Origin of the sequence: Halobacterium sp. KA-4, assembly GCF_021028995.1 — an archaeon.
GTDB lineage: Archaea > Halobacteriota > Halobacteria > Halobacteriales > Halobacteriaceae > Halobacterium.
Genome location: NZ_JAJJZG010000014.1, coordinates 1 through 53,770, shown reverse-complemented (window position 1 = coordinate 53,770; position 53,770 = coordinate 1). Strand labels below are relative to the sequence as shown.

Below are 53,770 nucleotides of genomic sequence, written 5' to 3'. Positions count from 1 at the left end.
GGCAGATTGTGCGAACGCTTTTAGCAGTATTACCCAATAACAGAGGTATGTACGATTTGACGGGGTTTCAGCGTGATTTGTTGTATGTGATTGCAGGACTTGATGAGCCACACGGATTGGCGATCAAAGATGAGTTAGAGGAGTACTACGAGTCCGAGATTCATCATGGCCGGCTCTATCCGAATCTCGATACGCTCGTTGACAAGGGACTCGTAGAGAAAGGGGAAGTAGACCAGCGAACGAATTCTTACACGTTAACTCGCCGTGGGCGTCGTGAAATTGCGGCGCGTCGCAACTGGGAATCTGACTATATCGACATCAACACCTAAGCCATAGTACACCCCGAATTCCAATAGAAAACCACCACATAGCTAGGGGAAAGACCGCCTATTATTGGCCTTGTTAATAGAACTCTCTGGCTCTATTGGCAGCCTCATCCGGTAACAGACTGATGCTCGAATCACTAAGGACAGCCGAACGCTTTATTGGGTCAAGCTTCGGTTAGTACGTGTGCAGGCACTTCGCAGGGTGTTGTTTCGTGAGCCGGACGGACAACCGAAGAGTCTCATCTTCGCACTCTTATCGTTCGTTTGCCTCCTCGGGTGGGTGTATTTCGGGATTGTCCTCAACGGCCCTCACAATATGCTCTTCTTGGGTCTCGCGTTTGGGTTCTCTGGGATAGCCGAATCTCTGCCGCCGAACCGACAACGTTCAGCAGGAGTACTGCGAATACTTGGCCTTGGTATCCTCGTTGTCCTCGTTGTTCTCCTCATATTGGCTCCAGAGATAATATGGGCCCAGTGAGTGCAGTCTGATTTGAGAAATACGCATCTCCACTTATCGGTTGTTCCACGCCAAATCCAGGTGGGGGAGAACCTTTCCCGATGTGGTGCGGCATTTCGTTAAGTGCAGAGGATGCATCTATCGTCTGTTACAGACGCGTTGCCCTATTGTTTGAATCGTCCAGTATTGTCCGTCGTACTGATCTTCCACGAGAATTCTCCAGCTGCATATACAACTCCTTCTAAGACGTTGTCGTACTCTCGGGTAGACGGATTGAATGGAACTCGTCCGCCTGTCTCGGGAAGGGTGCCGTCGATTGTGAACTCAACCAAGTAGTAAACGGATTCAGTGAAAATGTTTCTGAAGGTCTGTGTCTCACCGGGAGCGACTGACGACGAGGCTGTCAATTCTCGTTGTTGAGGCCGTACGGTCACGTTGCCGGAGACGCTGTAGCCATCGGAGTCCGTCTCTGCATCAGTGCCAATGTCTACGACTGAAATTCCAATCACGTGTGGGAGGTTGTCTTGATTCTTGAACTGGAGGCTCCCGGCGGGGATATCATCGCTTTGAAAGACAGAACACCCGGCAAAGCCGGACATACCAATCGCACTGAGCGATGCGAGGAGGGCACGACGATTCACATCCAAGATTTGTATGACTGTCGATAAGTATTTTTTGTGAGTTTGAGAAACCGGAGAGAATGATTGAGACATCCGCATCCCTACTAAGCGGCTGTTTCACTCAGGATTCGCTGGGAAGAATTCGCCTTGCTGTGGTGCGTGGCTTCGGTAAGTACAGTGAAGATTTATGATTCTCCGGGTAACAGTTACGGCCAAGAACTCTGCCATGAGTCACCTTGCAGAAATCACAGTCGGCGGTAGTTCGGTAGGTATATTCGTATACATGTTCCTTATTGGAGGGACAGCAGCGGGTGGTATTCTGTTAGCGCTTCTTCCAGTGCTAGTGTACGTGGCGTGGCGTTATTTATCGTATAGCGACGGTGCAGGCGGTCAAGTTAGCTAGTAACCCACATAGATTAGCACACAGAGTTATCATCTAGTTCGTGGGTTAATGTCTATGGACTGGCGGTTGCTCGTTGCCGGATTCGTCGTCTGTGTCGGCCTTGTTGTCGGTTGGAGAAACACCGGAACTGTTGGTGGTGCGATTTTCGTTGCTGGCTTGGTTTCAGCGTTGTTTGTCGTTAGCTGGCTCATTGATACGTACGTCTATGGACTGTAACCCGCTCAGAGCCATAATACAAGGGCCTATACCGGGATATTCGCTCACAAACTTTGCGGGTGATTCGGAACAGTCTCGGTTGTAACGAACAGTCCAAAGCGCACCTCCAGAGAGAGTAGCAACCACCAACGACGAACCAGAGTCAGCAGACAGTGTTCGTAGATCATCGGTCTAGGTGTGTTCGTCACATCGCATGACGAAGCCCATACACAGGCAGACCACGAAGGTCATCAGAAGTCGCCGTTGTCAGGCGATTCTGGGTCAGCAACAGTCAGCGGGCGCGAAGGGGACCGGTAATGCGCTGTGACGAAGCCGGGATATCGCCCCGACAGCGAAATTCGTAGCGGGCCTGTCCTCGAGAACAAATTACAGTGGAGGTTGGCAAATCGGGGAAGCAGACGCTCAAGCAAACCACAACTCTTTTGCATATACTGCAAGTAGTTTCCTATTATGCAAAATGGGGCGCGTGTGCTACTGGACTACCCCCTCCCCGAAGAGCGGGTCTTCCGGTATCAGGCAATGCAAGACATCCTCCACCATCTCGTGAACAATCCGTTCGAAGAATTCACGCAAAAGGAGCTAGCGACGATCACTGGAGCCGACATCTCGTCGGTCTCTCGGTCAGTCAATCTCCTCGAACAACTCGGCGCCATCACTGTCTCCGAGGAAACGCCCGCGAAAATCGCAATCGACCAAGACCATCTCACCGCATCCAATCCCCTCCTTACAATCCCACAAGAGGAGTTCCGGAAACCCGTACAGACGTTTCTGGAGGAGGTATCCGACGACATCGACGCCTCCGAGGAGGTGGACGAGCTCGTCGGTGTAGTGCTGTTCGGGAGCGTCGCACGCGGGACTGCCGACCGGAGCAGCGACATCGACCTGCTCGTACTCGTCGATGGCGACGCGACGTACGCACGACGGCTCACCTCGAAACTCGCCAGGGACCTTGAAACCCGAGCGTTCGACGGCGACCGCTACCAGTTCGAGGTCCTCGTCGAAACACCCGAATCAGCCGCCTCCCGTGGCGACAACCTCCGGGAGATTTTTGACGACGGCATTATCGTAGAACGAACTGATACGTTAGCAGATGTTCGGGCAGCAGTCTACCAAGACGACGGAGAGGTGACGGACTGATGCCACTCACGCTTGACGACGTTGAGTCAGAACTCTCTGAGGCTGAAACCGCATTTCGGCACGGCAATCAAGACCCGGAAGCAGGGCTTGACGTGTCTGATGCTGGCTTCGTGCAGTTACGAAAAGCGTGCCGATCACTCTCCGGAGCTGACCAGCTCATGGCGGACGGATATTACACGCTGACGATCGAAGCCGCCTTCACGTCCATCGAGAAGACGTTGTTGTTCTGGTTGATCGACGAGGGGCATCAGGACCCAGCGAACCCGCCACAATCACACACGACGGCAATCAACCGAAGCGCTGACGTCGGATTCATCAGCCCAGAACTCGCCGCCAGGCTAGATGACCTCTGGTCGGATAATCGCGCACAGACGTACTATCAGGACGGGATGGCAACACGAGCGCGAGCCGCGACGATGCTCGCGCTCGCAAACCGCATTCACCAGCAAGTCGTTCACCTGGTCGGCCAACACCACGAGTGCATCTGCTGACCAGCAGAAACGACTCCAGCAAGTACTGTCCGCGGACGGATTGCTAAGTACAGACAAGACATTTACCACCTCCTCGGGTTTGATACAGTATGTCAAAGGCGGCAGGAGGATGACTGAACGAGGTCGTCAGATCGCGGTGGCGGTGGTCGTCGGATTCGTGAATCTCGGGCTGCTCCTGTGGTATGGGGAGGTCGTATTGAATCTGTCCGGGGGGCCGTACGTAAGTCGGCTCAATTTCGTCGCAACGTGGTCGTTCTGGATTGGTGGCCTTTGGGTGATGGGCGCGCTCCCCACATACCTTGCTGTCCGTAATCGACTCCTTAGTCCACTCCTGCTGACCGGCCTGTTCACGGGGTACTGTTTCTGGGACTCGTTCTCTACGTCAATGGAGTCGTTCACTCCGCTATACTACGGCGTGTGGCCGTTCTTTCTCACAATTATCTTGCTCGTGGGTGGCGTTGAATATTATCTCTGCCGCTCATAGGTTTAGATGAGCCACCGGTTAATTGGTCCTACTAATGAAACCGCATCAACACTTATCCTCCAACAACTCATAGGTGTCGTATATGGCCCTCAGTGTTTGGGAAGTGTTCCTCTCCTTATTCAGCGGAGGTGAGGAATCCAAAGAGAAATCCGGTGAAGAATCTGTTGAGGAGGAAGCCGAGGGGCGCTTTGTTCCGTCCCCGCTGGACTTGTCCGTCCGAATCGGTCACGGTGGGTCGGACAGCCAGCGAGTCCGTGAACTCGCCAAAATAAGCAACCAAGCAGAAGAAATCGAGGAACAACGACGCGATAACTAAGCCCACACTAACAGGCCATTTCACCTCGAATCAGCTGGTGAGCACTCACTTCGATGGGTGAGTGGCTTCGGTAAGTACAGGAGGCACAACGAACAGAACCGATGCCCCACTAACCATATATCTGTTGAGAGTGTAAAACGAATCAAATGGCCCGTGACACGATTGTGTCTTGGAAGACGTTTGCCCTCTTCTTGCTGTTTCCGCCGATAGCACTCCTCGCTATCGTGCTATTCCCAATTACGCTACTAGTGATATTTTGGATGTACTTCCGTGGCAAGAAACAGGCACAGCAAACCACCTCATCTCCGAATGCTTGAACGACTCCTGGTTAGTTCACATCCCTACTAAGCGGATGATTCATCCCAGCAGTGATGGAATTAATCGCCCTGTGAACTGTTCTATGACACCCTCGGCGTACCGTCAAACAGAACACGTATAACTCGAAATACGGTAGTTCTGAATCGATATGTCCCTAAAAAAGGTCCTCGCCGTGATTGGTTTCGTGCTGCTACTCGGCTATTGGCTGCGCCGACGAACTGCCTCCACCGATGGCACTGCTGATCGTATACCGAACGGGAGCGACGCGTAGTCTACCGCTCCGCCTTAGATAATTCGACGGCCACCAATTACCGACTCTATCGTCTGTGTCCCTGGACCAGAAAAACCTACAACCAACGAGACAGCTCGGTAAACTATGTCCCCCGTGTTCCCTCTCCTCGTCGCCCTCAGCACGCTCCTCCTCTTGGTCATGTTTATTGCAATTGGCGTGTGGGTCGCCCTCGATGCCAGCGCTCGTGGAGCTTCACACCCTCTCTTGTGGGCCGTCTTCGCACCGTTCCCCGGCGTCCTCCTCCTCTACTATGTTGGCTGGTGGCGCCGCAAACATGGCCGTGGACAGCCGCCGTCTCGCCGGGAACGATATGCGGCCGTCGTCGCTGTATCTGGAGTGGGTGGCTTCCTCGTCGCTGCCGTGGCTCTCCCACCCGATCCCGTCTCACAGATGCTCTATTGGCCGGTCGCGTTCGCTGGGTGCCTTCCCATTGCGTACTGGCTGATTGGCCGGCGACAACCCTCGACGCAGCCCACATCGTGAACACTGCAGCCCTTTCTGTCAGAGTGCCGTGGTAATACAGTCGCACGAATGGGTTCTGGCGGCCACCCGCGGATACCAATCGGTGTGGCTGTTCGTGATTGAGACGGGCGGACTCACGGACGAGCCAGCGACATCACGGGCCTCGCGATGCAACTACGGTCTAGGAGATATCCACGGAGGACAAAAGTTCGGAACAGAGTGTCCAGTGACACTATTTCCGTATTCTCGAGTTCGGCCTCGTAGCGATCGTCACAATTTGGCTCGTTTCTTAGCTAGCCAATTGACCCCTCTCACACCGACGTATCCGACTGCGAACGCGGCTGTCCCGAACACGATGGCTGCGAGTGCGGACAACCCGATTGAGACCGGGTCGAAGAGGAATGCGAGCTTGCCAGCAAGCGTGTGGCTCGACAATCCAAGAAACGCCCATTCGGCAAAGAATGCGGCGTACGCGCCAAACAGCGTCACCCACGCACCGAGGAGACTCCCATGTCGATAGCCGATTCCCGCTGCTGCGACGGCGCCGACGAGCGTCGCATCCAAGGGAAGGAACACGACACCACCGTCGGCGCTGAAGCTGCCGGTCGCGTACATCACGAACGTGCCGATAGCGACGACGGCCGCGATCAGCACGTCGAGCCGGCGCTCGAAGCGATTTGCGAACAGGATCGTGTGGAGGGCTTCACGCATACTGGCAGTCCCGTCCGTACCACTACAGGTGTTTCGCCACCTGAAATAATGGTGGTATCGAACAGCTTCACACTGATCACCGAGTGCGTGAATCGGTGAAGTGATGAACCACGAGTCACTCGGTATAGGCCGCATATTCATTTCTGTCGATTCTGCGAGAAGCGTGGATACAGATTGGTCGGTACATACTGACTATTGTACAATATTCTCCAGGCAAGCAGTTTAAGTGTTGGTTGGTTTAAAATACCGTATGTCCCTCCACTCGCGCCGGGAATTTCTCACTACCGCCGGTACACTAGGTGTTGTATCGCTTGCAGGCTGTGCGACCGTTGACGGCCTTCTCGGCAATGAGTGGCCGACGACTGCGGACGGCACAACTGAGCCGTTACCCACTGAATCTACTGGCTGGCCCCAGTACGGCCGAGACACGCGCCACACTGGGTTCGCCCCAGAGGTCCGCGTTGACGACCCAAGCGAAGACTGGACGTTTACTCTCACTGGGAGTATGACGCCACCGGCGATCGTCGGCAACCGGGTCATCGTCCATGGAGGAGTTACACCGGAGTCGGATGGGAGCGACGGATTCTCTGGTGGCGCGGTATTCTCACTCCAGTCGGACGACGGAAGCCAGGAGTGGCGGCGCGACCTGCCAAGCATTGGCGGTGGCTACTCCGGGTGTCCGCCAATCGTCTATCGCGGTTCGGTGTACGTCGGGCACGCTGGTAAGAGCGGGCTATACGCGATCGACGTGCGGGACGGCAGTCCACGGTGGCGACACGAGACGGACAATTCAATCAACGAAGCCGCTATCGGCTTTCAGAACAACGTCGTCGCCTCCACCGGCGACGAACTACTTGCGTTCGACGAACGCGGCCACGATCAGTGGACCTACCACACTGGCGACGACCGGGCTTCCGTCTCTCCACCGGCGGTCGGCGGCGGCTACGTCCTCTACACGACGGGCTTCCTCGGAAGCATCGTTGCGATCGACCCTCGTGAGGGTAGTGGCGTCTCGGAGTGGATATACCAAGCCGATAGCAATTTCGGAACGCCGACCGTGGCGAATGAGACGGTGTACGTCCCCGGCAGTACCCAGATTCATGCCATTGACGTCGCGACCGGTGAGGAAATGTGGACAACAGAGGTGACCACGTCGTCCAGCGTCGCGACCGACAGCAGTCGACTGTTCGCCACGACTTCGGGGGGCGATCTCGTCGCCTACGAAACGGCGGACGGAATCGAGACGTGGCGCACGACCCTCGCTGCCGGCGACAGTGTGTACCTCCGAACGCGTCCACTCGTGACCAACCAGTCGGTCATCGTGACGACGGAAAAGCCCCAGCTGGACGAGCGTGTGACGACCTACGCTGTTGACCGTCAAACCGGCGAAATGCGGTGGACGGTTGACCAACCGGGCAATGTCGGCTTTGACGCCGTTGCTGCCGATGGCCGGATATACGTTCCCATCTACTGGAGTGCTGACGAGAGTGGCGGGACACTTGTCGCGCTGTCAGACTGACTACGCGATACGCACATCTACTGGGCGGCCGTTTCACTCTAAACGAAAAGCAGCGCAAGTTCCCCGCCCCACCGTGGGCGGGGGTAAAGCGCGTACGCTCCGCTGCATATTCCGTCCGTTCAAGTTGACAGGCAACCATACAGCAGGGACGGGAGCCACGTTATCCGCCTCGCAAAACACCGAGAGGTTGCGCCGGGCTGTGTCGGGCGGTGGTGAAGCCGCCGACCTCCACGGACAGCCACCTACGGCGGCACTAGACGACCGCTAGTGCGGTAGGAGACATGGCATGTTCGGGTGTCATCTGCTCGCAGACGACCCTTCGGGGAGTACGGAGGGAATTACATTCGCCTGCTGCCGTTACGCTCCCCATCTTGGGGAGAGGCCAAACGGCGAAGCCCCGCACCACCGTGCGCGGGGTACTTCACATTAGGTGGTGGGAACTCATTTCGACGGGGCTGAGTGTCTTCGATAAGTACAGAGTGCCCAGCTATCGTCGTTCGGCTGACCGATTGTCTCCGCTGGGAGTCCACATCCACGCGATGCCTATTCCGACGAACATAATGATGGCGGCAATAGGTTCGATCCACGGGAGGAGCGGCGACGCAGCGGAGAGGAAATTGTCATAAAACGCCCCGATGGTCGCACCACTGAGGAACACAAGCCATCCAACTGTCCGAATCACAGTCCAGTCCTCTGTCCGTGATTGACGGAGGGTGATAAGCCACGCAAGCGCAAATAGTCCACTCACCAGAAGCGTCACCCAGTCCATAACCACCGATACCAAACGCAGAAAGAAAAATCCAAGTGATAAATTCGCATACTCACTTACCAATTGTTTTCACCGCACGTAGTAATTGACCAATAGTATTTCAATAGCGCCAAATGTGTCACTCCATAGCCAGGAGATCTATACAAGGTATTGATTTGTGAGATTCCCGAGACTGAGTCTGGAACTATTGTGGACGCTTCTGCATTTTTACTCGTTCGTTTCGTCGCTGTCAGAAAGCCTATGACAGATGAGATGACTGCTACTGGTATGCCGGAGTGCCAAAACTGTGGCAGCCACGTCACAGATGTCTACGTTCGTGTATTTACACCGGACTCTATCGACGAACCACGTGTGTGTCCGAACTGCGAAGACATGACCCGCAGCCGCGAAGGAGTCCGAGAGAAACGAACATGATCCAAGTCATCGCGCATCCCAATATCGAAAGAGTCGATGGCTAGCGCCCTTGATACACTAGCACTCCACAGCGCTACCAGCCTGAAGGGACGTTGGGCTTTGTGAGTGAACAACAATTTGAAGTCTTTTCTCGTCTGGCTCGCCAAGACCGTCGACTCAGCAAGTGGTAGTGATTTCGAAGCGAGCACCGCCGTTCCGTCCGTTTGCTGCCGAAATCTCCCAGCCGTGCCGACTAGCGACTTCTTCGACGATACTGAGCCCGAAGCCGGTTCCCTCGTCAGCAGTCGTATAGCCTGCTTCAAACACGCTTCCACTCGCTGATTCGGGCAGTCCCACTCCATCGTCGGCAACGTAGAACCCGTCGTCTGTATCACCCACCATCGAACTCCGTGAAACCGACGACGGCGAACGGCAACTCCGTGTCAAAGGGTTTCCCGCTGCGTCCCGGACGTGGCACTCATTCTGACCGGCCGCCAAGAGCGCGATACGGACGGCGACGACTGCCGGGATGTTAATCGGTGGTCGCCGTTACCAGAAACGTTTCTGGCCGTACCGCTTCGAATTCGACTGTGAATCCGTGCTGACGGAGCGCACTCGTCGTCTCAGTGGCGGAATACCGCTCGTCAACGGGTGGGCCGTGAGACCCACTTCCGGAAGCTGCCCAGTCGACGATAACGAGCGTCCCCTGTGAGGCGAGCACGCGACTGAGTTCGCTCAGCGCCCGCTCGCTCGCGAACTCATGGTAGGTCATCGTCGAGAACGCAGCGTCGAGACTGTCAGTATCGAACGGGAGGTCGTCGATGCCACTCGTCACGAGCTCGACGTTCTCGGGGACGCTTTTCTCCCGGTAGTAGTCGTGCATCGCATCCTGGATGTCGACGGCGTACACGTGGTCGACAGTTGGTGCGACGTCGTCGGTGTAGAACCCGGTCCCGCTGCCGAGATCTGCGATCGTCTCGTCGCCGTCTGGTGACAGCGCCCAGAGCAGTTCCTCCGCGGAGAGGAAGCGGTACCGGCGCTGTGCCTCTTCGAGTTTGTCAGCGCGGTCGGCGTCGAACGTGTGATGTCCCATTTTAGAGGTTCGCGAACGCCTCGTCGACGAGTTCGCCGGTATCGGCGACGATGTCCGCCATCTCGTCGTCGTCGGGCGCCATCCCGACGAGGCGGGCGATACGCATGATTGAGACGTGATAGACGACCTGCTTGCCCGATTCCTCCTCCCAGACGACGACGTTGCACGGCATTAGTGCACCGAGCCGGTTGTCGGTCGCGTCGAGCGCTCGGTCGGCCACCTCGGGATTGCACGCGCCGAGCACGTAGTAGGGGTCGCGGTCCGCGTCCACCTTCTCGTTGAGCATCTCGGAAGGTGAGAACTCGACGGGAATGCCGAAGCCGGCGTCCGTGAACACCCCGCGGACGTGTTCGATCGCTTCTTCGTGGCTCATCTCGAGGGTCGCCTGTTCTTCGCCGATGTCTTCTGGGTCGATCTGGTTCGGGTCAATTGGGAGCGTCATTCGTGTATTATATTGGGCCTATAGCACAAAGTCCCTTCGAGTCTCCCCCATCAGAACGCATATTCACGGGCATAGAATATCGTCCGCAGATGTTCGAGGAAGTCACTCACGACATGCAGCGATTGCTCAACGACTGGTATGATGCCATCGGACATCTCGTCTAGGAGTTCGAAGCCCACCGGACTCGTTGTCGTGGTACGGAATGATAACTCACGTAACCCGTATGCGATCATTAAAGCGGTCGAAAGCGCGGGGGGTTCGGAGAAACCCACAAATTACTGTGGAGGCTCGGATTAGGACCATAATGGCTATCAAACACCGAGAAGATATTGGATAAAAATGGGTTGGCGAGACAAGATCAACGGGCAAAGACGGTGGCTCGGTGACGAAAAACCCAAATTCAGTGCTACACCGCTTCGGCTCAGCGACATACATCTACGTTGTACTTTCGGCGAGCAGCCAGTAACTCCACGAGCGTATTCGAATCGCCGGGATGCGAAATCATGACGTCGCTGCCACACCCTCGGCTGCTCCGGAGTGTCGGCGTGAGCGCAGCGCTCTTCGTCCTATTCGGGACGGTAACGGGCCTCTTGCCGAACCCAATCTACGTTCGGATGATTGACCGGACCCCGACTGATTACCTGTTTCTCGTCGCCACAGCCGCCTTCGCCGGCGCGTTCATCTACCAGCGCTCACTGGCCGAAGAGCCGATGGGCGACAGGCTCGCCGCTGGCGGCGTTGTCGGCGGGTTCCTAGCCTTTGGGTGTCCGATCTGTAACGCTGTGCTACTCGCACTGTTCAGCTCGTCGGCACTCATGACATACTTCGATCCAATTCGACCAATACTCGGTGTCATGAGCGTTGCAGTCTTCGCCGCGCTCCTGGTCTACCAGCGTCGGCGTTGTGAGGTGTGCTGACCGTACGACCGACGGTATCGCTGACCCAAACACACTTGGTCCGGTCAGGTGAATGCAAGACCAACCGATGACCGCTTCGGATGAGGAGACGAGTGCCGAAGACAGCTCAACACCGCCGTGGCGATTACTCGGTGTTGGCGGCGCGTTGAGTCTCTGTTGTCTCTTTGCGGCACCAGCAGCCGGTGTCGCCGCTGCCGGGGGCACGGCGGCTGCCCTCACTAGTGGCCTCGTTAGGATTCTGGTGACCGCTCTAACGGCCGGCGTGATTGGTGGCCTCTACTGGTTCCACACCTCCAACTATGCCGACCAGAGTTGCTCGACACGGACTTGACAGCGTTCGTGGCCGCTTCATCCTCTTATTCGGTTTCGACCGGGGAATTGAACGCACCAAGTTGTATTGTACAGTTTACCCAAGACTATTAAACACCGGGTGCGTAGAGGCTGGTAATGGCAACGCAGACAGCGAAGACGGACCGCGTGGTTTCGCTTGGTGACGACGACCTCGAAACGGTCGTCGAAGACAGTAGCGTCGCGCTCGTGGAGTTCTACACGGAGTGGTGTGGCACCTGCAAACGAATGAAGCCGGTCCTCGAAGCACTCGCCGAAGACACTGAGGCGACGATCCTGACGATCGACATCGAGTCGAACCTCGAGACGGCGATCGAGTTCGGTGCCCAGAGCACGCCCACGTTCGTCCTCTTCGTCGACGGGCAACCGGTGAAACAGCTTCGCGGCGGCCAGAACGAACAGACACTCCGCGACCTGATCGCCCGATATCACGACTAACTCCTCGAGAACGAGATGAACCCCAGAGAACTTCGCGCCGACACGCCCGCCCTGCACGACGACGTCTACCTGAACTTCGGCGCCCACGGGCCGAGCCCACGGTACGTCGTCGAGGCTGCTGACGAGTTCGTCCGGTCACACGAGTACGAAACGAGCACGCAAAACGATCCCTACGAGGTGGCGTTCGACGCCTACGACCGCGTGCGGGAGCGCGTCGCCACCTTCGTCGGTGCGGACGACGACGAGATCGCGCTCACGGAGAGCACCACCGCGGGCATCAACGCTGTCGCGACCGCCATCGACTGGGAGCCCGGCGACACCGTCGTTCGAACCGACCTCGAACATCCGGCCGGGACGCTCCCATGGCAACGCCTAGAACAGGAGGGCGTCGAGGTTCGCGTCGTCGAGACAGCGGACGGCCGTATCGATCCCGACGCCTTCGCCGAGGCCGTCGAGGACGCGTGCCTGGCCTGTTTCAGCGCGGTAACGTGGACGCACGGCACCCAGTTGCCCGTCAGCGATCTCGTTGATATCGCCCACGAAGCCGGCACGTTCGCGCTCGTCGACGCTGTACAGGTGCCAGGACAGCTTCCCCTCGATGTCGGCGAGTGGGGTGCGGACGCCGTCGTGGCGGCCGGTCACAAGTGGCTGCTGGGGCTGTGGGGCGGCGGCTTCCTCTACGTCGACCGGACAGCTGCTGACTCCCTCCTACCCACCACAGTTGGGTACCGAAGCGTCGAGACGCCGACTGCAGATCCCTACGAGTTCGCAGCTGGCGCCCGCCGATTCGAGGTCGGCTCGGCGAACCCGGCGCCACACGTTGCCCTGGCGGAAGCTATCGAGGCGATCGACGAAGTTGGAGTCGACCGTATCGCTGCCCGAATCCAGGAATTGGCCGGTCAGCTGGCCGTTGGCGTCCCTCACGACCGGCTTCTCAGCCCGATGGACCCCGAGTCGGGACTCGTGACAATCGACGTGGCTGATCCTGAAGCGACGGTCGATAGACTCGCGTCAGAGGGAATCGTCGTTCGTGCCTTACCGACGCCAGACGCCGTCCGCGCGTCGGTCCACGCGGTCAACACTCACACTGAGGTTGAGCGGCTGCTGGACGCCCTCGAATCGGAGTGGACCTGACAACCGCAGAAGAGTTTACTTCGGCTATCGCATTTCGTCAGGCTGACCCCTGTATCAGTAGACCACACATCTGCTGGCGCCACCCCGAAATGGAGGCGGTTATTTGTCGACGCCTGCCCCGTCCCGCACCCTGTTCCGCCCTGTTGGGCGCACCACCAAATTGGCTAACGCTGTCCTGATCGACGTCTGATCGCTGAGATAGCGGTTCGTCTCTGGAATGATAGCTCTTTGTCGTCACTCACTGACGGCGCAGCGTGAGCGGTTAGGTTCCTACCGAAGACCACCCTCTCCCTCTGATAGCACCAGTTTTCTCGCACGGCCTCGGTGGTCCTCGCGTCGAGAGGTTCAATGCTGTTCCTCTCGTTTCCAAACCCGGCGTATATCAGAACCCAAACTTTTCTAGGGTATTTGGGAACTTATATCCTCACCTATAAAATTTTGTGGGGGTATCCCGAAATTCGGGAAATCGCCTAATGACTAATCATATTGCGCCCCGCAGTGTCTACCCATGGTCCCAGCGACACTTCTATCCACCGTCGACCTGGGGTGGATGGCCTTGCTCTCTCCAGAAATCGCGAGCCGTATGCAGTTCGGGTGGACGATCTCCGTGCACATCATTTTCGCGTCTCTCTCGATCGGGCTCGCACCGTTTATTATCTACTTCACGTGGAAAGACGTACGGACTAACGAGCAGCGGTATGCGCGGTTACGCTCGTTTTGGGTGAAGGTGTTCGCCGTTGGCTTCGTGATGGGAACGGTCACCGGTATCCCGATGAGTTTCCAGTTCGGGACGAACTTCCCGCAGTTCGCCACAATCGCCGGTGAACTGATTGGTGGGCCACTCGCGTTCGAGGCGAAGATGGCGTTCTTCTTGGAAGCCGTCTTTCTCGGCGTGTTGCTGTACGGCCGCGAGCGGGTCGCGGACCGAACGTACGTCCTCTCCTCGGTCCTCGTCGGCGTCGGTGCTTGGCTGTCGGGGTTCTGGATCCTGGTCGTCAACTCGTGGATGCAGACGCCTCGGGGCTACGAGATGGTCACCCGCAACGGGATGGAGATCGCCAAGCTCACTGACCCGGTCGCAGCGTTCCTCACCCCGCGAATGCCGTGGATGTACGTTCACATGATGAACGCGTCGGTGATAGCGGTCGCGCTGCTCGTCGCGGGCGTCTCGGCATACCTCGTCTGGAAGAAGCCGGACGCGGATGCCTGGAACTCCGCGCTCAAACTCGCCGTCGTCCTGCTACTCGTCTCGGCGCCGTTCCAAGCGGTCCACGGTGACGCCTACGGCCGGCACGTTGAGGATACGCAGCCCCAGAAGTTCGCCGCGATGGAAGCCCACTACGAGACGGGGTCGGCCGACCTCCACCTGCTCGCGTTCCCGAAGTCCCTCGACGCGCTCACCGACCCGCGCGCCGAGAACCTCTTCACGGTGAGTCTCCCCAGAGTCGGGTCGTTCCTCGCCAGTGGCGGCGACTTCGACGCCGAGGTCATCGGCCTGAACGAGTACGAGGAGAACCCACCCGTTGCGCTCGTGTTCTGGTCGTTCCGATTCATGGTCGGGCTCGGGTTCCTGTTCATCGGGCTCGCGCTCTGGGGCGGGTACCTCACGTACCGCGGACGGTTGACAGAGAGTACGCGCTACCTGAAGTCGATGATCGCGGCATCGCCATTCGGCTATGCGGCGTTACTCACCGGCTGGTACGTCACCGAGATCGGCCGCCAACCGTGGGTCATCCAGGGCGAACTCAAGACGAGCGAGGCGGTCTCCTCGACGCTCACTGGGACCGAGGCGACCCTGACTCTCGTCGGGTTCGTTGTCCTCTACATCGCGTTGATACTGACTGCGCTGTACGTCCTGAAGTGGCTGATTCATGGAGAGCTCCGGTCGCTCGGCGTCCAGGAGTCGAGTGCGGGCCGCTGGCGCGGGCCCCTCCCGTGGGTGACCAGCGATGACTGACCCACTGATTCCCGTCGACACGTACCTCGTCGACTCCCTGCCGGAGGTCTGGTTCGGCGCCGTGGTGTTCGCGTTGGGGATGTACATCGTCCTTGATGGCTTCGACTTCGGTATCGGGATGCTGTACGCGACCCGGACGGACGAACACGAGCGGGAGACGTTCCTAGCGGCGTTCGGCCCGGTGTGGGACGCCAACGAGGTGTGGGTCGTGGCGTTCGGGACGATGTTGCTAGCGGCGTTCCCGTGCGTGTACTCGCGGCTCCTGGCGGACAACTATCTGCTCGCACTCGGGTTCGTCGTTGCGTTGGTGTTCCGCGGGCTCGGTCCGGAGCTCCGCGAGCAGCGCGAGGACGAGCGCTGGAAGCGCTACACCGACTACGCCTTCGTCGGCGGGAGCGTGTTCGCGCCGCTGCTGTTGGGGATGCTCGCCGGCCGGTGGCTATTCGGTGGGGCGACGCTACCGGTGGTGTTGACCGGCGTCGGTCTGGTCGCGGTCTCGATAGTCACGGGGGCGGCGTTCCTCGCCGCGAAGACCGACCCTGGGTTGGCGTCGGAGTTGCGTTCGTACGGCGTCGGCGCGACGGTCGCGTACCTCGGCGGCGTGGTCGTCCTGTTGGGGACCGTCGTCGCGACCGATGCGGGTGGGGCCGCCAGCGCGGTGCTCTCGCTGCCCGTCGCTGCAGTCGTCGCGCTCTCTATCGTCGCCGGGGTGGGCGGGAGCGTGCTGGCCAGACGCGGCCGGTACCGAGCCTGGCTCGCGAGCGCGCTGGCGCTCCCCACGCTGCTGACGCTCTTGGTCGCGGTGTTGCTGTATCCGACGGTCTATCCGCCGACCGGACTGCTGGTGAGAGAAGCCGTCGTGTCGCCGCTAGCGTTGAACCTCGTGACCGTCCTCGGATTCCCGGTCCTGCTGCTGGTCTTGTGGTACTTCAAATTCCTTTACGGCGTGTTCAGCGGTCCAATCGAGGGCGAGGGTTACGGCGGGTGACATCCTCCCAGACCGAACTTGGCTGGACAACACGAGCAGGTCGACCGCTTCGGTGGTTTCTGCCCGCCTAAGGCACTGGAAAGCTGGGAATCGGGCTCCCGGGTTTGTGCATCGGAGTTCAGACGAGGAGCTGGATGTCGGCCTCGGCCATGTCTTGGAGGGCGGTCGCCGCGCCGACGCCGGTGGTGACGCCGTCGTAGAAGTCGTCCTCGTCGTAGTCCATCAGGTCGATGGTCATCTGACAGGCCTGGAACTCGACGCCCATGTCGAGGCTCGTCTCGATGAGTTCCTCGATGGTGGCGGTGTCGTTGTCGTCGATTTTCTTCTCCATCATCTTCGTCGTCACGCGGTCCATGCCTGGGAGCGCTGCGACGGCGTTCGGGACGGGCATGTTCGGGTTGCCGACGGAGCTGAGTTTGAGGTTCTTCGAGCGTTCCTCGTGGAGGATTTCCAGCCCCCAGAACGTGTGAAAGACGGTCACCTCGTAGCCGAACGCGGCCGCGGTGCTGGCGAGGATGAGCGGCGGGTACGCCATGTCGAGCGTGCCCTTCGTGGCGATGATGCTCATCTTCTTGGCGTCGTCCTCGCTGGTGGCTTCGGCGAGCGCGTCTTCGAGTTCGTCGACGCGTGCGGCGAGTTCCGCACGCGAGGGCGTGTCGTCGGCGGACGCGTCGGGTGTGTCCGTGCTCATCGTTACTCCGTCTTGCGGACGTAGTGCGTGTACACGTCGTCGCCTTCCTGCTGGTCGACGAGCTCGACGCCGGCGGTGCCGGAGGCCCAGCCTTCGATGTCGCTCATGCTTCCAGCGTCAGTCGCCAATACTTCGAGGATTTCACCCTCGGCGAGGTCGTCGATGGCTGACTTCGTCTTCACTACTGGCATGGGGCACGATGCGCCTTTGACGTCGAGCGTCTCCGTGATGTCGTAATCTGCACTCATGGTTTGTCTGCTCCGGTAGTCTGTCTTGGAGCTATCGCACAATACCTACTACGCAACTAAAAGATTGTCGATTCTTGTGGAAACCACCAACTACTGCTGGGCGAGGGAACCGGGTTTGAACGCCGTAATACCTACAAATAGGCATTTAGGCGTGGTATTCAGAATATCGCCACCCTACAGTATTGCTTGGAATGGGAATTACTATGCAAATGCTTTTGTGCGTCCACCCAGTAGAAGCGACTGCACAATATGAACGCCGACGACTTTCCGACTCCGGACGCCGACGTGGAATCCGTCGATCCGGAATCGCTCAAAGATCGCATCGACGCCGGCGAGGACGTCACGCTCCTCGACGCGCGAATGACCAGCGACTACGAAGAGTGGCACATCGACGGGGAGAACGTCACGTCGATCAACGTCCCGTACTTCGAATTCCTCGAGGACGACATCGACGAGGACGTCCTCGACCAGATTCCCGACGACCGCGAAGTGACCGTCCTGTGCGCGAAGGGCGGCGCCAGCGAGTTCGTCGCGGGCACGCTCGCGGAACGCGGCTACGACGTCGACCACCTCGAAGATGGGATGAACGGCTGGGCGCGCATCTACGAGGCCGTCGAAGTCGAAGGCTACGACGGCGCCGGCACGCTGCTGCAGTACCAGCGCCCCTCCTCGGGCTGTCTCGGCTACCTGCTGTACGACGATGGCGAAGCCGCGATCATCGATCCGCTGCGGGCGTTCACCGACCGCTACCTTGACGACGCCGACGACCTCGGCGTCGACCTGCAGTACGCCCTAGATACCCACGTCCACGCCGACCACATTTCCGGTGTTCGCAATCTCGCTGAGGAGGGCATCGAGGGCGTCATCCCGGAGGCCGCTGTCGACCGTGGCATCACGTACGCCGACGACATGACGACCGCCGCAGACGGCGACACCTTCGACGTCGGCGACGCTACCATCGAAGCTGTCTACACGCCCGGTCACACGACCGGGATGACCTCGTACCTCGTCGACGACAGCCTGCTCGCGACCGGCGACGGGCTGTTCATCGAGAGCGTCGCCCGCCCCGACCTCGAAGAGGGCGACGACGGCGCGCCGGACGCCGCGCGCATGCTCTACGAGTCCCTCCAGGAGCGCGTGCTGACGCTACCCGACGACACGCTCGTCGGTGGCGCGCACTTCAGCGACGCCGCCGAGCCAGCCGCCGACGGCACCTACACCGCGCCCATCGGCGAACTCGTCGAGGAGATGGACGCGCTCACGATGGACGAACAGGAGTTCGTCGACCTGGTCCTCTCGGACATGCCGCCGCGGCCGGCGAACTACGAGGACATCATCGCGACGAACCTCGGCCAGCACGCCGTCGACGACGAGGAAGCGTTCACCCTGGAGCTCGGCCCGAACAACTGCGCAGCCAGCCAGGACTCCCTCGCAGGTGACTAACGACGCCGATGGTACTTGACCCACTTCCACTACAGGTCGCCGCTGAGCTGTTCCCGAACGGCATCAGCCGCTACGCTATCGGCGGACTGCTGGTCGGGCTCGGCGTCACCGTCATCTACCTCGGAACCGGCATCAGCGCCGGCGCCAGCACGTTCCTGGAGTCGACGCTGTCGTACGTCTCCGACCAGTCCCGCTTCCAGCAGTACGTCACCTCTCGGGACTGGCGGCTCGTGTTCACGCTCGGCATCGTCCTCGGCGCGGCCGTCTACGCCGTCGTCTATCAGGGCGGCGCATGGACGACCGACGTCCAGCCGTGGCGGCTGCTCGTCGGCGGTGTCTTCGTCGGCATCGGCACGCGCGTCGGCAAGGGCTGTACGTCGGGCCACGGCGTCTGTGGCGTCGGGTCGGCGTCGAAGACGTCCATCGTGGGCGTCCTCGCGTTCCTCACCGTCGCCATCGTGACCGCACAAGTGGTCGCCGCACTGGGGGTGAGCCCGTAATGAGTGACCGGCATCCAGCGTTCATGCCGTTGATTCTCGTCGGCGGCCTCATCTTCGGGTTCGGGCTCGCGTACAGCCAGATGGCCCGGCCCGAGGTCGTCCTGAACTTCCTCCAGTTCGAGGACTTCGGGCTGGTGTTCGTGATGTTCGGCGGCGCCGCCGTGACGGGCGTGACGTTCTTCCTCGCGCCGCGGCTGTTGGGCCGCGCGCCGCTGACCGGCGATAGCTTCGAGCGCCGCCTGAAGTCCTTCGACCGGAACGTCCTCATCGGTGGCGCCATTTTCGGCGTCGGCTGGGGGCTCTCCGGCATCTGCCCGGGCGCCGCCTACGCGAGCCTCGGCATCGGGAACATCACCATCCTCTGGGCGCTCGCCGGGATGTTCCTCGGCGCGTACGCCCAGGGCTTCTGGCGGAGCCGCAGCCAGGCGCGTGACGCTGCCGTGACGGGCGCAGACTAACTCACTGTTTATGGACCCCGCTCTCATCGCCCTCTTCGTCGGTGCAGCGCTGGCTAGCCTGTTCATGGCGTGGGTTATCGGCGCCGGCTCGAGTGGGGCGACGCCGTATGCCCCTGCCGTCGGGGCGAACGCCATCTCGACGATGCGTGCCGCCCTCCTCGTCGGCCTTTTCGGCTTCGTCGGTGCCGTCACGCAAGGCGGCAACGTCTCGGAAGCCATCGGGAGCGGCCTCGTCGGTGGAATCAGTCTCCCGGTCGCCGGTGTCATCCTCGTACTCGTGTTGGGTGCGGGGCTGATGGCAATCGGCATCACAACCGGCTATCCCATCGCGACGGCGTTCACCGTGACCGGCGCTGTAATTGGCGTCGGCCTCGCGCTTGGCGGCTCACCGGTCTGGCCGAAGTACCAGCAGATTGCCGCCGTCTGGGTGTTGACTCCGTTCATCGGCGGCGGCATCGCGTTCACCATCGCAAGCCTGCTACCACGCCCCGACGTCCCCGAGCGGTACAGTATCCCCGTTCTCGCAGGCCTCGTCGGGGCCGTCCTCGTAAACGTTCAGTTCAGTTTTCTCGGTGAAGGGAGCGCAGCGGGAACCATCCGTGGGCTCGGACAGCGGACGCTGGCAGTCGATGGACTTGCGTCGGCGGTCGGGATTACCGGCTTCGCAGCGCTCGTCGTCGCGGTGGTCGTCTGGTGGGATGTCAGTCGCGACGAGCGCGGTGGCCTGCGGCGTGTGCTGCTCGCGCTCGGGTCGCTCGTGGCGTTCTCCGCCGGCGGGAGTCAGGTCGGGCTCGCCGTCGGGCCGCTGTTGCCGCTGCTCGACGAGGTAGGGATGGTCTCGACGTTCGCCGTGCTCGTCGGCGGCGGCCTCGGGATGCTCGTCGGCTCGTGGACGGGTGCGCCACGGATGATCAAGTCGCTCGCTCAGGACTATTCATCGCTTGGGCCGCGACGCTCCATCTCGGCGCTCGTCCCCTCGTTCCTGATCGCACAGCTGGCCGTGTTGCTGGGAGTCCCAGTTTCGTTCAACGAAATCGTCGTCAGCGCCATCATCGGAAGTGGTGCCGCTGTCGGCGGTCGAGAAGCGGTAGACGCCCGGAAAATCGGTGTGACGATTGGTGCGTGGATCGGATCGTTCGCCCTCTCGTTCGCCCTCGCGTATGCCGCTGGTGCGTTGCTGCTGTAGTCTTTGCCGACCGTCGTTAGTCAGCGGCCTGTTCGATTCGTCGACCGTCCTCGATGCCCAGTGGGTCGGTCGTCGAGGTCGCGGTGACCAGCCGTAGGAACTGGCCCGCGTTCGTGAGCAGTTTGTTCTCTGCCTTCCGGAGGTGTTCTTCGTACGTCGAGCGAGCGACGGCCGTCCGTTCGGCGAGGTCGCGGAGCGACGTCCTCCGGGGCTGTTCGTAGTAGCCGCTTTCGAGGGCAAGCTGGAGTGCGGCTAACTGCCGGTCAGTGATGTCCTCGAACAGCTGATTCGCCGGCGCCAGCATACTGTGGGGAATCTGTGTCTCCGAGATTGACGTCTTCGAGAGGAGTTCGATCTCTCTGTCGGAACGGAGCGATTCGAGCAGTTCGCGCACGTCCTCGCTGTCGAACGCGACGACCGTGTAGTGCTCCCAGCCCTGACGATAGATTGTCGGTGACTGGTACAGGCAGTTGTGCTCCTCGAAGCGGTCGATGACGGAGTCTTCGAGCGAGCAAAGACAGGACTGAGTGACGACGTGATACCCGTTGTCGTCCGCCGATTCGTACAGTACGGTGCCGATCTCGTTGATCTCGTCGAGTAGTTCGTCGGTTGGCGTCGTCTCCGTTGTGATTTCGAGTACTTGGCAGTCGCTCAACGGCCACTCACGTATTGTCAGATCCGGGTATCGCTCCGAAATCCGTCGGTACGGGCATTCGTGTTTCACTCGAATGGAGGCCTCGTACAGTCCCATACGCGTAGGTTCGAACTCGACGTAATTAGCGGTGCCGGTCATGGCCGGCAGTACCCATATGATAATATATCTGCTAATCCAGACTACCGATGCAGGAACTCTCGGCAGCGGAACTCGGCGAACAGGTACAGGATGATGATGGCCCACTCGTGCTGGATATTCGCCACGAAGAAGACTTCCAGGAGTGGCACATTCCGGGCAGCCGTAACGTCGACGTCTACGACGAACTGACTGACGACCCGGAACAGGCCATCGAAACGCTCGACGACCTGCCCAGTGACGAGCAAATCGTTACTGTCTGTGCAGCAGGCGTCGTCTCCCAGACTGCGACGGCCGTCCTCCGAGAGCTGGGGTACGATGCGGTGACGCTGACGGACGGGATGAACGGCTGGAGCCGCGTCCATCGGCACGCGGAAGTCCCCGTAGACGTCGATGGGGCCCTCGTGCAAGTCGCCCGTCCGGGGAAGGGCTGTCTCTCGCATGTGCTCGTCTCCGACGGCGAGGCTGCCGTCTTCGACCCGTCACACAACCTCGACGAGTACGACGCTGTCCTCGACGATTACGACGCCGAGCTCGTCGGCGTCTTCGACACGCACGCCCACGCGGACCACGTTTCAGGGGCGGCAGATCTCGCTGACCGCCACGACGTTCCATACTATCTCCACCAAAAGGATGCGCTTGCACTCGATGCGACGCCGGTCGAGGATGGACAGACTGTGACGGTCGGGAGCCTCGACATCGAGGTCGTCCACACGCCCGGCCACAGCGAGGGCAGCGTCTCCTTCGATGTCGAAGGTGTGGCGCTTCTGACTGGCGATACGCTGTTCCACGACAGCGTCGGCCGCGTCGAACTCGGCGTCGAGGCCGGCATCGAGGACGTTAACGTCAAGGAGAACGCCGCGACGCTGTACGAGAGCCTCCAGCGGTTGCTGGACCGCCCCGACGACGCGCTGGTCCTGCCGGCGCACGATCCGGGATCGCCTGAACCGCCGGTGGCCGCCACACTCGCGGCGGTCAGAGCACGGAACGACGACCTTGGCCGCGACCGGGAGGCGTTCGTTGAGGAGCTCGCGTCGGACATCCCGGACCATCCGCCGAACTTCGAACGCGTCAAGCGGACGAACGTCGGCCAGGAGTCGATCCCCGAGGAGAAACTAGCCGAACTAGAACTGGGCCCAAACAACTGTGCGGCCGAGTAATTCATGAGTACGACAACTGAACTCCGCCAAGGAATCCGCGAACACCTCGGGCAGTTCTCGCTGCACGTCCTGCTCGTGTTCGCGACCGGCCTGACCATCGGCTCCGAACGGACAGTCGTCCCCGTACTCGGGGAGGACGTCCTCGGCGTCGAGTCGTTCCTCGTGATCGGCTCGTTCGTCGTTTCGTTCGGCGTCGTGAAGTCGATCCTCAATCTCTACGCCGGCAAGTGGGGCGAGGAGTACGGCCGCAAGCCCGTCCTCATCGCCGGGTGGGCGACAGCGCTCCCGCTGCCGATTATTCTCATCTTCGCCCCGAGCTGGGGCTGGATTACGGTCGGGAACGTCCTGCTGGGGATCAACCAGGCGTTGACCTGGAGTATGGCGATCAACGCGAAGATCGACCTCGCGGGCCCCGATCAGCGCGGGCTCGCGGTCGGCATCGACGAGGCGTTCGGCTACACTGGCGTCGCCGTCGGCGCCTGGGTCACGGGCGTCATCGCTGGCCAGTGGAGTCTGCGGCCCGAGCCGTTCTACTTCCTCGCAGTGGTCGTCGTGCTGGCGTTCCTCATCTCGATCTTCCTGATCAAGGAGACTGTCCAGTACGCCCAAGCCGAGGGTGACGACGACCATCACGACGCGAACCTCCCGTTCAATAAGGTGCTGAAGCGCGCGACGTACGGCGACCGGACGCTGTTCGCGGCGGCGCAGGCCGGCCACATAGAGAACTTCGTCGATACACTGTTCTGGATTGCCGTCCCGCTGTACCTGACGAGTCAGGGCCTCGGTATCGCGGCGGTTGGGGTCGTCGTCGGTGTCCACAGTGCGATGTACTTCCTCCAGATTGCGACCGGGGGGCTCGCGGACCGCATCGGCCGCCGTCCGCCCGTCGTTGCCGGGATGTTCCTCGCGGGCGCGGGCGTCCTCGGGATGGTGCTCGTCGATGGCTACCTCCCGTGGGCCGTCTTGGCTGGGGTCTCCGGGCTCGGGATGGCGTTGCTGTACCCGAACCTGATGACGGTTCCGAGCGACGCAGCTCACCCGACTTGGCGGTCGGCGGGGATGGGCGTCTACCGGATGTGGCGTGATTCCGGCTACGCTGTCGGCGCGGTCCTGATTGGACTCTCGATGGAGTTCGTGAATGCAGCAGCCGCGTTTTACCTGACTGCGGGCCTGATGTTTGCGTCGGGTGCAGTAGTGTACGTTTGGATGGAGGAGACCCATCCTGACTTTGGTACGCACGAACCACCTGCGCCTGCGCCCTCCGATTGATAACTGACCTGTCGAAGTATCCAATTTCGACAGTATCTACGATTTTATCGCCCCTCTCTTTGGTGTTTACCTACTCGTGTTCATTCGATAAGTTATAGAGTGCTGCCGCAAATAGTATTGTGCAGTCGTCCCAAAAGTGTTAATACCCACTGCCGGTTACGGTGCCATGTGCAGAAAAGTATGATTCGCACAAACCCGGTTCGGATGGGTGGACCGCAGCGATGATCGACACGCTGTCGCTCCCACCGACCGTACAAGCAGCAGGACTGATCGGCACCGTATTGCTCGAAGCGATAGTCCTCCACGTCGGCTACGGTGTCGTTACGAAGGCGCTTGGGCCGAACGTAAAACAAGCGCTCGGAGGTGAGTAAGCTGTGGAACTGCTCGGGATGAGTCTGCTGCTCGTCAGCTTCTTCGCCGGGTTCGGGTTGCTCATCGGCATCCTCTTCGGCTTCTTCGGGATGGGCGGGTCGTTCCTCGTCACGCCCGCACTACTCGTGATGGGTTACCCCTCGCGGGTCGCCGTTGGTAGCGGACTCGCGTTCGTGTTCGGTACGAGCGTCATCGGCGCGCTCCGCCACCGCGATCACGGTCACGTCGACTACAAACTCGCCGTCATCATGACCGTCGCGATGACGATCGGCATCGAAGCCGGCAAGCGTGTCGTCGACGCCCTCCACGCGGCAGGGAACGCCGACCTGGTCATCAGCGTCGCGTACGTTGGCCTGCTGGCGACGGTGGGGATATTCACGCTCCGTGACGCCCGCGCTAGCGGCACCACAGCGAGTGTCGACCTTTCCGAGCGCGTACAGGCACTCGAAATTCCTCCGATGGTGACGCTCCGCGGAGACGTTCGGGTATCTGCGAGCATCATCTTCGGTATCGGTCTGGTCGTCGGCGTCCTCTCCGGGCTTCTCGGCGTCGGCGGCGGCTTCCTGTTGATGCCCGCGATGATGTACGGGCTGGGCGTCCCCGCTGCCATCGCCGTCGGCACGGACATCCTCCAGATTACGATTTCGGGAGCGTTCGGCGCCTTCGTCTACGCCCGCGACGGGTTCGTCGCGATTCCGGTCGTGGCGACGCTGCTCGCCGGGAGCGCGCTCGGCGCGCGCATCGGCGCGGGCGTCTCGAACATCGTCGACGAGGACGACATCAAGGGGTACTTCGCGACGATGCTACTCGCCGGCAGCGTCGCCGTCGCCGCCAAACGCGTCGGCACCGCCTACGACATCGCCGTCCTCAACACTGTGAGTATCGCGCTCATCTTCGGCGCGACCGTCGTCGTAAGTGGTGCGATCCTGTTGGCTGCGGTGTGCCAGCTTCGCGACGACAACGCTGACTTCTGGTGTCGCCTGTCGGCGACGTAACCCGTGGTCACGGGGAGCGTCTAACCCTGTTTCTCGGGCCGCTATAGCGCACAATTGTGCAATCCATACAAAAATCTTATAACTGCACAGCCCCTACGATTGAGTGATACTAATGCCAGATTCGATGTCCGAACAACTCCGTCAGGATATGGAGTGTGAGGGGCTTCTGGAGTGTTTCCACGGCCTCAAAGAACTCGACAAAGAGTGCTTTCAAGCGCTCGTTGAGGCCGAGGAACCGATGACCGTCGACGAACTCGCGGAGGCCGTCGACCGGGAGCGTTCGACGGCGTACCGGGCCGTTCAGCGGCTCCTCCAGACGGGATTCATCGAGAAAGAACAGGTCAACTACGAGCAGGGCGGCTACTACCACGTCTACTCGCCAAGCGATCCGTCTCAGATTACGGATGACATGCAGCGGATGCTCAACGACTGGTACGCGAAGATGGGCCAGCTCATCCAGGAGTTCGAGACGAAATACGAACAGCCCGATAGCGTGCCCCAATCTGCCGAAAGCTAACGTTTCTTGTCCCTTTGACGTGTGCTTCTGCGGTCCCGCAGCCCCAGCTAGTCGCTTAATCCTATCCCAAAACCATATCTGCTTCTCATAGCCGCGCGCGGTTACGGTGTGGTAGGTGAGTTACCGGCCAGTAGTATTGTGTAGTACGTCCAAAACTCTTAACTACTGCACTCACATACTATCGAGTGATGGCAACCGATACTGCAGCCACGACTGGCACCGCAACGCCTGACGAACCACTCTACGTGAACGGCCAGACAGAGCTCGATGACGTCACCAGCGACAACGACGTCGTGCTCGCGGACTTTTACGCCGACTGGTGTGGCCCCTGCCAGATGCTCGAACCCGTCGTCGAAACGCTCGCCGAGGAGACCGACGCGGCCGTCGCGAAAATCGACGTCGACGAAAATCAACCCCTCGCCAGCGCGTACGGCGTGCGTGGCGTCCCCACGCTGGTCCTCTTCGCGGACGGCGAGCAAGCCGAGGAAGTCGTCGGTCTCCAGGGCGAAGACCAGCTTCGAACGCTCATCGAGAGCTACACCGAGTAAATGACTCAGGATATCCACGACCTCGTCATCGCCGGGTCAGGAATCGCCGGCCTCTCGGCAGCGGTCTACGCTGCGCGGGCCGACCTCGACCCCCTCGTTCTCGAGGGCGACGAGCCGGGCGGCCAGCTCACGCTGACGACCGACGTCGAGAACTACCTCGGCTTTCCCGACGGCGTCGGCGGGATGGAACTCGTCCAGCGCGGCAAAGAGCAGGCCGAGCAGTTCGGCGCCCAGTTCGAACACGGCCGCATCGAGGCTGCGGACCTGGACGGCCAGCCGCTGGAGCTATCGCTGTCGACCGGCGACACGCTCTACACGCGGTCGCTGATCGTCGCCACCGGCGCGAGCGCGCGCTGGGTCGGTGCCGAGAACGAAGACGAGCTGATGGGGGCCGGGCTCTCGACGTGTGCGACCTGTGACGGCGCGTTCCACCGCGGCGACGATGTCCTCGTCGTCGGCGGCGGCGACAGCGCCATGGAGGAAGCGTTGTTCCTCGCGAAGTTCGCCGACTCCGTGACGGTCGTCCACCGACGTGAGGAGCTGCGTGCGTCCGAGATCATGGCCGACCGCGCTCGCGACCACGACGACGTCCAGTTCCGCTGGAACACGGAGCTCGAAGCCATCCACGGCTCCCAGGAGACGGGCGTCACCGGTGCCACGCTCGTCTCCCACCCCGATGGCTACCCCACGGAGAAGGCCGAGTCCGGGGTCGACGTCGAGCGGGAGACCGTCGATGTTGGCGGCGTGTTCTACGCGGTGGGCCACACGCCGAACACGCGGTTCCTGGATGAGACTGCCGTCGAACGAGACGAAAGCGGCTACATCTTCACGCAGGCAGACGATGTCGGCCGACCGACGGCCCGGACGAGCGTCGATGGCGTGTTCGCCGCCGGCGACGTCGCCGACCCCCGGTACCGCCAGGCGATCACGTCCGCCGGCACCGGGAGTATGGCTGCCCTCGATGCCGAGGAGTTCCTCGAGACGCTGCGCGAATCAGACGAGCTGACGGCGACTGCGACCGCCTAACTGTTCACCCTTCTCAGGAGGCGGTGTTCAGATAAGGATTGAAAGGTGAGGCGGAGCGTTTTCTGAGTGATCTATGCCCGAAAACGCTCGCCTCGACGAGAATATCGACCTCTGTGTTGAGGAGGCAATATAGGTCAACGCGGCTCAGTGTACTGTCCGAGGTTTCAGGCTTTTCGAGCCTCGGTCAGCGAGGATCCCATACGTCTGTTTTAGCCTCTAAAGTTCCTCACTGCCGGCGTTTCGCGCCTCACTCTTCGTCGGTGTTGTTATACCGGACCTTCTCGATATCCGCGCTCAGGTCCTCGGCCCGCCGCTCCCGATAGGAGGCGTGGGTTGTCTCGATGGACTTGTGCCGGAGAACCTCCTGTGCGCTCTCGGCAGTAACTTCGCCGTAGAGATCGTGGCCGAGTCCACGCCGGCCGCCGTGCGGTTTTAAATAATCCCCATCAATATCGACGTTCGCCTCCTCGCAAAGCCGCTTCAAGAGCGTTCTCGCGCCCTCTGTCGTCAACGCAGGCGGCACAACCGCATACTCGCGCAGCACCTCGTCGATTTCGCAGTCTTCCAGGACTCCCTCGATTGCCTCGTTCCCGTACTCGCGTTCGCGTAGCTGCTCGCGAACGGCCCGGTATTTTGAGGCTGCATCGCCGGTCGGGATGACGGGCCACTCGTCGGGAGCGTCGATGAGCCGTCGGTAGCGCCCCAGCTTCTCGGTGGTTACCCCCGGGAGCGACACCGATTCTTGGTCGCCGGACTTCCCGAGGACAGTCATCACGCCCGCCTCGAGGTCGGCGTCTTCCCACCGAAGGCCGTTGCGGCGGTCGTCGCGACTGACGCTGCAGACCTCTGCTCCACGGACGCCGGTATCCGCAAGGATGTAGACGAGGGAGCGGTCCCGGAACGCGTGTGCGGCGTCGCTGCTGTCGTTCTCGAGTGCAGCATGGGCGCGCTCGTCGACGTGGGCGAGCAACCGTTCGCGAGCATCGGCAGTCCAGAATTGTTGCTCGACGTCGTTGCTCTTCGATGGGAGTACTTCTTCGGCGGTGGTCGTCGCGAGCGGGTTTTGGTCGATTTCGCCGCTGCGTTGCCACCAGCCGAAGGTGGCGCGAGCGAGCGCGAAATACGTCCGGATGGAGTTCGCGGCGAGGTCGTCTTCTTTCACGAGGTGGATAACCCAATCTCGAGCGTCCTGTTCGTCGACGTCTGGGACGCGGTCGACGTCGTTGTTCGCGGTGAGGAACTGGAACAGGTTGTTGACGGCGACCCTCGTGATTTGCTGGGTCTGTGGGCTTTCGAGGCTGACCATCCGGTCGTCGAGGAGGGTTTCGAGGTCGCGAACCCCAGGGGTAGCGTCGTTGTTAGACATCTAAATCACGCTGCCACGTGTTGAAACACTCCGTATCGTGGAGTACGAAGGATTTGTAGCGGACGCCTCGGCCACCGCCAGCGCCGAATCTGAGGGTGGTGTGGAGGTGGTAGTTGCTGGTGTCGAGGTCCTCGTCGCAGCCAGCACAGGCGACGACTTCGCTGTTGTTTACGACGGTGCGTTTAGCGATTGGGCCAGCATCGACGTTTTGGTGGGATATAGACGCTCGCTGTGGGACTTCCATTGTTCGTGCTTACGGGAGGGCGGCCACCCTCTTAGTTCTGGTTTGTTTTACGCTTCTAAACCAAACCAACTCTGTCGGAGCGAAATCACGGCTTTCGGGCTCTGAAGCGCCTGCTATGCCGGAATAAGCGCAATCTTAAACTACATACCGCTATACAAAACTCTGGGATCTGGAAGATAACACAGATTCTGCGTTTGGATTTCTACAAACCACCAACCAGACAATACATGGCACGTCTGGCAAATCAAAATAGTACTGCCGCTTACGACGGGTAAGCGGACAATGAGGCTACTCGAGTTCTTGAACAGCGTTCACAACTTCAGTGTCGTCCGGCATTGTCTTCAGGTATCACCGCATTCGAACGTAGTATTCGGCGGCGGCTATCACCCCGATAACAGCGAGGAAGAACGGCCAGACACCGAAATAGAATGCTGTGAAGTCTTCCATCGAACCTCCCGGTAGTCTGTCTGCGAGACAGTACCCAGAGAGCAGAATTGTCAGTAGGGGAGCGGTGAATAGGTTGTACTCGAAATAGAGATAGAATGGGATAGCCCCAAGGAGGAACGGGCCGATGATCCAGTACGACCACGCCCCAATCTGGGTGGCAATGGTAGTTTGGGGGCCAGGACCACTTCCACCTAAAATGGAGATGAGCCACCAGTTGAGAAGTACAGTATTCAACACTCCTCCGGCAACTGCGAAGGTAAGACGGCTGTTCAGGGAGGGCATTATTTTACAAATTACTAGCTACCGACATAAATGCATCCAATTTTGAATGAAAATGTGGTGTATATGCTACTGAAGCTCCTCAACGAGTGCAGCAACCGTCTCGTCAACGAGATCTCCGGCAAGACACCCCTGCCAGAAGTCGATATCCTCGTGGTCAATGGATTGGACGCCCCACGGGACGATCCGACTCTCGTCCGGTGTCCCGCCACGAAGCCAGCTCTCCTCAGGAATGGCGAGGAGGCCATCCATCCAAGACTTCGACGTTAGTGTTACTGCGATATACTGCTCGCCGTAGAACGGACGGCCTTCGTGGTTCGAGAGGATAAGCTAGGGACGAGCGTCTTCTTCGCCTTTGAACGGGTCATCGCCGTAGACGACATCGCCACGCTCAAAGATCGGTGTCCCTTCGTCGGTCACTGTTCATCCTCGACGCTCGGGTGGGGCTTCTGGGGTGCGTGCTCGCGCCACGCCTCCTTATCCTCTGTACCGAGTTGGTCGTTGAACAGTGCGGTCGCCCGTTCGTAGCCGCTGTATCCTTCGAGGCGCTCGGCGTCGTCGGTTATCGCCCAGTACGTCGCCTTGTGTTCGACCAGACCGCGATCCTTCAATCGTGAGAGTGCAGTGCTCACCGCCCCGTCGTCAACGCCGATCTGAGAGGGAATTTCGCGCGCCTTGAACGCCCGATCCTCGTTGGCGGCGAGAAACCCGAGAACCTGATCAGGGACCGAAAGATCCGCGAGCTCGTCCTCGCTCGTGTTCTCGAACATATCTCGGTCGATGGACATCGTTGAAAGGAGGTACGTCATGCCCTGTAAAGAGTGTTAGGTGTGAAAGCTACGAAATTGCTGAAGGTGAATTACTGTCCATCGCGAAGGCGGTCGAGAACCGTATGCATTGAGACGGCCAGTCTCAACTACTGTCTGCAACAGCGGGGAAACTAATATCCCAGACTGGTAATAAAATATCCTGCATGAGTAATGACGGCAAAAATCAGGATACTGACGAACAAACAAACCGTTCTGAAATAATTGCTAACTCCCGTTCTCGCGGTGAGCAAGAAGCTCTCGGTGGTGAGCGGGAAATCCCTGAAGACGCAGACCACGTCACGATGGCTCCGGAACACATCCCGACGCAGATGCAAACAGACGACAAGTCGAGTACTGAAGACGAGTAGAGACCTGCCCTAATGCCAGCAATTTCCCCGGAGAATGTCCTTTTATCGTTAATCGTTGTTGCACCCGGTTTCATCGCAGTCTATACCCTTATCATATTTGGCGGTCTCAGAGAGACTCTCTCCGATGGGCGACTACTCGGTGCGAGTATTGCAGCAGCGTTCATCATCGATCCACTATTCTTCTGGGGTTACACGCTGTTTGGCGGGGAAATCACCGACCCAACAGCAGCAGTCGGATTATTCTTTGAAGGCGGATTTCGACCAGAGCGTGTTCTCATACTCGCACTTCTCTCCGTAGTGGTCGGAATTCTGGGGGCTATTGCTATTAGTGGCGATTTCACCTATGCCGCTCGCAATAGACTTCAGCGACGGTTTGACGTGAATAGCCACCCACACCAACCCTGGGAGGGCTCGCTGAGGACAGCGTTCGTCGTTCGAGTATTAACTACTGATTCGTGGTATCAGGGATATATTGTTGAGTGGAGTGAGTCGGGGGATGAACGCCAGCTTGCTTTGGGCCGTCCTGCCGAATGGGATGGGAGTGACTGGTCAAAGATGGGTCTGGAAAAGATTCTCTTTTTTGAAGATGACATCGAACAGATTCATGTCGTCTCAGAGGTCGACTCAGAGGAGGAGGAAACGAACCCCAATAGTCATAGCAACGACGAAGAGGCAGATAATAACTCTAAACCGTGGTACAGGCGACGGCCGTCAATATTTCAATAGCGTTTAGTTACTGAACTCAATTTTCACGGTCTGGATCAAGCCCGCGCCCTTCCATAATCAACTCTCCAAGACGCTCGGGATTCTCGATAGCCATTCGATAGAGCGCATCATGGATTTCCCGCGTCTCAACGTTCTTGATGCCTTCTGAGACAAGAAACGGCTGCACCTCCGCCGTATCAACCCGCTGGAACTCCTCAAGAGTCTCCTCGCGCGGGTACGTCGAATACTGGCGGACGTCCTCCGTCCCGAACTGTGGTTCTTCTTTCGGGTTCACTTCCTCTTCTTCCTCGCTGGTGGCGTCCTCTGCCGGCGACTCCATCTGCTCCGCGTCTTCGGCCGTCTCTTGCTCGGCCGGGTCGTCGTCCGCGTCTTCCGCGCTCTCGCCGAGGTCGAATCCACTCATGCCTGCATCCCTCCGTTCTCGACGATATCAGCAAGCGTCTCGAAGTGCTCTAGCTGCGGGTTCTCCGGGTTGTATGCCGTTAGCGGCTGGCGTTCCTCGTAGGCGTCCCCAAACTCGCTGGAATGCCGGATGCCCGGCTTGAGGTGGAGGTCCCCGTTATCGATCTGTTCCCACTGCTCGGCCGTGATTCGCGCAAACGACGGGATGTGTTCGTCCAGGACTTCCTCGACGTCGACGCCGTCGTGAAGCTCGGGCTGACTGCCTTCCCAAGAGGCGCGACGGCCAGCTTCGAGGTAGGCGGCAAACGTGGGGTCAGTGTTCATCGACTCAAGCAGGTTGCGGTCCTTCGTCCGCTGGTCGATCCGTTGGGAGAGGTTGTTCGGGATGGTTGCGAGAATCTCGAAATCGAAGGCTTTCCGAATGTCCATCACGAGCTTCTTCGACGTCTCCCGCAGGCCGTTCAGGGCTTCTGGAGCCGGCATGAGGGGGAGAATCGCGTTCGGTGCGCCGACGACTGCGTTGTTCACGAGCTTGTTCCGGGAGCCGGGGACGTCGAAGAGGATGTAGTCGTAGTCGTCGCCGAGCAGCGGGTCGACGAGCTCGTTTTTGAGTTTCATGTCGCTCGCGAAGACGTCCTCGCGGGCGAGATCGTCGTTGACGCGTTCGAGGTTGAGTGCGGGGATGAAGTCGAATCCGTAGCCGGGAGACTTGATGATTTCTTGGGGGTTGGCGTCGTTGAGGAGGACGTCTCCGAGGTCGGTTTTGTCTTCGTCTTCGCGTGTGTAGTATCCGAGGCCGGTGGAGAGGTGGCCTGCTGGGTCGAGGTCTGCGACGAGGACGTTGTGGCCGCGGTTGCCGAGAACGCCGCCGAGGGTGTTTGCGCAGATTGATTTGCCGAAGCCGCCTTTGAGCATCGCGAATGAGACGGCGCGGGGTGTTGGCTCGCTCATCGTGGTAATTTCTATAATTCTTCTCATGTTAAAACTTTGCGTGATTTTAGGGAATTGCATAGTTTCCATAATTTATAGAAATTGTGGCTGTGTAGGGGCTGAATCACGAGATTTATAGAAATTATAGAAATCGTAGACTCTACGTAATGTGTGGGAATCACAGAATTTGCATACATTATGAGAATCCCAGGCCGCATAGAAGTCACCTAATCTACACCGGCAGTGTTTGCTACAGGTCCGTAGTGGCATGGCATCGCTACAACGTTCGGGAGCTCGTCGCTGGGGGCCACTTACCCCTTAGGAAGGCGGATGTCGCCAGATGTGCTCATTCGTGAACGGCCTCGGGTTAAGCCCCGAGGCTCTCGGCCTGCTCATTCGTAGACGGTATCGCGAGTGTCGATTTCTAGGACTCTGAGTTCGTCCTGGTTGGTGTGCCAGTCGATGATCGCACGGCGTTTGCCGATTCGAAGCGAGTAGTCGTCTCGGCCCTTGAGTGGCTTCAAATGCCGGCTAGGGTTGTCGCCGGCTTCGCCTAGTTTGGAGCGGATTCGGTCCTCAATGTCGTTGGGGAGTGCGTCCAGTTGCTTCTCGACATCAGGATGCAACAGTACCGTCGCCATCCGTACCTAGAGTTCAGCCCATTCGTCGGAGTCTTTCCGGTCTTCGACGGTTTCGGCAGTTTCAGTGTTGAGATCGGGGGCGACTTCGGCCCACCAGCCGACTGCTCGTGCGCCGAGTTTCTTTCGTGAGACGAGGCCTTGATCGGCCATCTCTTCGAGTCGGTTGCGGACGCCTTCGGGGGTGATTTGTTTGCCGAAGCGACGCAATCCGTCTGCGACCTCGGGAGCGGTGAGGACGGGGTCGTCTTCATAGTCGAAGACTTTGAGGATGTCCTGCTCGGTCACTGTTTCTTTGAATTGGCCGGTATCGTCGCGTCCTTGGCTCATAGTCTGGATTTAGCGCCCGAACCCCATAACCGTTTGGCTCGTGCAAACCGGTCATGAGCCGCCAGAAATGCTGCTGGGTTCTAACCGTCGCTGGATTCCTCGCTGTTCTCGTCTTCGCCGGACGCTGAGTGGTCTTGGGTGTTCGTGGAGAAACTGGCCGTATCGGCGTCTAACCGACTCCACTCGTCGGTGGATTCTCCGACGCTACTACTCTCCATCTCAGGGCTGTCTCGCCCGCTATCTGTGGGCTCATCCATGGAGAAACTACTGTTGCCGTCTCCACTCACACCCTCGCCTAACCACCTCGTAACATCAGTCGCCTCGTTGTCCATCAACTTTCCCTCAACCTCAGACAGACCAGTATCCCTTACGTCTCCTGACTCGCTGCGAGACGCGGGCAAACATAGACGATGATGAGTTTGAGGCAATTCCGGAATTTGAGACAGTACGTGAGATTATCGACCGGATAGAGACAGCGGAGGATACCGACTCAAAACTCGCAATTGTCCACAAGCGCCACCTCCCCTTAGAGGAGCCAGCCGAGGAGTAGACACGCTTTCTCGAACAGGGGGATGAGGTTACTACGAATCTACATTGACGGCCCCGCTACGGCAGAGACGCCAACGTCTGAGTCGCCGGCTGACAGCCCCAAGGGCGATGACTCACGGTCGGAGACCTCCGGTGAAGACGGTGCATCCTTGAGTTATCCACTCTCGGAAGAAGCCGTCTCGGCGGCCGGTCAAGCGACGGGCGTCTCGACGACCGGAAACCGCCGGAGGTCTTGGAGAACGTCAACGAGCTCGCAGACTACGGCCTGCTTAAACTCGAGGAGGATGGGCAGGCGAAACGGCCGGTCGTCTGGTACGACGAGATCGACGTCGACCTCCCGTTGATGTCGACGGAAGCCCAGCAAGACGCAGCAAACGCCTAACGGACTGGTTCTTCGCTTGGGTCGGTGCTATTCTCGCCCTCCACGTTAACCAACACAGACCGAATCTGCCGGCAGGTGTTGGTTAGAGTAGTATTGGCTGAGCGACCCCGACTTACCTAGCGGTTGCCCGGTCGTGTGAACAAGAACACAGTCAGGACACAGTGTTGCGGCGAATTAGTGTCTAAACGGGTGAACGTTCCAATCTTCCCATCGGTTCGTTCACACAGGATTCCCGATTTCGTGTGCACATCTCGAAAGTCCATCCTCTCGACGTGGAATCCCGAGGGTTCACGCGGAAACTCGTTTCCTCGGGATCCTATGAATCGCTAAGTACAGGGAAAAGGCTCATCGATAGCGTATTACGCTCGCCACGTGATGGGACAACACTCTATTGAACGGTAATCCAGTCTTCTGTCTGAAAGTCTGCAACGCAGCGTTCGCAGATAAGCACATCCTCGATGACCTTGCCGCCTTCCAGACGTAATGTGTACTGCCTTGAGGTAGCCCCTACGCAGTTGAAGCACTCTCCCATAATGATTCTTAACTAACAATACATCCGTGGTGTCTTATAACATTCGGTTATTTATAATTAACCGAGTAAATTTTGACGGTGGGGTATTGGTCCACTCGCATCCTTACTGAGCGCCTATTTCACTAGAACTGCTGCGGAATTTATGCGTCAAGATGGGTTTCTGCTGCGCTGTGCGGAACTGTGGGGAGTGTTTTGGATTGGTGGCCTTAGCCACACGCTCCGCATTCTGTTTGAGTGCGTTCGCTAACCAACAACTGGGCTTTGTATACGCAAGTGTTGGTTAAGACGAATGGGTCCAGCCAGCGGCCGCTCACTACGATTCTCCAGCGGACGTCCAAGTAACCCAGTCGACGTCCGGAAAGCCCGTACCTATCGTCAGAACGGCCCGATAGAGACCCGACACACCTGCATCCGGATAACTTTCGATTCAGCTCCGCGAGTCACGCACGCCATCGCGACCACGAACCTTATCCTCACAACTAGGGTAGGCACGCGGTTCCGCGACGCCATCTGGTGTGAACACACGAACATACTCCGAGGTCACGTGCCCGCCGCAATTCTGGCACTCAGGCATCCGTTTGGTCAGGCGGGTGCGGGTTCGTCGCTGGATTCGGCCCCGACCAACTCAACATCCAGATGGATGCGTTCGTAGGGGAGGTACGGCCGCTTCGCCTGCCCTTCATCGACGATGAACAACAGACCGTAGTCTGCAAGCCGAGTGACGTCGTCGTGGACCGTCCGATAATCGCGGTCAAGCGTCTCTGCAAGCGCAGAGATGCTCTCTGCGGCACCTTCGGCCGCGATAAGCACCCGCAGCAGTTCGAGACGTCGGTTTGTGAGCACTTTCCGAAGTTCATCGACCGTCGCGAACGAGACGACTGCCGGCTGCTCGTCGCCATCGCTGACTGCATCAGCAGCGGCAAGCGTCTGCTCGCGTGTGTGGTCGAAGCCCTCGACGGTAACGCGAAGGACGTCAGGATGGGGGCGGTCGCGGGGGTCGCGGTACTTCTCGGGCCAGCCGTCGTCAGGCGTGTCAGTCATGGGTTTCGTTGGTGGGGTAGTGCTCAACTTCGGTGAGGAAGCGAGCGACGTGGGTTGTCAGCGAGTGGAACGTGATTTCGGTGTCGTCGCCGGGTGTGATGTGGCGGTGATGCCAGCCGAGTGTATCGTCGTCGTGGGCGTTGTCGTATCGGAGCAGTTCGCCTTGTTCTGGGTGGTAGTATTGGAACCGGTAGAACCACCCGCCGGGATAGTCGTCGTCGGGGACGGCAAACAACTCGATGCGGCCGCCGGGGACAGCTCGGTTTAGCTCCAGCGGGTGGCCGTCGGTCATCTGCTACCTGCTATAGCCTATGGGGTCATACCCCATAATGTTTGCCACGGAACGCAGACTCCAACACTCAACAGCCGAGTGAAACTTTAGTCTAACTCCACCCCACCCCATACTCAGGCACTAATGTTATGAATGAGGGACTCATTCAATCAATTGGTTCCAATCATCACGTGGGTGGCGCAGTTAATCCACCTACGCACTAAGCCTTCTCAGCGACGGCTATATCGAGTGTATACGAGGTCGACTTCATCACCGCGCTATCCGTCGATTTTCGCGCGCACGCGGAACGTGGGGCTTTATTTGGGCGGCCGTGTTATGAATGGATGGCAGTATTCCACTGCCACCTGCGTGATGATTGGAACCATCATTGCAGGCTTCACGGTATCGGAGACGATGAGATGGGTCGTGACAACGGCCCTCCGCCTCATGGCACTCATCGTCACCGTCGTGCGGCTCAAGCGGGAGTAAGGGCCGTAAGGCCCCTCCCTACGATATGAGCCGGGGCGGCGATGGCCGTCCCACTCAAGTGACGATGGCTCCGGACGAGCGATTGAGTTTCGTATCGGTCATCACGCAGGTTTCTCCCCTCAGAAGATAGTGGTGTAGACTCACTTGGCGAAAGTTTAGCACCAAACTATACTGGTGAAGATATAGGGTCTGGCGTTCATTTAGTGTATCAGACTCTTCTTCACTGCATCTAATGGTGCCTAAAACGCCTGTAAGTGTAATGAGCTTCGTGTCATTACACCACTGGTTGTAAGAGATGATCGAGTTCAGTGTGCTTAATGCGGCCACTACTATGACCAGCCAGCAGCGCTAATCCTACTCGAGGTGTCTTGGTAGCGCAAGATTCCGGCCCAAGCGGTGAAGGATGACAAATCGAAGGCTTCGGTAAACTGGTCGGTGGTGCACATTATCAGTAGTTGTCAGCCCAGTTTCTTTATCCAGAATAAGGGCTGAAACAGCCGCTACATACAGAGAATATACATGCGCTCATGCGTAGCATATTGTTGATGTAGAGCTGTCTTGCGATTGTGCTACAGACCGAACTAGATACGAACTAGGTCGCTAAGCAGTCTAACGGTCAGTTTCTATCCTCGAACCCTTTGGGGGAACTGTATCAACAATCTCCTACGGAAGAGCGATATACATGATCGTACGTCAGCCACACACCTGTTTATCGTATCAGCCCGGGGCGAATTTTTATTCCGTTCACCTGACTACCCAATAGCACTGTACAACCCCACGACGAGTCCGACCTCATCGGTAGTTGTTGACGCACTCAAATTCTTGAACACTCCCAACTCTTCACACCCACAATCACGATGGACGAATCCCACTTCGAAGCCTGGTCTCGATACGACGACAACAACCAGCTCCTCAAACTCTCCCTCACCCAGACCGACAAAGGCACCGTCGATGTTGTCGCCGCTTGCGAACGCGCCGTCAACATCGTCGACGACGGCTGGGCGATGAAAGACCTCTATGCCGTTCCCATCTTCGAACCAGATACCGGCCGCCCAACCAACCGATACGTCCGCTACCACCCCCAAGACCAGACAATAAAATACTACGACAGCTCCAAGAACCTCCCAACAACAGTCGACGCCACCGACATTACGGACACGAATCTTGCTCACCGCCTCAAATGGTGGCTTCCCGAATACAACGACAACATCGAAACCCTCGATGAATCCAAACTCCCGCCGGAAACGATTGCTCCAATCGACACTATCCCTGAACCAGATATTGGCAAGTGGTTCGGAGACATCCGTTCTGTCGTCGACGCTGAACGTGACGCGACCCTCACCGCCAGAAAGGAAGCCTACAACTCACAGCCGGCAAGCCAGCCATCTCGAGATTCCCGGCTGACGGGGCCACTCCAGCCAACCGACCACGAAATCAACAACCAGAACGCCTTTTCGGCAATCCTCATCACTGAGGACCCGGACGAGCCAGAACGCGACCTCGACCTCCGTGATGATGCCGGCATCTTCGAGGACAACCACTACTATGTCGTCTGTGAGGACGCCACCGACCTCGACCCCATCCACGTCGTCGCCACCGACGTGAACACGCGCCGCCTCCGCCTCGAAGCAGTGAACAACGACGTGCATCGGCATTCAGAAGTCGGCCAATACCTCACGGACACCACGAACCAGCTGTGGCTATATCAGATCCTGAATCCCACGCCCTTCGACCGTCGCGACGCTGCTATCCGAAGCGTCAAAGCTAGCCACGAGAAACGGGACCTCCTCACCGGGAATACGGACATCGAATTCACCCCGAACAAGTATGCGGCTCCGAATCCGGCGGTTGACCTGAACGACTCCCAGGAACGCGCGCTGATCTGGGCACTGGCTGCAAATGACTGCGTCTGCATCCACGGGCCCCCTGGCACTGGTAAAACCCGGACACTCACAGCGTATATCAAGGCGGCTGTGGATGCGGGCCAACAGGTGCTCGTCTGCGCTCACTCGAATCCCGCGGTCGACAACCTCCTCGTCGGAGACAGCACCCTCACCAACCCGGAGGAGGGAACGCTGCACGCGATTGCAGAGCGCGACGATACCGACCTGACTATCGCACGGGTTGGTCGGAACTCCACAAGTGAAGTCGCTCAAGGCTACTACGGTGCGACACCACCGAGTGGGGCAGACGTAGTTGCGGCGACGACAAACGGAGCAGCAGAATTCGACCAGGACACCTTCGACGTCGCAGTGGTTGACGAAGCGACTCAAGCAAGTCGCGCCGGCACGCTTATTGCATACGATGCCGCCGAGAAATTGGTGCTGGCGGGCGACCACAAGCAGCTCCCACCGTTCAGCGCCAGCGACGACCTCTTAGGCGACGAGCAGCGGCCGTCGCTGTACGAAGCCCTCCTAAATCGGTACGGCAACGACATCGCCGTGATGCTCACGAAACAGTACCGGATGCACAAATCGATTGCAGCGTTTCCGAACGAACAGTTCTACGATGGTATGCTTGAGACGGCTACCCGGAACGAATCGTGGACACTCGATGGCCTAGAACCCTTGCTTGGAATCAATCTCGTTGGGGACGAACAGACCAGATCGGGTGGGCATTCGAAATTGAATCCGCAGGAAGGGGAAGCAGCCGCCCAACAGGTCAGTATCCTCCTCCAGCAGGGAGTTCCGGGAAGCGATATCGGCGTGATTGCGGCCTACAGCGCACAAGTCGAACACATCAAGCAGGAGCTCGCGACGGTCGAGGCGGACGGTGTCGATGACGTGAGTGTGGACACGGTGGACGCCTTTCAGGGGAGCGAGCGAGAGGCGATCATCGTCTCGCTGGTACGGAGCAACGCCGAGAATCGGAGTGGGTTCTTGACTGTGCCGGAAGAAGGCCCGCGGCGGTTGAACGTCGCGTTGACACGCGCTCGGAAACGTTTGGTTGTGGTTGGCGACTGGGAAACACTTGGCACCCCTGCGGACGGAAAACAGTCTGACGAGTCGTGCGCGGACCTCTACACAGCGTTAGCTGATGCCATCGACGAGCACGGCCGTATCATCTCTCAACCGGACCGCTAACAGACGCCACACGAAGACACGGCTCTCTACCGGAACGATCACAGTAGTTGGCATTACGGTTCCTTTATTTAGAGGTCAACCTGAAACAGTCGCTCGATATAGAAGAGAATTAGCGGAAAGACTACCGCGGGTCAGTGTGACGGTAGCCCTGAACAAAATGGCTGACAAAGATTCTGCATCGTTCGTCCAAATCGATGAGGTCACGAAAATCGCATCGATAGATTTGGAGAATGTTGACAACGTGAGCCCTTCACTTCGGGATGACCTTCTCGCATTTCTGCTAGCACTTGACGACGAGGACTATGGATCAGCGGCGGAGCTCTGCGGACGTGTCTCTGAAGACCTAGAAACGCTCGCAGACGAGTGAACAACCTCGTTACGAGACGTCGTGGTGTGCAGCCGTGTCAAGTTGGACTGTCAGTTGGTGCTGTGTGTCGAGACCAGTATGGAATCGGTTGATAATCTCGGTTTGATGCTCCGGGCAGGTGAGAATCGCGACAGCACCGTCCTCAACCGGGACGAGCGGCTGGTGCGGCGTATGTGCTGCGAGGCCACAACTGGGACAGCTCACGCCGCCAGCAGGCCGGTGGTTAAGAAGTTCAGCGGAGGCCTCCGTCGTGTATCCACAAATCGAAGCGAACTGCTGGAGGTGGTCGTCACAGCCGATAAGCGGGGCTGTAAGCTGGTCGAGCAGCAGAAATGACAGCATGTGCCGGTCTGGAGACTGAAGTGCTAACTCGCATGCGTCGCACTGGATCGGTGGAATTTCTTGGTTTCCATCCGATTCGTGATGCAGCGATTCTCCGAGGTCCATCTGAGGACGTGTTTCGGTTGCTACGCTAGACGGGTAAGTGACGGGGAGAACCGAGGCGTTAGATACCCATCGAGGGTTAACCAACATCTGGGGCAGTCCGCTCAGTTCGTTGGTTAAGTTTGGTTTGCCTCAATAGCTTCAAATTACCCCTGCATTGCCCGTCGTGTGAACAACAGAACTACCACATGATTTCATTTCTGAAACCAGGGGCCACGACGTATCTCCAAGTCGATCTACAAGGTGCCTCGTTCACACGAAATTCGTGGTTTCGTGTGTACATACCAGAAATCGCCGACCACGACGTACAATCCCATGGATTAATCCGAAATTGGGCTCCGAGCGAACAGAACTGTCGAATGGGGTTATTCCAGAGGAGTTAGCGCGTCGACTCGCAAGGTCTTGTCGTCAGGATCCTCAACTAGTGCAAGATGGTCGACTTCCTTTGGGTCTTCCAGCCTAACTACGCAAAACTCTCCGTTGTAGGCTTGACCTTTGATATGGTGGCACTCTGAGTACTCAGATTCACAGAGGGTGCATATCCCGGTACCAATCTGCATCCCTGTACTCGAAAACAATTGATCTGGGAATAACAACTCCTCAATAATATTGAGTCGCTTATAGAATGGTGTCATATTGAGTTTGTCACCCAGCATATCTGCCCGTACAGACGCTTGGGCATGCCGCTGAGCATAAACCATCTTGTCCCAAGCAGATTCCCACTCTTCCGCCCGCAATTCACTCCACATCTGAAGGGCAAGGCTCCAAGCTTTGCCCGCTTCTTCGATACTCAGTATTCGATTAGCGCACTTTGGGTTTTCATTCCTCTGCTTGACAGCCTGTTTATACTCTTCTGATTTTTCTACAAGTTTTTCTGCTTGGGCAATCACCTTTTCGCGTGACTCTTCGGATTTAGAAAGGTTGTTTACTTGGTGAACGTTCTCAGACACATCCTCAGCCACATTTAGTAACTCAAATGTCTCGTGTTGCATCCTAATAGGAACTAAGTCAATCATCGTCTAAGCTGCTTACACTCTCAAGAACGGAGTCTAGCTCATCAATCGGACCCTCATAATCGAACTTTTCAACTTCTCCATCATCTTTCTCCACGCTAATGCTGATTTCGGCTTTACTGCCAATATCATGGCGAGAGTAGTGCTCCTGTATCAGTTGGATTAGCGTGACCAACTCCGCCCAGTTGTTTCGGACGAAATCTAGCGTTACATATAGGCCACCGAAGAAGAGCTCAGTACTGTTTAACTGGACCGTATCTGCATCACTGTATGAGATAAACTGGTCGATTCTAACGTCTTCTTGCTGGGCCAGTTTCTGGACCGTTATTACCTCGTCATGATAGGCGAGCTCATCTTGAGAGTCCGCCGCAAGCAGATTCCATGGTATGAACGCGATCTCGATATCGGTGTTACAGTCTAGTTCTTCGGCCCGCTCGAGAATATGTTCGAAATCATCTGATGTGGCCATGTTGTCCTATTCCCGTTAGATGGTAAGAATTTTTCCACGTCACTCCGACTAGGTCTCGCGAGACTTCAAGCCGGGTCACTCCTGCAAGGCGTTATAACTGAGCCACGATTTCGATAGACTGGTTTTCGAACTCCTCGGGCGCTTTGCTTCCGCTGCGCGACAGCGCAACGGTATGGAGTGTTTTGGATTGGGGGGCTTAGCCACACTATCGGGCACAAATTCACTGACTAGGGCCACCCGAAAATAACGGGTTCTTGCCCCATCTGGTGAGATGCTTATTGGCTGAGATCGGATTCGGGAAATTCCCGGAAACCCTAGTTTTCCGTAAACAAGAACCGCGTGACTGCGTAGGAATTAAGATAGCTATTGAGTGCCCCTTAGATCGTTTCCGGAAACGACCCGATCACGCTTTTAGGGGTAGACGCAAAATGAGGCGACTACAGACTGATGAGCCGCGATGCTCGCGTCCTCCGTGCCGGATTCGTCCCTCGAGAAGTCGAGCATCGTGACGCCGAAGTCAACCACCTCTCTAGCGTCCTTGAACCAATCGCGAACGACGAGCCTGTCGACACCGCCATCGTCACTGGCCCTAGCGGCGCCGGCAAAACATGTATCTCGAAGTTCGTTACCGAGCGACTACGCGAGAAAGTCCTCGACGTCGAGACGACCTCGGCGCGACCATCGACATCCACCGGCAGTCGACGCCCCACGACGAACTCGTCGACCGCCTCCAGCAGCACGACGGCCCGCGAACGGTCGTCATCCTCGACGAGGTCGACCAGCTCGAAGATCCCAGCGTCATCTACGACCTCCACAGCCTCCCGCAGTTCGCGATCATCTGCATCGCGAACAAGGAAGAGGAGCTGTTCAGTCGCGTCGACGACCGGCTCGTGAGTCGGCTCCATTCGAGCGAGCACGTCCGGATGGACAAGTACCACGACGAGCAGCTGTACGAGATCCTGAGTGCGCGGGCGAAGTGGGGCCTCGACGAGGACGTCATCACCGACAACCAGCTCTATCGGATCGCCGCCGCCGGCGACGCCCGACTCGCAATCGGCATCCTCCGAACGGCCGCCGGCAAAGCAGATCGCGAAAACCACGAGCGCATCACCGACGACATTCTCCTGGACGCCGCCGAGGATGCTCGGGCCCAAATCAAGCAGAAGAGCCTCGACTCGCTCACGCCACACCAGCGCGCCGTCTACGACATCGTTCGTGAGCACGGCCCAGTCGGCCCGAGCGAGATTCACGAGCGCTATACCGAGGACGTCGATGACCCCCGGACCAAACGGACAGTGCGGACGTATCTCTCCAAGATGGCCCAGTACAACCTCCTTGATGCGAAAGGCACGAGCCGGGACCGGAAGTACTCACTCGTCGGTTCGGAAGTTGCGTCGCTAATGCAGTAATATCTTGTCTCCTTGGGTGAGATCGAGCGGCAATCAAGCGAACCCTTGCGGAATCGAAAAACGCCGAAATCACGGGATACTAGTACGGAGTACCGACCGCGAATCGAGCATAGGCCATGAACAGTTAACCAACAGACCGTCAATACGTGCGCTTTGTTGGTTAATCGATGATCTATATCGGTCGAAATTCGAACCACGATGAACGACAGGGATCACGGAGAGTAGATTCAGAAACGGTCATCATCGGGAAGTGGGAACGAGCGAAACATGTGGAAAGAGGTCCACGGTCATCGATCGGTTGGTGTCGGGAAGGGTAGATTTCAGCTGGAATATCGGGCAGGCAACGATGGAAGCAGGGAGAGGACGACCAGAGTTGCCAGTATTGCCAATAATACCGTCGTTTAAGTACCTCTCTCACTCCACTATTGCCAGTAACGAGACGGGAGGGCAGAAGCTGTCACGTCTCTAGTCTAGTTGCTATTACTCCACCCACTACAGCTATTTGCGTTTCCGCTAGTACGGTTTTGGTTTTACGCCTATTATAATAAAAGTATCGCTGGCTAGAGAGGGGTCAACGACCCCCTCCAGTTGTTGCGAAGGTTTACTGGCAATAGTGGAGTGTGTGTGTTTTATAAGTAGATGCGATACTGGCATAACTGGTTCGAGTGGTGGGTTAGTGGCGATACTGGAACCCCTGGTTTTATGATGGTTCTTCGTCTTGGGTCCGCCTATGGGCCGATTCAATCGAGAATCGTTCATCATCCAGGACAAAGATGTCCTCCGAGATGATTATCAGCCAGAGACGCTCGAGGAGCGGGATGAAGAACTCGACGAATATGCGGCCGCTCTCCGTCCCGTCATTCAGGGCTGGCAACCGAACAACGTCTTTCTTTATGGCGTTACCGGCGTTGGGAAGACAGCTGCGACGCACGATCTTCTTGAGGAGCTGCAGGAATCTGCCGAAGAATATGATGACGTCGATCTCAACGTTATCGAACTCAACTGTACTGGTTGCACCACATCCTATCAGGTAGCGGTCAATCTCGTGAACGAGATTCGCTCTCCGTCCCATCCTCTCACTACTGTCTCGTCTCCACGCGAACCCATGAGTGAAACCGGATATCAGCAAAAGCGTATCTTCAACGAACTCTACAATGACCTCGAGTCGGTCGGTGGGACGATTCTCGTGGTCTTGGACGAGATCGATAATATCGGATCGGATGACGATATCTTGTACGAACTCCCGCGAGCACGCTCACAGCTGGATCTCGATGTGAAATTAGGTGTAGTCGGCATTTCGAATGATTTCAAATTCCGCGAAAACCTCTCTCCGAAAGTTAAGGATACGCTCTGCGAGGAGGAAATTCTATTCCCTCCCTACGACGCGACGGAATTACAGAATATTCTCCGGCAACGCGCCGATATTGCGTTCTACGATGATGTTCTTGAGACAGATGTAATTCCGTTGTGCGCAGCGTTCTCTGCACAGGATTCGGGATCGGCTCGACAGGCGCTACGGTTACTCCGGAAAGCAGCCGATATCGCTGAAAACGAGGCAATGGCCGACGGGGAGGCGAAGATCACCGAGGAGCACGTTCGGGAGGGAGAACATCAAATTCAGCGCCAACAGGTTGTCGAGGGAATGCATTCGCTGACCCGACAGGGACAGTATGTGCTACTAACAGTCTGCCAGCTGGCAGCAGAGGGTGAAACACCCGAACGGACGAAACTGATCTATGAACGGTATCAAGAGGTTCTTCGTGATCACGGCAGTGAACCGCTGAAACGCAGGCGGGTACACGACCACTTGTCAGATTTGAGCCTTCACGGAATCCTGCGGTTGGTCGACTCGTCGGGTGGACGCGGGAACTACAACGAATACGAGCTTGATGTCTCTCTATCGTCAGCTCTTGATGCACTCGAGGGTGAGCTAGGAGAGCTTGACGATATTCGTGAAACTGCGAAACGGCATCGGGTTCTGGAATGACTTCAGAACCGCCAACACCAGTACTGCCAATACCCTCTCCACTTTTGCCAGTAACCACGTAACCGTCAGTGCCAGTTTTTCCAGTACCCTCTCCGGTGTTGCCAGTACCCTCATATATGAAATATATATGATTTGATTCTCAAACACCCTGGTTGCCAGTAATCTATGATGCACTATCGTACGCCGCTTTTACTGGCAATAGTGGAGTGTCTGACGAAGTATCAGATAATTAGATGGTGTCGCCCCTCATCCGTAAATTGCGACCGATGTGAACGCTCATCCCTCAACAAGTACGAACTCACTCGTCGGGATTAACTGGTCTCTTGTACTTAGAGCGGATTCTGTCGCCATCTCGCCACTGCCAGTAGTAGTAGCGGTTGTCGTTGATCTCCTTGATCGTGATCGTCGCCTTCGCCGGCACGTCGTCTGGGAGGTCATCGGGGCGCTCCTCGACGTCGGCGTCGTCCGCTTCCTCCTCGAGACGAGCTTCCCGCTCTTTGTGTTCCGCCAACGCCTCGGCGTAGCTGGCAACATCCCGAAGATGCTCCGGTGTGGCTTCATTGAGCGTGTTGACGATCTCCGTCGGGAGGTTCGCCGGTGGGGTCGGGGGTTCGTAGGACATCGGCTACTCTCGTGTTAACCAACACGTCCCATGAACCCATAGTTTTGTTGGTTAAGACGATGGGGGCGGTTCTCGCGATTGTTGGCTGTAACACTACTCGAAACTTCTTTATATACAAGTTTCGTACTATGTTACACCGTGCTCCGGCGCATCGAACTCGAGGTCCTCGCCACAGTCGACCGCGGCGACACGATCTCCGAACTCGCGACGAAACTCGACCACAGCGAGAGCTACCTCTCTCGTGCCGTCGCCGAGCTCGTCGAGAAGGGGCTCGTCTACACGGAACGCGACGGCCGGCGAAAACGAGTCATCCCGTCGGATGCTCGCGCCGTCGAACTCTATCAGGACCTCGTTCGTCAGCACTCCCACATTGACTTCCCCGAGCTACTGACCGGGAAGGCACTCGAGGTGCTGTACTACCTCGATCAGCCGCGAACCGTCTCCGAGATCGCTGACCGGAGCGACAACTACCGCAACACGGTCAACCGCGTCCTCAAGCGGTTTCGTGACCGTGGTCTCGTCGGGACGGCCGACGGCCACTACGAGTTCAACGCGGACTTCGACCGTCTCCACGAGTTCGCCCGTGAACTCGCACACCATCTGCATCGTCAACGCCTCGAAGCCGTCGCCCCGAAGGGCACGATTCTCTGGGAGGACTACGACGAATTCCTCGCGCAGACCGAGACGGAGATCGATGCGGAGGCGTTCCACGAAACCGGCCTCGCTCGATTCGCGGCCTTCGACCTCCAGTTCCTGCTCACCGACCACCGCTACTACGTCTACGCCGAGGACCTCGACGTAGTCTCACCGGCGGAGCTCTGCTGTCACACCCTCTTGATCGACGACGGCAGCCGCCACCGTTCGTACTGTCTCCTCCTGCTCAGTCACGTCGACGTCGACGAGGCGGCCCTCCGAGCGCAGGCGGCGAAGTATGGCCTCGAAGACGAAATCGACGCCTTGGTCCGCTACCTCGAGACGCACGGCGAGGTCGACGACGACCGGCTCCCGGAGTGGGATGAGTTCCAGAAACTGGCGGCTGACTACGAGGTATCACTACCACAATGAGACCAACATTCGGCCGCGAGTACATCGAGAACGAATTCCAGCGAATCGGGGATGGGTTATCTGAACCGCTCACGGTCTACCTGATTGGTGGTGGCGCGATGTCGCTGCGCGACCTCAAGGGGGCGACGAAAGATATCGACCTGGTCGTCCCAGATGGCGACGCGTACGGCCAGCTGTGGGCCGTCCTGATGGACCTCGGGTATGCGGAGGTCCAGTCGCTGGATCCAGATTACCGGGCGCTGGGGGCGACGAGCTGCGTCGAGAACGACGATGGGTGTCGCCTCGACATCTTCAACCAGCAGGTCGCGAACAAGCTCGTGCTCACCGACGGGATGCAAGAGCGCAGCGAGCCGTTCCTCGACACGGATCGACTGATGGTCCGGCTGGTCAGCACCGAGGATATCTTCCTGTTCAAGGCGATCGCAGGCCGTGACGACGACATCGAGGACATGAATATGCTCGTGCAGGCCGGCCTCGATTACGACGTCGTCCGGGCTGAACTCGAAGCCCAGATCGAACGTCTGGGGGACGATCAGTTCGCCACGTTCGCGAACGAGGCGCTGGTCGAACTCGAGGAGCGGTACGGAGTGACCACACCGATCGAGGCCCGCGTCCAGGAACTCACGAACAGGTACTACCGGGGGCTCGAAGTCCTCCAGGCACTCGACGAGCCGATGACCGTCGACGAACTGGCCGCCAAACTGGAGCTGGATACTGACGAGGTTCACGACCGGATCGCGTATCTCTCAACGTTCGACCGGATTCGTCGGGATGGCGAGACAATCCGTCACGTGGAGTAGCTCACTCACTACCTATGGAGAAGGAAGGCGGCCGTCTGGTCGGGGAACACGGCCTCGTTTGATCTCGTGATCGACGCGACGCAGGTGCTTGCAGCCCCCCTCGGGTGAGCGCTGCTGCCAGTCAGGACAGGAACACGACTCGTCGACGATGTCGACTTCGTACCTGTTGCCGGACGCGGACTGCACCTCATAGCGGCCACCTTTCGAAAGGAGTGAGACGTCCATTGCTTCGGCGACGGCACGCTTCGTGCGGGGCTCGAGATCGTCCTGTGACTCTGCGTTCTCGTCGACGACCAGTCGGTCGTGAACGTCGCCCGTTCGGCCTCCGTCCGGCGCGACGGCTTCCGCAGGGCCACTGAGCCGCTCGTGGAGCAGTTCCTCCACCGGATGGCCTTCCGGCCACAGGTAGTGGACCTCGCGGCGCTCGCGATGGTCGTAGGAACCCCACGCGGCTGCGCTCCCAGTCCACACCCGCCAGCCCCCGAGCGCGGCCATCACGTCGACGATGTCGCGGGGAACCGTCTGGCCGTCATCCGGGAAGAACACCCGGAAGCGGGTACACGCCTCCTGCGGCGGGACGGTCTCCCACCAGTCTTCGCTGGAGCCCCAGCTGTCGCACATCGCCTCGTCGGTCCCGTAGCCGACGGTCACGCCGTCGATCGGCGTCCAGTCTGCTGGGAGGTGGTCCGCCTCGCCTTCGAGCACCCGAAGAACGGCGTATCGGAGGTACTCGTGGGCTTGGTTGTCTGTCGTTCGAGCGACCTGGTCATGCTGCTCGGCAACGTGCTCGGCTTCCTCGAGAACCGTCGTGAGATAGGGTTCAGTCATCATTCGACGGAGATCTGAATGCGCCTCCGCCCCTCCGCGGGCGCAGAAAAAATTCCGTGTAGCTGATGGACTGGTTTTCACTCAGAATGACTGCTTATAGACACGAAGGGTGTAGTGTTCGCGTAGGCGGTGCTATTTACAGATATGGGAACGCTCCACTAGGTATGGCTGCCACGTACTCAATACTGTCACTACTGATCATCTTCGCGCTGTCGTTGTTGATTGTGCGTACCGGCTCGATTGCGCTGGAAATGACGGGCCTTTCACCAGATGTGGCCTCCTTCCAGGCCACGTCGGCGTTCTCTGGAGCCGGATATACGACCGAAGAGGCAGAACAGGCTATCACCACCGTCGGCCGCCGCAAAACCGTGAAGGCGCTCATTCGGCTCGGCAGTATTGGGCTCCTCGGTGCAATTTCGTCACTTATCCTTTCATTCACGCGAACTGGTGGCGACGACCTGTTGAACTTACTGTACATTCTCGGTGGCGCCGGTGTGATCATTCTGTTCGCACGGAGTCGGTGGTTCAACCGCCTCGTGACGCCACTTATTGAGTGGGCGCTGAGTGAGACGACAGAGTTGGAGATCTCGGATTATGCCCAGTTACTCGGATTGCAACGTGAATATCGTGTGGCGGAGGTGGAAATCAGCGAGGGGGATTGGCTGGCAGGGGGGTCGATTTCGGAGCTGGATTTACCACGCGAAGGGGTGTTGATACTCGGCATCCGTCGTGATGATTCATATATTGGTGCCCCACAACCAGATACGGAGACAAAACCGGACGACACGCTTGTCCTCTATGGGAAACAAGACCGTCTCAAAGAATTGTCAGACCGGCTCAGTGGTGATGCAGAGGCTCGGGAAGATGCTGTTGAAGACCACGAGGGAACGCTCGAAGAGCAACAACAACTCATTGACCAATAACAGGAGCCACTCACCGAATTTGACCTCCTGATTAGAAATTAGGGGCTTGTTTAGACGCGTGAGATCAGCGGTATCAGAGCTTCACGGCTTGCTCGATGTTTCTGACGGCGGCCTTTAGGACGAGTTCTCTGAACTGGCCAAACCATGTTCTAGCCCGCAACGTCTCGCCGAACCGATGCTTCAACGCGAAGAAGATCGCTTCGACGATCGAGCGGCGGTGATAGACGTTCTCGTTGTGGCGAGCGTTGTGCGCTTTGTCAAGTGAGTAGAACTCTCGGTGTTTGATCACCGGGCGGATGCCAGCATCCCTGAGTTCGTGCCGCAGCGCGTCCCAGTCGTAGCTTTTGTCGGCGGTAATCGTGTTTAGCTGTGCTAGATTTCTCGTCAGTACCTGTCGTCCAACGTGTGTATCGTGCGGCTGTTTCATCGAGCAATGGATATCGAGGATGACACTGGTATCGCAGTCAACGAGCGCTGTCGTCTTGATATCGTCAAAGTTGTAGCCGACGCGGAGGACGTAGTGGCGGCTGGCTTGATGGCGTTTAAAGGCGGTCGCGTCGATTGCCTGAACGTTGCCGAGTTCGTGTAGCGAAACAGACAACTGTAGCAACACCCGCCAGACCCGCATTTTGAGATCCTGTTTTCGCGTGCAGACGGTGGTGAAATTCGGTAGTTGATCCACAGAAAGCTCGAGTTTAGCGGCGATTCCGGGCATCTCGTACAGGATATCGAGCAACCGCGGTATGGCTGGTTCAGGTACTCTCGGAGGCAGTGGATCGATATAATCACCCAGTCAGCATAGCCGCCATCACCCTTCTTGATCGCCGGTGCTGGCTCGCCGATGACAGCGTTCTGGGATAAATCGACGCATCGGTCGGTGAAGCGGGCGAGTTGAGACGGCATACTCGCCGCTTCCTCGCTCAACGCCACATAATCCCGGTCGAGACGGCAACTGAGCGGCGTCTAAACACGGCCGAAATTAGAATTGACTGAAAGAATGGCGACATCACGTATGGATTAACCAACAATACAAAACTACACATCCCTCTGTTGGTTAATCAAATTGGAGAGAGAATTTTTCCTCGAGAACGTCGATGAGTTCTTCTGCCGTTCGACTAATCCGGCCGAGGCGCTCGCGAACGACCTCGGGATCGTCCGACTCCCACGCAGCGAGGTAGAACGCTGACCCGCTCGTGTCGAGCCCGCAGTAGCGACCGACAACGTACGCGACGGCTTCAGCCTCGACCTCGCGTTTTGCCCGTTCGGTGTCGTCGTCGACGTCGAAGTGGAGCAGGGCGTGGGCGTACTCGTGAATCAGCGTCCGCGCGAGGTCGGCCTCGTTCTCCCGATCACGCACCTCGACGAGCGGCTGAACGTCGACGAGGCTTAGCTGCTCGCAGATGCCCTTTGCCTCGCCGTGGGTCCACTCCTCGGCTGGAACGATCCGCACCGTCACGCCGAGGTCGTCAGCGGCGGCAGTTAGCTGTTCGACGAGGTCGCCGGCGTCGCCGGTCGCTTCCGTGTCTAGGTCGGGAAGCGGCTCGCCCTCGGTCTGGGAGACGTCGAACACCGGCGCGGGCTTGAACCCGACGAGTCCCTCGGACCACTCCTCGGGCGGCGTCTCGTCGTAGTCACAGTCGCTGTCCTCGTGGTAGCTCGGCGAGTTCTCGCACTCCGGGCACTGCTTGGTGATGATCGGCGCCCAGATCCAGATGGCCGACTCGCCCTCCGTGACGTGGCGGTCGAACTCCTCCTGCCACGTCCGGTAGCCAGCCACGCGGGTTGCCTCGGGACACTGCCGCTTGATGAGGAGCGTGTTCCGGTAGGAGTAGTCGTAGAACCGACTCTGGACGTCAAGCCACTCCTGGAACTCTGAGCTGGCCTGCGCATCGTCGACGCCGGCGACGAGGTCGTCGATCCACTGTTCGATCGTGCTGTTCATCTCGTCGGATCGCGTGTCGGTCTGGTCGAAGGAGACCGACGAATCACTGGTCGTAGCCATTGTGTGCACGGAATCGAGTTCACGGCGACTGCATCAGTTCAGACCGCGCCGCACCCCTCAGGGGCGTTCAAAAAACCGCTCTGGCGGTTAGCGGAGCTCGTGACGTTCGTCCGCAAAGCCGACCGTAACGAGGTACTCGAGGAACTCGTCGAACCGCTCAACGTCGCTGGGCGTGTCGGTCGCAAGGTGACGCGCCCACTCGATGGCCCACTGGAAGGCGGGATCCGTGCCGCCCTTGCCGTGAATGTACCACCACCGGGCCGCTTTCAGCACGACCAGCGGATTCGTCGGTGGCTGCTCACCGGCGAGCCCACGGGTGATGGATTCGATTCCGTCGGGGATGTCGGCGGGATCGACCTCCGCTGATTGCGTGTTGTCGATATCGACCGGGATCTCGTCGATCGAGACGTTGTCGGGACTCTGTTGTTGACTCACTGGAAGTCACCTCTGAGGGCTCTCGAAGGAGCCCTCGCCCTCTCTGGGGGCACGAAAAACAGGTCGCGAAATCACGCCGGCGGGAGGTAGACGCTCTGCTCGCCGGCGATCTCCTCCAGGTTGTTCCGGTGACGGTGGTCGTATCGTTCGCCGAGAATCGACTCGTTGAGGCCGACGAGGTCGAAGTTACCGACCGCGATCAGCGAGTGGCCGATATCACCGGCATCGATCCGCGAGAAATCTCCGCGATCGCCGATGAAAGCGAGGTCATCGGTGCGATCCCGATCGCAGAGATCGGCGAAGACCTTCTGTTGGGACACACTGTCGACCCCGAGTTGGCGCAGGAAGCACTCGAGGAGGTCCCAGCGATGCTCGTGACCGAGCGCAACGGACAGCTTTGTACAAAGGCGGGTTTCGATTGGTCGAACAGTCCGGACGGGATAATGACGTTGCTGCCGGGAGATCCCGACGAGAGTGCTCGTCGTCTCCGCGAGAGGATCGAAGGACGGACAGACACAGATATGGCTGTTGTCTTGGCTGACTCGGAAATTGCTGGCCCAGGTTCGGTGGACCTGGCGATCGGGTGTTCGGGAATCGGAGCGGTCGATAGCAACTTCGGACAAACAAATCCGGATGATTAGCCGAAGATTCAGTACATCACAAAGCCGGTTAGTTGAGACGTCTGCTTGCTGAAGGTGTGTCTACAACCCAGCAAGCAGACAGTGAGATTCACGAGGACCAGCTCCTTAACTTCCTCGTCAACTGCCTTGACGAGGAAGTTTCTCTCAACCTCGCCAACAACGCTGAAATCGGTGCAGAGGACATCTACGAGGTCCTCGTCGGCGCGACCGCCGACGGGACCTCGATCTCGACGCTGTGCAACTCCAGTGAAGACTCCCCATCGGCGAACACGATTCTCTATCATCTACGGACGAAGTTCGAGCCGGAACGGCTCGAACGCGTCGCTAACACGCTTCTTCGCCGAGACATCGTCGAACTGCTCCCCGAGCAGGTGGAGGTCTGCGCAGACCTCCACCTGCGGCCCTACTACGGTGATGAAGACGACACGGAGAACCTCTATCACTC

At 58.5% G+C, this 53,770-nt stretch carries 61 protein-coding genes and 5 pseudogenes; 38 read left to right on the top strand and 28 right to left on the bottom strand.

All coding sequences use genetic code 11. The features are described 5' to 3' along the window. Positions 1-47 precede the first annotated feature (47 nt). Positions 48-329, top strand: coding sequence for a PadR family transcriptional regulator (locus LPA44_RS13400; RefSeq protein ID WP_230890045.1), 282 nt, complete (start codon positions 48-50; stop codon positions 327-329). Between the two features lie 181 nt (positions 330-510). Further along, positions 511-804, top strand: coding sequence for a hypothetical protein (locus tag LPA44_RS13395; RefSeq protein WP_230890044.1), 294 nt, complete (start codon positions 511-513; stop codon positions 802-804). Positions 805-947: 143 nt separating this feature from the next. Here LPA44_RS13395 and LPA44_RS13390 read toward each other — a convergent pair whose 3' ends face one another. Then, positions 948-1,382, bottom strand: a complete 435-nt coding sequence (locus LPA44_RS13390) for a hypothetical protein (RefSeq protein WP_230890043.1) — start codon at positions 1,380-1,382, stop codon at positions 948-950. A gap of 478 nt (positions 1,383-1,860) precedes the next feature. Here LPA44_RS13390 and LPA44_RS13385 point away from each other — a divergent pair, with 478 nt between their 5' ends. From LPA44_RS13385 to LPA44_RS13365, 5 genes are all read left to right on the top strand, one after another. Next, on the top strand, positions 1,861-2,022 hold the full coding sequence (locus tag LPA44_RS13385; RefSeq protein WP_230890042.1) for a hypothetical protein: 162 nt from the start codon (positions 1,861-1,863) through the stop codon (positions 2,020-2,022). A gap of 450 nt (positions 2,023-2,472) precedes the next feature. After that, complete coding sequence (locus LPA44_RS13380; protein ID WP_230890041.1) at positions 2,473-3,159, top strand: nucleotidyltransferase domain-containing protein; 687 nt, start codon at positions 2,473-2,475, stop codon at positions 3,157-3,159. Continuing rightward, the gene (locus LPA44_RS13375) at positions 3,159-3,650 is read left to right on the top strand and encodes a hypothetical protein (protein WP_230890040.1); all 492 of its coding nucleotides are present in this window, start codon (positions 3,159-3,161) and stop codon (positions 3,648-3,650) included. Before LPA44_RS13380 ends, LPA44_RS13375 begins: the two co-directional genes overlap by 1 nt. Before the next feature lie 109 nt (positions 3,651-3,759). After that, positions 3,760-4,134 carry a hypothetical protein gene (locus LPA44_RS13370; protein ID WP_230890039.1) on the top strand — a complete coding sequence of 125 codons (375 nt, stop codon included), beginning with the start codon at positions 3,760-3,762 and terminating at the stop codon, positions 4,132-4,134. Positions 4,135-4,216: 82 nt separating this feature from the next. Continuing rightward, on the top strand, positions 4,217-4,450 hold the full coding sequence (locus tag LPA44_RS13365) for a hypothetical protein (RefSeq protein WP_230890038.1): 234 nt from the start codon (positions 4,217-4,219) through the stop codon (positions 4,448-4,450). Between the two features lie 1,342 nt (positions 4,451-5,792). Here the strand turns inward: LPA44_RS13365 and LPA44_RS13360 are convergent. After that, on the bottom strand, positions 5,793-6,233 hold the full coding sequence (locus LPA44_RS13360; protein ID WP_230890037.1) for a hypothetical protein: 441 nt from the start codon (positions 6,231-6,233) through the stop codon (positions 5,793-5,795). A gap of 250 nt (positions 6,234-6,483) precedes the next feature. Here LPA44_RS13360 and LPA44_RS13355 point away from each other — a divergent pair, with 250 nt between their 5' ends. Together LPA44_RS13355 and LPA44_RS18435 are read left to right on the top strand one after the other, a co-directional pair. Further along, positions 6,484-7,752 (top strand): outer membrane protein assembly factor BamB family protein, encoded by a 1,269-nt coding sequence (locus LPA44_RS13355; RefSeq protein ID WP_230890036.1) that lies wholly within the window; start codon positions 6,484-6,486, stop codon positions 7,750-7,752. 1,036 nt (positions 7,753-8,788) lie between these two features. Further along, positions 8,789-8,935 carry a DUF7563 family protein gene (locus tag LPA44_RS18435; protein ID WP_353635594.1) on the top strand — a complete coding sequence of 49 codons (147 nt, stop codon included), beginning with the start codon at positions 8,789-8,791 and terminating at the stop codon, positions 8,933-8,935. Between the two features lie 156 nt (positions 8,936-9,091). On the opposite strand, the gene LPA44_RS13350 is transcribed toward LPA44_RS18435, so the two are convergent. From LPA44_RS13350 to LPA44_RS13340, 3 genes are all read right to left on the bottom strand, one after another. Continuing rightward, the gene (locus LPA44_RS13350) at positions 9,092-9,316 is read right to left on the bottom strand and encodes a sensor histidine kinase (protein WP_442903394.1); all 225 of its coding nucleotides are present in this window, start codon (positions 9,314-9,316) and stop codon (positions 9,092-9,094) included. Positions 9,317-9,446: 130 nt separating this feature from the next. Beyond that, positions 9,447-10,007 carry a class I SAM-dependent methyltransferase gene (locus LPA44_RS13345; protein WP_230890035.1) on the bottom strand — a complete coding sequence of 187 codons (561 nt, stop codon included), beginning with the start codon at positions 10,005-10,007 and terminating at the stop codon, positions 9,447-9,449. A 1-nt stretch (position 10,008) separates the two neighbouring features. Then, entirely contained in the window at positions 10,009-10,449 is a 441-nt protein-coding gene (locus LPA44_RS13340) for a DUF302 domain-containing protein (protein ID WP_230890034.1), read from the bottom strand. A gap of 503 nt (positions 10,450-10,952) precedes the next feature. Between LPA44_RS13340 and LPA44_RS13335 the strand changes: the two genes are divergently transcribed. The 5 genes from LPA44_RS13335 to LPA44_RS13315 all read left to right on the top strand — a co-directional run bounded on the left by LPA44_RS13335 (position 10,953) and on the right by LPA44_RS13315 (position 16,231). Next, complete coding sequence (locus LPA44_RS13335; RefSeq protein ID WP_442903393.1) at positions 10,953-11,366, top strand: hypothetical protein; 414 nt, start codon at positions 10,953-10,955, stop codon at positions 11,364-11,366. A 447-nt stretch (positions 11,367-11,813) separates the two neighbouring features. Next, complete coding sequence (locus tag LPA44_RS13330) at positions 11,814-12,152, top strand: thioredoxin family protein (protein WP_230890032.1); 339 nt, start codon at positions 11,814-11,816, stop codon at positions 12,150-12,152. 15 nt (positions 12,153-12,167) lie between these two features. After that, positions 12,168-13,286, top strand: coding sequence for an aminotransferase class V-fold PLP-dependent enzyme (locus LPA44_RS13325; RefSeq protein WP_230890031.1), 1,119 nt, complete (start codon positions 12,168-12,170; stop codon positions 13,284-13,286). Positions 13,287-13,794: 508 nt separating this feature from the next. Beyond that, entirely contained in the window at positions 13,795-15,243 is a 1,449-nt protein-coding gene (locus LPA44_RS13320; RefSeq protein ID WP_330166501.1) for a cytochrome ubiquinol oxidase subunit I, read from the top strand. Next, positions 15,236-16,231, top strand: a complete 996-nt coding sequence (locus tag LPA44_RS13315; RefSeq protein WP_230890029.1) for a cytochrome d ubiquinol oxidase subunit II — start codon at positions 15,236-15,238, stop codon at positions 16,229-16,231. Before LPA44_RS13320 ends, LPA44_RS13315 begins: the two co-directional genes overlap by 8 nt. Before the next feature lie 118 nt (positions 16,232-16,349). Here LPA44_RS13315 and LPA44_RS13310 read toward each other — a convergent pair whose 3' ends face one another. Beyond that, the gene (locus tag LPA44_RS13310) at positions 16,350-16,922 is read right to left on the bottom strand and encodes a DsrE/DsrF/DrsH-like family protein (RefSeq protein WP_230890028.1); all 573 of its coding nucleotides are present in this window, start codon (positions 16,920-16,922) and stop codon (positions 16,350-16,352) included. Between the two features lie 2 nt (positions 16,923-16,924). Further along, positions 16,925-17,170 carry a sulfurtransferase TusA family protein gene (locus LPA44_RS13305; protein WP_230890027.1) on the bottom strand — a complete coding sequence of 82 codons (246 nt, stop codon included), beginning with the start codon at positions 17,168-17,170 and terminating at the stop codon, positions 16,925-16,927. 249 nt (positions 17,171-17,419) lie between these two features. On the opposite strand from LPA44_RS13305, the gene LPA44_RS13300 reads away from it, so the two are divergent. The 4 genes from LPA44_RS13300 to LPA44_RS13285 are packed head-to-tail and all read left to right on the top strand — an operon-like array spanning position 17,420 to position 20,757. Beyond that, positions 17,420-18,613: an MBL fold metallo-hydrolase gene (locus tag LPA44_RS13300; protein ID WP_230890026.1), complete on the top strand. Its 1,194-nt coding sequence runs from the start codon at positions 17,420-17,422 to the stop codon at positions 18,611-18,613. An 8-nt stretch (positions 18,614-18,621) separates the two neighbouring features. Then, complete coding sequence (locus LPA44_RS13295) at positions 18,622-19,113, top strand: YeeE/YedE family protein (protein ID WP_230890025.1); 492 nt, start codon at positions 18,622-18,624, stop codon at positions 19,111-19,113. Then, positions 19,113-19,571 (top strand): YeeE/YedE family protein, encoded by a 459-nt coding sequence (locus tag LPA44_RS13290; protein ID WP_230890024.1) that lies wholly within the window; start codon positions 19,113-19,115, stop codon positions 19,569-19,571. The genes LPA44_RS13295 and LPA44_RS13290 overlap by 1 nt, the downstream gene beginning before the upstream one ends. A 10-nt stretch (positions 19,572-19,581) precedes the next feature. After that, entirely contained in the window at positions 19,582-20,757 is a 1,176-nt protein-coding gene (locus tag LPA44_RS13285; RefSeq protein WP_230890023.1) for an inorganic phosphate transporter, read from the top strand. A gap of 16 nt (positions 20,758-20,773) precedes the next feature. On the opposite strand, the gene LPA44_RS13280 is transcribed toward LPA44_RS13285, so the two are convergent. Beyond that, a complete protein-coding gene (locus tag LPA44_RS13280) occupies positions 20,774-21,508 on the bottom strand; it encodes a helix-turn-helix domain-containing protein (protein WP_230890022.1) in 735 nt (244 codons plus the stop codon). An 89-nt stretch (positions 21,509-21,597) separates the two neighbouring features. Here LPA44_RS13280 and LPA44_RS13275 point away from each other — a divergent pair, with 89 nt between their 5' ends. From LPA44_RS13275 to LPA44_RS13245, 7 genes are all read left to right on the top strand, one after another. Then, positions 21,598-22,707 (top strand): MBL fold metallo-hydrolase, encoded by a 1,110-nt coding sequence (locus tag LPA44_RS13275; protein ID WP_230890021.1) that lies wholly within the window; start codon positions 21,598-21,600, stop codon positions 22,705-22,707. Between the two features lie 3 nt (positions 22,708-22,710). Then, the gene (locus LPA44_RS13270; protein ID WP_230890020.1) at positions 22,711-23,976 is read left to right on the top strand and encodes an MFS transporter; all 1,266 of its coding nucleotides are present in this window, start codon (positions 22,711-22,713) and stop codon (positions 23,974-23,976) included. A gap of 221 nt (positions 23,977-24,197) precedes the next feature. Beyond that, positions 24,198-24,347: a DUF7512 family protein gene (locus tag LPA44_RS13265; protein ID WP_010904017.1), complete on the top strand. Its 150-nt coding sequence runs from the start codon at positions 24,198-24,200 to the stop codon at positions 24,345-24,347. Between the two features lie 18 nt (positions 24,348-24,365). After that, entirely contained in the window at positions 24,366-25,343 is a 978-nt protein-coding gene (locus LPA44_RS13260; RefSeq protein ID WP_230890082.1) for a sulfite exporter TauE/SafE family protein, read from the top strand. 112 nt (positions 25,344-25,455) lie between these two features. Beyond that, positions 25,456-25,860: a helix-turn-helix domain-containing protein gene (locus LPA44_RS13255; RefSeq protein ID WP_010890426.1), complete on the top strand. Its 405-nt coding sequence runs from the start codon at positions 25,456-25,458 to the stop codon at positions 25,858-25,860. A gap of 188 nt (positions 25,861-26,048) precedes the next feature. Then, a complete protein-coding gene (gene trxA, locus LPA44_RS13250) occupies positions 26,049-26,408 on the top strand; it encodes a thioredoxin (protein WP_230890019.1) in 360 nt (119 codons plus the stop codon). Then, positions 26,409-27,434: an NAD(P)/FAD-dependent oxidoreductase gene (locus LPA44_RS13245; protein ID WP_230890018.1), complete on the top strand. Its 1,026-nt coding sequence runs from the start codon at positions 26,409-26,411 to the stop codon at positions 27,432-27,434. Positions 27,435-27,681: 247 nt separating this feature from the next. On the opposite strand, the gene LPA44_RS13240 is transcribed toward LPA44_RS13245, so the two are convergent. From LPA44_RS13240 to LPA44_RS13220, 5 genes and pseudogenes are all read right to left on the bottom strand, one after another. Beyond that, entirely contained in the window at positions 27,682-28,800 is a 1,119-nt protein-coding gene (locus LPA44_RS13240) for a tyrosine-type recombinase/integrase (RefSeq protein ID WP_230890017.1), read from the bottom strand. Further along, positions 28,793-29,044: a hypothetical protein gene (locus LPA44_RS13235; RefSeq protein WP_230890016.1), complete on the bottom strand. Its 252-nt coding sequence runs from the start codon at positions 29,042-29,044 to the stop codon at positions 28,793-28,795. Before LPA44_RS13235 ends, LPA44_RS13240 begins: the two co-directional genes overlap by 8 nt. A 348-nt stretch (positions 29,045-29,392) precedes the next feature. Continuing rightward, entirely contained in the window at positions 29,393-29,773 is a 381-nt protein-coding gene (locus LPA44_RS13230; protein ID WP_230890015.1) for a hypothetical protein, read from the bottom strand. Positions 29,774-29,839: 66 nt separating this feature from the next. Continuing rightward, positions 29,840-30,190: pseudogene (locus LPA44_RS18430) on the bottom strand (type II toxin-antitoxin system PemK/MazF family toxin). After that, the gene (locus LPA44_RS13220; protein ID WP_230890013.1) at positions 30,187-30,558 is read right to left on the bottom strand and encodes a MarR family transcriptional regulator; all 372 of its coding nucleotides are present in this window, start codon (positions 30,556-30,558) and stop codon (positions 30,187-30,189) included. Before LPA44_RS13220 ends, LPA44_RS18430 begins: the two are co-directional and overlap by 4 nt. A 185-nt stretch (positions 30,559-30,743) precedes the next feature. On the opposite strand from LPA44_RS13220, the gene LPA44_RS13215 reads away from it, so the two are divergent. Together LPA44_RS13215 and LPA44_RS13210 are read left to right on the top strand one after the other, a co-directional pair. Next, complete coding sequence (locus tag LPA44_RS13215; RefSeq protein ID WP_230890012.1) at positions 30,744-30,947, top strand: hypothetical protein; 204 nt, start codon at positions 30,744-30,746, stop codon at positions 30,945-30,947. 12 nt (positions 30,948-30,959) lie between these two features. Further along, entirely contained in the window at positions 30,960-31,673 is a 714-nt protein-coding gene (locus LPA44_RS13210) for a DUF6338 family protein (protein WP_230890011.1), read from the top strand. Positions 31,674-31,689: 16 nt separating this feature from the next. Here LPA44_RS13210 and LPA44_RS13205 read toward each other — a convergent pair whose 3' ends face one another. The 5 genes from LPA44_RS13205 to LPA44_RS13185 all read right to left on the bottom strand — a co-directional run bounded on the left by LPA44_RS13205 (position 31,690) and on the right by LPA44_RS13185 (position 34,191). Further along, positions 31,690-32,076, bottom strand: a complete 387-nt coding sequence (locus LPA44_RS13205) for a hypothetical protein (RefSeq protein WP_230890010.1) — start codon at positions 32,074-32,076, stop codon at positions 31,690-31,692. Then, on the bottom strand, positions 32,073-33,026 hold the full coding sequence (locus tag LPA44_RS13200) for a ParA family protein (RefSeq protein WP_230890009.1): 954 nt from the start codon (positions 33,024-33,026) through the stop codon (positions 32,073-32,075). The genes LPA44_RS13205 and LPA44_RS13200 overlap by 4 nt, the downstream gene beginning before the upstream one ends. Before the next feature lie 371 nt (positions 33,027-33,397). Continuing rightward, on the bottom strand, positions 33,398-33,646 hold the full coding sequence (locus LPA44_RS13195) for a type II toxin-antitoxin system RelE family toxin (RefSeq protein WP_230890008.1): 249 nt from the start codon (positions 33,644-33,646) through the stop codon (positions 33,398-33,400). 6 nt (positions 33,647-33,652) lie between these two features. Next, positions 33,653-33,973: a winged-helix domain-containing protein gene (locus tag LPA44_RS13190; protein ID WP_230890007.1), complete on the bottom strand. Its 321-nt coding sequence runs from the start codon at positions 33,971-33,973 to the stop codon at positions 33,653-33,655. An 80-nt stretch (positions 33,974-34,053) separates the two neighbouring features. Continuing rightward, entirely contained in the window at positions 34,054-34,191 is a 138-nt protein-coding gene (locus tag LPA44_RS13185) for a hypothetical protein (RefSeq protein ID WP_230890006.1), read from the bottom strand. Between the two features lie 533 nt (positions 34,192-34,724). Here LPA44_RS13185 and LPA44_RS13180 point away from each other — a divergent pair. Further along, positions 34,725-34,904: pseudogene (locus tag LPA44_RS13180) on the top strand (HVO_A0114 family putative DNA-binding protein); the annotation flags it as partial. Between the two features lie 959 nt (positions 34,905-35,863). On the opposite strand, the gene LPA44_RS18425 reads toward LPA44_RS13180, so the two are convergent. Genes LPA44_RS18425 through LPA44_RS13170 form a run of 3 tightly spaced genes read right to left on the bottom strand, consistent with a single transcriptional unit; the run spans position 35,864 to position 36,769 of the window. After that, entirely contained in the window at positions 35,864-36,010 is a 147-nt protein-coding gene (locus LPA44_RS18425; RefSeq protein WP_442903392.1) for a DUF7563 family protein, read from the bottom strand. An 8-nt stretch (positions 36,011-36,018) separates the two neighbouring features. Continuing rightward, a complete protein-coding gene (locus LPA44_RS13175) occupies positions 36,019-36,477 on the bottom strand; it encodes an HVO_A0114 family putative DNA-binding protein (RefSeq protein WP_230890004.1) in 459 nt (152 codons plus the stop codon). After that, complete coding sequence (locus LPA44_RS13170) at positions 36,470-36,769, bottom strand: toxin-antitoxin system TumE family protein (protein ID WP_230890003.1); 300 nt, start codon at positions 36,767-36,769, stop codon at positions 36,470-36,472. The genes LPA44_RS13175 and LPA44_RS13170 overlap by 8 nt, the downstream gene beginning before the upstream one ends. A 1,325-nt stretch (positions 36,770-38,094) precedes the next feature. Between LPA44_RS13170 and LPA44_RS13165 the strand changes: the two genes are divergently transcribed. The 3 genes from LPA44_RS13165 (at position 38,095) to LPA44_RS13155 (ending at position 41,023) form a co-directional block, all read left to right on the top strand. Beyond that, a complete protein-coding gene (locus tag LPA44_RS13165; RefSeq protein WP_230890002.1) occupies positions 38,095-40,320 on the top strand; it encodes an AAA domain-containing protein in 2,226 nt (741 codons plus the stop codon). 136 nt (positions 40,321-40,456) lie between these two features. Next, complete coding sequence (locus tag LPA44_RS13160) at positions 40,457-40,687, top strand: hypothetical protein (protein WP_230890001.1); 231 nt, start codon at positions 40,457-40,459, stop codon at positions 40,685-40,687. A 105-nt stretch (positions 40,688-40,792) separates the two neighbouring features. After that, entirely contained in the window at positions 40,793-41,023 is a 231-nt protein-coding gene (locus tag LPA44_RS13155) for a hypothetical protein (protein WP_230890000.1), read from the top strand. 473 nt (positions 41,024-41,496) lie between these two features. On the opposite strand, the gene LPA44_RS13150 is transcribed toward LPA44_RS13155, so the two are convergent. Together LPA44_RS13150 and LPA44_RS13145 are read right to left on the bottom strand one after the other, a co-directional pair. After that, positions 41,497-42,123, bottom strand: a complete 627-nt coding sequence (locus LPA44_RS13150; protein WP_230889999.1) for a hypothetical protein — start codon at positions 42,121-42,123, stop codon at positions 41,497-41,499. A gap of 16 nt (positions 42,124-42,139) precedes the next feature. Next, on the bottom strand, positions 42,140-42,613 hold the full coding sequence (locus LPA44_RS13145) for a hypothetical protein (RefSeq protein WP_230889998.1): 474 nt from the start codon (positions 42,611-42,613) through the stop codon (positions 42,140-42,142). Between the two features lie 447 nt (positions 42,614-43,060). Between LPA44_RS13145 and LPA44_RS13140 the strand changes: the two are divergent. Next, a pseudogene (locus tag LPA44_RS13140) lies at positions 43,061-44,022 on the top strand (Cdc6/Cdc18 family protein). 730 nt (positions 44,023-44,752) lie between these two features. Continuing rightward, positions 44,753-46,009 carry an orc1/cdc6 family replication initiation protein gene (locus LPA44_RS13135; RefSeq protein ID WP_135823168.1) on the top strand — a complete coding sequence of 419 codons (1,257 nt, stop codon included), beginning with the start codon at positions 44,753-44,755 and terminating at the stop codon, positions 46,007-46,009. A gap of 298 nt (positions 46,010-46,307) precedes the next feature. Here LPA44_RS13135 and LPA44_RS13130 read toward each other — a convergent pair whose 3' ends face one another. Continuing rightward, positions 46,308-46,631 carry a hypothetical protein gene (locus LPA44_RS13130; RefSeq protein ID WP_230889997.1) on the bottom strand — a complete coding sequence of 108 codons (324 nt, stop codon included), beginning with the start codon at positions 46,629-46,631 and terminating at the stop codon, positions 46,308-46,310. A gap of 138 nt (positions 46,632-46,769) precedes the next feature. Between LPA44_RS13130 and LPA44_RS13125 the strand changes: the two genes are divergently transcribed. Together LPA44_RS13125 and LPA44_RS13120 are read left to right on the top strand one after the other, a co-directional pair. After that, positions 46,770-47,696 (top strand): helix-turn-helix transcriptional regulator, encoded by a 927-nt coding sequence (locus LPA44_RS13125; RefSeq protein ID WP_230889996.1) that lies wholly within the window; start codon positions 46,770-46,772, stop codon positions 47,694-47,696. After that, on the top strand, positions 47,693-48,496 hold the full coding sequence (locus LPA44_RS13120; protein ID WP_230889995.1) for a DUF6036 family nucleotidyltransferase: 804 nt from the start codon (positions 47,693-47,695) through the stop codon (positions 48,494-48,496). Before LPA44_RS13125 ends, LPA44_RS13120 begins: the two co-directional genes overlap by 4 nt. A gap of 12 nt (positions 48,497-48,508) precedes the next feature. Here LPA44_RS13120 and LPA44_RS13115 read toward each other — a convergent pair whose 3' ends face one another. Further along, on the bottom strand, positions 48,509-49,324 hold the full coding sequence (locus LPA44_RS13115; RefSeq protein ID WP_230890081.1) for a hypothetical protein: 816 nt from the start codon (positions 49,322-49,324) through the stop codon (positions 48,509-48,511). Positions 49,325-49,488: 164 nt separating this feature from the next. Between LPA44_RS13115 and LPA44_RS13110 the strand changes: the two genes are divergently transcribed. Continuing rightward, entirely contained in the window at positions 49,489-50,247 is a 759-nt protein-coding gene (locus LPA44_RS13110) for a potassium channel family protein (RefSeq protein ID WP_230889994.1), read from the top strand. A gap of 73 nt (positions 50,248-50,320) precedes the next feature. Here the strand turns inward: LPA44_RS13110 and LPA44_RS13105 are convergent. The 3 genes and pseudogenes from LPA44_RS13105 to LPA44_RS13095 form a co-directional block, all read right to left on the bottom strand. After that, positions 50,321-51,150 (bottom strand): annotated as a pseudogene (locus LPA44_RS13105) (IS5 family transposase). Between the two features lie 151 nt (positions 51,151-51,301). Next, entirely contained in the window at positions 51,302-52,249 is a 948-nt protein-coding gene (locus LPA44_RS13100; protein ID WP_230889993.1) for an ImmA/IrrE family metallo-endopeptidase, read from the bottom strand. Between the two features lie 87 nt (positions 52,250-52,336). Then, complete coding sequence (locus LPA44_RS13095) at positions 52,337-52,684, bottom strand: hypothetical protein (RefSeq protein ID WP_230889992.1); 348 nt, start codon at positions 52,682-52,684, stop codon at positions 52,337-52,339. Positions 52,685-52,812: 128 nt separating this feature from the next. Between LPA44_RS13095 and LPA44_RS13090 the strand changes: the two genes are divergently transcribed. Next, on the top strand, positions 52,813-53,325 hold the full coding sequence (locus tag LPA44_RS13090; RefSeq protein ID WP_230889991.1) for a coenzyme F420-0:L-glutamate ligase: 513 nt from the start codon (positions 52,813-52,815) through the stop codon (positions 53,323-53,325). A gap of 56 nt (positions 53,326-53,381) precedes the next feature. Next, positions 53,382-53,770 (top strand): annotated as a pseudogene (locus LPA44_RS13085) (ISH3 family transposase); the annotation flags it as partial.

Excerpts from the sequence above, each read along its gene's own strand:
- LPA44_RS13155 (WP_230890000.1), top strand. The coding sequence starts at position 40,793 with ATGCTCCGGGCAGGTGAGAATCGCGACAGCACCGTCCTCAACCGGGAC.
- LPA44_RS18435 (WP_353635594.1), top strand. The coding sequence starts at position 8,789 with ATGCCGGAGTGCCAAAACTGTGGCAGCCACGTCACAGATGTCTACGTT.
- LPA44_RS13275 (WP_230890021.1), top strand. The coding sequence starts at position 21,598 with ATGCAGGAACTCTCGGCAGCGGAACTCGGCGAACAGGTACAGGATGAT.
- LPA44_RS13230 (WP_230890015.1), bottom strand. The coding sequence starts at position 29,773 with ATGCCCTCCCTGAACAGCCGTCTTACCTTCGCAGTTGCCGGAGGAGTG.
- LPA44_RS13265 (WP_010904017.1), top strand. The coding sequence starts at position 24,198 with ATGATCGACACGCTGTCGCTCCCACCGACCGTACAAGCAGCAGGACTG.
- LPA44_RS13315 (WP_230890029.1), top strand. The coding sequence starts at position 15,236 with ATGACTGACCCACTGATTCCCGTCGACACGTACCTCGTCGACTCCCTG.
- LPA44_RS13215 (WP_230890012.1), top strand. The coding sequence starts at position 30,744 with ATGAGTAATGACGGCAAAAATCAGGATACTGACGAACAAACAAACCGT.
- LPA44_RS13195 (WP_230890008.1), bottom strand. The coding sequence starts at position 33,646 with ATGGCGACGGTACTGTTGCATCCTGATGTCGAGAAGCAACTGGACGCA.
- LPA44_RS13120 (WP_230889995.1), top strand. The coding sequence starts at position 47,693 with ATGAGACCAACATTCGGCCGCGAGTACATCGAGAACGAATTCCAGCGA.
- LPA44_RS13260 (WP_230890082.1), top strand. The coding sequence starts at position 24,366 with ATGAGTCTGCTGCTCGTCAGCTTCTTCGCCGGGTTCGGGTTGCTCATC.
- LPA44_RS13295 (WP_230890025.1), top strand. The coding sequence starts at position 18,622 with ATGGTACTTGACCCACTTCCACTACAGGTCGCCGCTGAGCTGTTCCCG.
- LPA44_RS13335 (WP_442903393.1), top strand. The coding sequence starts at position 10,953 with ATGACGTCGCTGCCACACCCTCGGCTGCTCCGGAGTGTCGGCGTGAGC.
- LPA44_RS13150 (WP_230889999.1), bottom strand. The coding sequence starts at position 42,123 with ATGCAACACGAGACATTTGAGTTACTAAATGTGGCTGAGGATGTGTCT.
- LPA44_RS13170 (WP_230890003.1), bottom strand. The coding sequence starts at position 36,769 with ATGACCGACGGCCACCCGCTGGAGCTAAACCGAGCTGTCCCCGGCGGC.
- LPA44_RS13370 (WP_230890039.1), top strand. The coding sequence starts at position 3,760 with ATGACTGAACGAGGTCGTCAGATCGCGGTGGCGGTGGTCGTCGGATTC.
- LPA44_RS13365 (WP_230890038.1), top strand. The coding sequence starts at position 4,217 with ATGGCCCTCAGTGTTTGGGAAGTGTTCCTCTCCTTATTCAGCGGAGGT.
- LPA44_RS13340 (WP_230890034.1), bottom strand. The coding sequence starts at position 10,449 with ATGACGCTCCCAATTGACCCGAACCAGATCGACCCAGAAGACATCGGC.
- LPA44_RS13300 (WP_230890026.1), top strand. The coding sequence starts at position 17,420 with ATGAACGCCGACGACTTTCCGACTCCGGACGCCGACGTGGAATCCGTC.
- LPA44_RS13270 (WP_230890020.1), top strand. The coding sequence starts at position 22,711 with ATGAGTACGACAACTGAACTCCGCCAAGGAATCCGCGAACACCTCGGG.
- LPA44_RS13165 (WP_230890002.1), top strand. The coding sequence starts at position 38,095 with ATGGACGAATCCCACTTCGAAGCCTGGTCTCGATACGACGACAACAAC.
- LPA44_RS13285 (WP_230890023.1), top strand. The coding sequence starts at position 19,582 with ATGGACCCCGCTCTCATCGCCCTCTTCGTCGGTGCAGCGCTGGCTAGC.
- LPA44_RS13145 (WP_230889998.1), bottom strand. The coding sequence starts at position 42,613 with ATGGCCACATCAGATGATTTCGAACATATTCTCGAGCGGGCCGAAGAA.
- LPA44_RS13350 (WP_442903394.1), bottom strand. The coding sequence starts at position 9,316 with ATGGTGGGTGATACAGACGACGGGTTCTACGTTGCCGACGATGGAGTG.
- LPA44_RS13310 (WP_230890028.1), bottom strand. The coding sequence starts at position 16,922 with ATGAGCACGGACACACCCGACGCGTCCGCCGACGACACGCCCTCGCGT.
- LPA44_RS13255 (WP_010890426.1), top strand. The coding sequence starts at position 25,456 with ATGCCAGATTCGATGTCCGAACAACTCCGTCAGGATATGGAGTGTGAG.
- LPA44_RS13205 (WP_230890010.1), bottom strand. The coding sequence starts at position 32,076 with ATGAGTGGATTCGACCTCGGCGAGAGCGCGGAAGACGCGGACGACGAC.
- LPA44_RS13360 (WP_230890037.1), bottom strand. The coding sequence starts at position 6,233 with ATGCGTGAAGCCCTCCACACGATCCTGTTCGCAAATCGCTTCGAGCGC.
- LPA44_RS13190 (WP_230890007.1), bottom strand. The coding sequence starts at position 33,973 with ATGAGCCAAGGACGCGACGATACCGGCCAATTCAAAGAAACAGTGACC.
- LPA44_RS13280 (WP_230890022.1), bottom strand. The coding sequence starts at position 21,508 with ATGGGACTGTACGAGGCCTCCATTCGAGTGAAACACGAATGCCCGTAC.
- LPA44_RS13390 (WP_230890043.1), bottom strand. The coding sequence starts at position 1,382 with ATGTCCGGCTTTGCCGGGTGTTCTGTCTTTCAAAGCGATGATATCCCC.
- LPA44_RS13375 (WP_230890040.1), top strand. The coding sequence starts at position 3,159 with ATGCCACTCACGCTTGACGACGTTGAGTCAGAACTCTCTGAGGCTGAA.
- LPA44_RS13220 (WP_230890013.1), bottom strand. The coding sequence starts at position 30,558 with ATGTCCATCGACCGAGATATGTTCGAGAACACGAGCGAGGACGAGCTC.
- LPA44_RS13305 (WP_230890027.1), bottom strand. The coding sequence starts at position 17,170 with ATGAGTGCAGATTACGACATCACGGAGACGCTCGACGTCAAAGGCGCA.
- LPA44_RS13330 (WP_230890032.1), top strand. The coding sequence starts at position 11,814 with ATGGCAACGCAGACAGCGAAGACGGACCGCGTGGTTTCGCTTGGTGAC.
- LPA44_RS13185 (WP_230890006.1), bottom strand. The coding sequence starts at position 34,191 with ATGGAGAGTAGTAGCGTCGGAGAATCCACCGACGAGTGGAGTCGGTTA.
- LPA44_RS13320 (WP_330166501.1), top strand. The coding sequence starts at position 13,795 with ATGGTCCCAGCGACACTTCTATCCACCGTCGACCTGGGGTGGATGGCC.
- LPA44_RS13325 (WP_230890031.1), top strand. The coding sequence starts at position 12,168 with ATGAACCCCAGAGAACTTCGCGCCGACACGCCCGCCCTGCACGACGAC.
- LPA44_RS13345 (WP_230890035.1), bottom strand. The coding sequence starts at position 10,007 with ATGGGACATCACACGTTCGACGCCGACCGCGCTGACAAACTCGAAGAG.
- LPA44_RS13210 (WP_230890011.1), top strand. The coding sequence starts at position 30,960 with ATGCCAGCAATTTCCCCGGAGAATGTCCTTTTATCGTTAATCGTTGTT.
- LPA44_RS18425 (WP_442903392.1), bottom strand. The coding sequence starts at position 36,010 with ATGCCTGAGTGCCAGAATTGCGGCGGGCACGTGACCTCGGAGTATGTT.
- LPA44_RS13110 (WP_230889994.1), top strand. The coding sequence starts at position 49,489 with ATGGCTGCCACGTACTCAATACTGTCACTACTGATCATCTTCGCGCTG.
- LPA44_RS13100 (WP_230889993.1), bottom strand. The coding sequence starts at position 52,249 with ATGGCTACGACCAGTGATTCGTCGGTCTCCTTCGACCAGACCGACACG.
- LPA44_RS13130 (WP_230889997.1), bottom strand. The coding sequence starts at position 46,631 with ATGTCCTACGAACCCCCGACCCCACCGGCGAACCTCCCGACGGAGATC.
- LPA44_RS13245 (WP_230890018.1), top strand. The coding sequence starts at position 26,409 with ATGACTCAGGATATCCACGACCTCGTCATCGCCGGGTCAGGAATCGCC.
- LPA44_RS13380 (WP_230890041.1), top strand. The coding sequence starts at position 2,473 with ATGCAAAATGGGGCGCGTGTGCTACTGGACTACCCCCTCCCCGAAGAG.
- LPA44_RS13200 (WP_230890009.1), bottom strand. The coding sequence starts at position 33,026 with ATGAGCGAGCCAACACCCCGCGCCGTCTCATTCGCGATGCTCAAAGGC.
- LPA44_RS13115 (WP_230890081.1), bottom strand. The coding sequence starts at position 49,324 with ATGACTGAACCCTATCTCACGACGGTTCTCGAGGAAGCCGAGCACGTT.
- LPA44_RS13240 (WP_230890017.1), bottom strand. The coding sequence starts at position 28,800 with ATGTCTAACAACGACGCTACCCCTGGGGTTCGCGACCTCGAAACCCTC.
- LPA44_RS13400 (WP_230890045.1), top strand. The coding sequence starts at position 48 with ATGTACGATTTGACGGGGTTTCAGCGTGATTTGTTGTATGTGATTGCA.
- LPA44_RS13135 (WP_135823168.1), top strand. The coding sequence starts at position 44,753 with ATGGGCCGATTCAATCGAGAATCGTTCATCATCCAGGACAAAGATGTC.
- LPA44_RS13235 (WP_230890016.1), bottom strand. The coding sequence starts at position 29,044 with ATGGAAGTCCCACAGCGAGCGTCTATATCCCACCAAAACGTCGATGCT.
- LPA44_RS13385 (WP_230890042.1), top strand. The coding sequence starts at position 1,861 with ATGGACTGGCGGTTGCTCGTTGCCGGATTCGTCGTCTGTGTCGGCCTT.
- LPA44_RS13290 (WP_230890024.1), top strand. The coding sequence starts at position 19,113 with ATGAGTGACCGGCATCCAGCGTTCATGCCGTTGATTCTCGTCGGCGGC.
- LPA44_RS13355 (WP_230890036.1), top strand. The coding sequence starts at position 6,484 with ATGTCCCTCCACTCGCGCCGGGAATTTCTCACTACCGCCGGTACACTA.
- LPA44_RS13175 (WP_230890004.1), bottom strand. The coding sequence starts at position 36,477 with ATGACTGACACGCCTGACGACGGCTGGCCCGAGAAGTACCGCGACCCC.
- trxA (WP_230890019.1), top strand. The coding sequence starts at position 26,049 with ATGGCAACCGATACTGCAGCCACGACTGGCACCGCAACGCCTGACGAA.